General features: G+C 39.8%; 49 protein-coding genes, 1 tRNA gene and 1 riboswitch (1 of these 51 cut by a window edge). Of the genes, 34 read left to right on the plus strand and 16 right to left on the minus strand.

All coding sequences use genetic code 11. The features are described from left to right. Positions 1-1,023 carry the 3' portion of a biosynthetic-type acetolactate synthase large subunit gene (gene ilvB / locus AKG39_RS04390; protein ID WP_083439406.1) on the plus strand. It extends 639 nt beyond the left edge of the window, so 1,023 of the gene's 1,662 nt are visible here — the last part of the coding sequence; its start codon lies off the left edge, out of view; its stop codon occupies positions 1,021-1,023. A gap of 202 nt (positions 1,024-1,225) precedes the next feature. Further along, positions 1,226-2,449 (plus strand): chloride channel protein, encoded by a 1,224-nt coding sequence (locus AKG39_RS04395; RefSeq protein WP_050739144.1) that lies wholly within the window; start codon positions 1,226-1,228, stop codon positions 2,447-2,449. 152 nt (positions 2,450-2,601) lie between these two features. Here AKG39_RS04395 and AKG39_RS04400 read toward each other — a convergent pair whose 3' ends face one another. From AKG39_RS04400 to AKG39_RS04440, 9 genes are all read right to left on the minus strand, one after another. After that, positions 2,602-3,840 carry an MFS transporter gene (locus tag AKG39_RS04400; RefSeq protein WP_050739145.1) on the minus strand — a complete coding sequence of 413 codons (1,239 nt, stop codon included), beginning with the start codon at positions 3,838-3,840 and terminating at the stop codon, positions 2,602-2,604. A 164-nt stretch (positions 3,841-4,004) separates the two neighbouring features. Then, positions 4,005-5,042, minus strand: a complete 1,038-nt coding sequence (locus AKG39_RS04405) for an ABC transporter substrate-binding protein (protein WP_050739146.1) — start codon at positions 5,040-5,042, stop codon at positions 4,005-4,007. Between the two features lie 111 nt (positions 5,043-5,153). Next, complete coding sequence (locus AKG39_RS04410; RefSeq protein ID WP_050739147.1) at positions 5,154-5,933, minus strand: ABC transporter permease; 780 nt, start codon at positions 5,931-5,933, stop codon at positions 5,154-5,156. Then, positions 5,930-6,775, minus strand: a complete 846-nt coding sequence (locus AKG39_RS04415; protein ID WP_050739148.1) for an ABC transporter permease — start codon at positions 6,773-6,775, stop codon at positions 5,930-5,932. Before AKG39_RS04415 ends, AKG39_RS04410 begins: the two co-directional genes overlap by 4 nt. Beyond that, positions 6,762-7,829, minus strand: coding sequence for an ABC transporter ATP-binding protein (locus AKG39_RS04420; protein WP_050739149.1), 1,068 nt, complete (start codon positions 7,827-7,829; stop codon positions 6,762-6,764). The genes AKG39_RS04415 and AKG39_RS04420 overlap by 14 nt, the downstream gene beginning before the upstream one ends. Positions 7,830-7,866: 37 nt before the next feature. After that, entirely contained in the window at positions 7,867-8,907 is a 1,041-nt protein-coding gene (locus tag AKG39_RS04425) for a chorismate-binding protein (protein WP_050739150.1), read from the minus strand. A 197-nt stretch (positions 8,908-9,104) separates the two neighbouring features. Next, positions 9,105-9,821, minus strand: a complete 717-nt coding sequence (locus AKG39_RS04430; protein WP_050739151.1) for an ABC transporter ATP-binding protein — start codon at positions 9,819-9,821, stop codon at positions 9,105-9,107. After that, positions 9,805-10,512, minus strand: coding sequence for an ABC transporter permease (locus AKG39_RS04435; RefSeq protein ID WP_050739152.1), 708 nt, complete (start codon positions 10,510-10,512; stop codon positions 9,805-9,807). The genes AKG39_RS04430 and AKG39_RS04435 overlap by 17 nt, the downstream gene beginning before the upstream one ends. Before the next feature lie 66 nt (positions 10,513-10,578). Next, positions 10,579-11,436, minus strand: a complete 858-nt coding sequence (locus AKG39_RS04440; protein WP_050739153.1) for an ABC transporter substrate-binding protein — start codon at positions 11,434-11,436, stop codon at positions 10,579-10,581. Positions 11,437-11,517: 81 nt separating this feature from the next. Beyond that, a riboswitch (molybdenum cofactor riboswitch) is annotated at positions 11,518-11,634 on the minus strand. 233 nt (positions 11,635-11,867) lie between these two features. Here AKG39_RS04440 and AKG39_RS04445 point away from each other — a divergent pair. From AKG39_RS04445 to AKG39_RS04455, 3 genes are read left to right on the plus strand one after another with little or no spacing between them, the layout of a single operon-like run. Next, on the plus strand, positions 11,868-12,107 hold the full coding sequence (locus AKG39_RS04445; RefSeq protein WP_050739154.1) for a (2Fe-2S) ferredoxin domain-containing protein: 240 nt from the start codon (positions 11,868-11,870) through the stop codon (positions 12,105-12,107). Next, entirely contained in the window at positions 12,107-13,813 is a 1,707-nt protein-coding gene (locus AKG39_RS04450; protein ID WP_050739155.1) for a [Fe-Fe] hydrogenase large subunit C-terminal domain-containing protein, read from the plus strand. The genes AKG39_RS04445 and AKG39_RS04450 overlap by 1 nt, the downstream gene beginning before the upstream one ends. Further along, positions 13,813-14,976, plus strand: a complete 1,164-nt coding sequence (locus tag AKG39_RS04455) for a SpoIIE family protein phosphatase (RefSeq protein WP_050739156.1) — start codon at positions 13,813-13,815, stop codon at positions 14,974-14,976. Before AKG39_RS04450 ends, AKG39_RS04455 begins: the two co-directional genes overlap by 1 nt. A 128-nt stretch (positions 14,977-15,104) precedes the next feature. Here AKG39_RS04455 and AKG39_RS04460 read toward each other — a convergent pair whose 3' ends face one another. After that, positions 15,105-16,436: an APC family permease gene (locus AKG39_RS04460; RefSeq protein ID WP_050739157.1), complete on the minus strand. Its 1,332-nt coding sequence runs from the start codon at positions 16,434-16,436 to the stop codon at positions 15,105-15,107. 28 nt (positions 16,437-16,464) lie between these two features. Beyond that, positions 16,465-17,094, minus strand: a complete 630-nt coding sequence (gene upp / locus AKG39_RS04465; RefSeq protein WP_050739158.1) for a uracil phosphoribosyltransferase — start codon at positions 17,092-17,094, stop codon at positions 16,465-16,467. 157 nt (positions 17,095-17,251) lie between these two features. Here upp and AKG39_RS04470 point away from each other — a divergent pair, with 157 nt between their 5' ends. Both AKG39_RS04470 and AKG39_RS04475 read left to right on the plus strand, forming a co-directional pair. Continuing rightward, complete coding sequence (locus AKG39_RS04470; RefSeq protein ID WP_050739159.1) at positions 17,252-17,506, plus strand: glutaredoxin family protein; 255 nt, start codon at positions 17,252-17,254, stop codon at positions 17,504-17,506. Between the two features lie 14 nt (positions 17,507-17,520). Beyond that, positions 17,521-17,742, plus strand: a complete 222-nt coding sequence (locus tag AKG39_RS04475; RefSeq protein ID WP_050739160.1) for a YdbC family protein — start codon at positions 17,521-17,523, stop codon at positions 17,740-17,742. Positions 17,743-17,786: 44 nt separating this feature from the next. Here the strand turns inward: AKG39_RS04475 and AKG39_RS04480 are convergent, their stop codons facing one another. Both AKG39_RS04480 and AKG39_RS04485 read right to left on the minus strand, forming a co-directional pair. After that, entirely contained in the window at positions 17,787-18,293 is a 507-nt protein-coding gene (locus AKG39_RS04480) for a MogA/MoaB family molybdenum cofactor biosynthesis protein (protein WP_050739161.1), read from the minus strand. A gap of 10 nt (positions 18,294-18,303) precedes the next feature. Continuing rightward, positions 18,304-18,978 carry a HesA/MoeB/ThiF family protein gene (locus tag AKG39_RS04485; RefSeq protein ID WP_050739162.1) on the minus strand — a complete coding sequence of 225 codons (675 nt, stop codon included), beginning with the start codon at positions 18,976-18,978 and terminating at the stop codon, positions 18,304-18,306. A 119-nt stretch (positions 18,979-19,097) separates the two neighbouring features. On the opposite strand from AKG39_RS04485, the gene AKG39_RS04490 reads away from it, so the two are divergent. From AKG39_RS04490 to AKG39_RS04530, 9 genes are all read left to right on the plus strand, one after another. Then, positions 19,098-19,298, plus strand: coding sequence for a hypothetical protein (locus AKG39_RS04490; RefSeq protein ID WP_050739163.1), 201 nt, complete (start codon positions 19,098-19,100; stop codon positions 19,296-19,298). 88 nt (positions 19,299-19,386) lie between these two features. Next, on the plus strand, positions 19,387-20,610 hold the full coding sequence (locus AKG39_RS04495) for a molybdopterin molybdotransferase MoeA (protein WP_050739164.1): 1,224 nt from the start codon (positions 19,387-19,389) through the stop codon (positions 20,608-20,610). Between the two features lie 217 nt (positions 20,611-20,827). Continuing rightward, a complete protein-coding gene (locus tag AKG39_RS04500) occupies positions 20,828-22,768 on the plus strand; it encodes a molybdopterin biosynthesis protein (RefSeq protein ID WP_050739165.1) in 1,941 nt (646 codons plus the stop codon). Positions 22,769-22,796: 28 nt separating this feature from the next. Further along, a complete protein-coding gene (gene moaA / locus AKG39_RS04505; RefSeq protein ID WP_050739166.1) occupies positions 22,797-23,756 on the plus strand; it encodes a GTP 3',8-cyclase MoaA in 960 nt (319 codons plus the stop codon). 2 nt (positions 23,757-23,758) lie between these two features. Continuing rightward, a complete protein-coding gene (gene moaC / locus AKG39_RS04510; RefSeq protein ID WP_050739167.1) occupies positions 23,759-24,262 on the plus strand; it encodes a cyclic pyranopterin monophosphate synthase MoaC in 504 nt (167 codons plus the stop codon). Between the two features lies 1 nt (position 24,263). Then, positions 24,264-24,701 (plus strand): MOSC domain-containing protein, encoded by a 438-nt coding sequence (locus AKG39_RS04515; RefSeq protein ID WP_050739168.1) that lies wholly within the window; start codon positions 24,264-24,266, stop codon positions 24,699-24,701. Positions 24,702-24,719: 18 nt separating this feature from the next. Then, positions 24,720-26,096 carry an alpha/beta hydrolase gene (locus AKG39_RS04520; protein ID WP_050739169.1) on the plus strand — a complete coding sequence of 459 codons (1,377 nt, stop codon included), beginning with the start codon at positions 24,720-24,722 and terminating at the stop codon, positions 26,094-26,096. A gap of 109 nt (positions 26,097-26,205) precedes the next feature. Continuing rightward, on the plus strand, positions 26,206-26,394 hold the full coding sequence (locus tag AKG39_RS04525; protein WP_050739170.1) for a hypothetical protein: 189 nt from the start codon (positions 26,206-26,208) through the stop codon (positions 26,392-26,394). Positions 26,395-26,418: 24 nt separating this feature from the next. Further along, a complete protein-coding gene (locus tag AKG39_RS04530) occupies positions 26,419-27,660 on the plus strand; it encodes a serine hydroxymethyltransferase (protein ID WP_050739171.1) in 1,242 nt (413 codons plus the stop codon). Positions 27,661-27,852: 192 nt separating this feature from the next. On the opposite strand, the gene AKG39_RS04535 is transcribed toward AKG39_RS04530, so the two are convergent. Then, positions 27,853-29,133: an MFS transporter gene (locus tag AKG39_RS04535; RefSeq protein WP_050739172.1), complete on the minus strand. Its 1,281-nt coding sequence runs from the start codon at positions 29,131-29,133 to the stop codon at positions 27,853-27,855. 283 nt (positions 29,134-29,416) lie between these two features. On the opposite strand from AKG39_RS04535, the gene mtpB reads away from it, so the two are divergent. The 11 genes from mtpB (at position 29,417) to AKG39_RS04590 (ending at position 41,298) form a co-directional block, all read left to right on the plus strand. Beyond that, a complete protein-coding gene (gene mtpB / locus AKG39_RS04540; RefSeq protein WP_050739173.1) occupies positions 29,417-30,874 on the plus strand; it encodes a proline betaine:corrinoid methyltransferase in 1,458 nt (485 codons plus the stop codon). 189 nt (positions 30,875-31,063) lie between these two features. Beyond that, a complete protein-coding gene (locus AKG39_RS04545; protein WP_050739174.1) occupies positions 31,064-31,693 on the plus strand; it encodes a cobalamin B12-binding domain-containing protein in 630 nt (209 codons plus the stop codon). Positions 31,694-31,866: 173 nt separating this feature from the next. Then, entirely contained in the window at positions 31,867-32,673 is an 807-nt protein-coding gene (locus AKG39_RS04550; RefSeq protein WP_050739175.1) for a methyltetrahydrofolate cobalamin methyltransferase, read from the plus strand. A 34-nt stretch (positions 32,674-32,707) separates the two neighbouring features. Then, the gene (locus AKG39_RS04555) at positions 32,708-34,180 is read left to right on the plus strand and encodes a glycine betaine uptake BCCT transporter (protein WP_050739176.1); all 1,473 of its coding nucleotides are present in this window, start codon (positions 32,708-32,710) and stop codon (positions 34,178-34,180) included. Between the two features lie 89 nt (positions 34,181-34,269). Next, positions 34,270-37,212, plus strand: coding sequence for a methyl-accepting chemotaxis protein (locus tag AKG39_RS04560; protein ID WP_050739177.1), 2,943 nt, complete (start codon positions 34,270-34,272; stop codon positions 37,210-37,212). A gap of 202 nt (positions 37,213-37,414) precedes the next feature. Then, complete coding sequence (locus AKG39_RS04565) at positions 37,415-38,788, plus strand: trimethylamine methyltransferase family protein (protein WP_050739178.1); 1,374 nt, start codon at positions 37,415-37,417, stop codon at positions 38,786-38,788. Continuing rightward, complete coding sequence (locus tag AKG39_RS04570) at positions 38,772-39,452, plus strand: cobalamin B12-binding domain-containing protein (protein ID WP_050739179.1); 681 nt, start codon at positions 38,772-38,774, stop codon at positions 39,450-39,452. The genes AKG39_RS04565 and AKG39_RS04570 overlap by 17 nt, the downstream gene beginning before the upstream one ends. Positions 39,453-39,468: 16 nt before the next feature. Further along, positions 39,469-40,146 carry a GntR family transcriptional regulator gene (locus AKG39_RS04575; protein ID WP_278277917.1) on the plus strand — a complete coding sequence of 226 codons (678 nt, stop codon included), beginning with the start codon at positions 39,469-39,471 and terminating at the stop codon, positions 40,144-40,146. An 8-nt stretch (positions 40,147-40,154) separates the two neighbouring features. Next, the gene (locus AKG39_RS04580) at positions 40,155-40,844 is read left to right on the plus strand and encodes a GntR family transcriptional regulator (protein WP_050739181.1); all 690 of its coding nucleotides are present in this window, start codon (positions 40,155-40,157) and stop codon (positions 40,842-40,844) included. Positions 40,845-40,860: 16 nt separating this feature from the next. Continuing rightward, positions 40,861-41,130 carry a DUF1294 domain-containing protein gene (locus AKG39_RS04585; protein WP_050739182.1) on the plus strand — a complete coding sequence of 90 codons (270 nt, stop codon included), beginning with the start codon at positions 40,861-40,863 and terminating at the stop codon, positions 41,128-41,130. 82 nt (positions 41,131-41,212) lie between these two features. Next, a tRNA-Leu gene (locus AKG39_RS04590) sits at positions 41,213-41,298 on the plus strand. A 61-nt stretch (positions 41,299-41,359) separates the two neighbouring features. On the opposite strand, the gene AKG39_RS19675 is transcribed toward AKG39_RS04590, so the two are convergent. Continuing rightward, on the minus strand, positions 41,360-41,548 hold the full coding sequence (locus tag AKG39_RS19675) for a tyrosine-type recombinase/integrase (RefSeq protein WP_115028246.1): 189 nt from the start codon (positions 41,546-41,548) through the stop codon (positions 41,360-41,362). 124 nt (positions 41,549-41,672) lie between these two features. Between AKG39_RS19675 and AKG39_RS04595 the strand changes: the two genes are divergently transcribed. After that, positions 41,673-42,521 (plus strand): tyrosine-type recombinase/integrase, encoded by an 849-nt coding sequence (locus AKG39_RS04595; RefSeq protein WP_050739183.1) that lies wholly within the window; start codon positions 41,673-41,675, stop codon positions 42,519-42,521. Between the two features lie 201 nt (positions 42,522-42,722). Here AKG39_RS04595 and AKG39_RS04600 read toward each other — a convergent pair whose 3' ends face one another. Continuing rightward, complete coding sequence (locus AKG39_RS04600; RefSeq protein ID WP_160316142.1) at positions 42,723-42,986, minus strand: integrase core domain-containing protein; 264 nt, start codon at positions 42,984-42,986, stop codon at positions 42,723-42,725. Between the two features lie 96 nt (positions 42,987-43,082). Here AKG39_RS04600 and AKG39_RS04605 point away from each other — a divergent pair, with 96 nt between their 5' ends. The 6 genes from AKG39_RS04605 (at position 43,083) to AKG39_RS04625 (ending at position 48,176) form a co-directional block, all read left to right on the plus strand. Then, complete coding sequence (locus tag AKG39_RS04605) at positions 43,083-43,457, plus strand: RusA family crossover junction endodeoxyribonuclease (protein WP_050739185.1); 375 nt, start codon at positions 43,083-43,085, stop codon at positions 43,455-43,457. A gap of 248 nt (positions 43,458-43,705) precedes the next feature. Beyond that, complete coding sequence (locus AKG39_RS04610; RefSeq protein ID WP_050739186.1) at positions 43,706-44,110, plus strand: hypothetical protein; 405 nt, start codon at positions 43,706-43,708, stop codon at positions 44,108-44,110. A gap of 313 nt (positions 44,111-44,423) precedes the next feature. Beyond that, entirely contained in the window at positions 44,424-44,630 is a 207-nt protein-coding gene (locus AKG39_RS04615; protein ID WP_050739187.1) for a hypothetical protein, read from the plus strand. Between the two features lie 18 nt (positions 44,631-44,648). Next, a complete protein-coding gene (locus AKG39_RS19270) occupies positions 44,649-44,855 on the plus strand; it encodes a DUF1492 domain-containing protein (RefSeq protein ID WP_278277918.1) in 207 nt (68 codons plus the stop codon). Positions 44,856-44,980: 125 nt separating this feature from the next. Beyond that, positions 44,981-45,859, plus strand: coding sequence for a hypothetical protein (locus tag AKG39_RS04620; RefSeq protein WP_050739188.1), 879 nt, complete (start codon positions 44,981-44,983; stop codon positions 45,857-45,859). A 286-nt stretch (positions 45,860-46,145) separates the two neighbouring features. After that, positions 46,146-48,176, plus strand: a complete 2,031-nt coding sequence (locus tag AKG39_RS04625) for an NACHT domain-containing protein (RefSeq protein WP_050739189.1) — start codon at positions 46,146-46,148, stop codon at positions 48,174-48,176. Positions 48,177-48,354 lie beyond the last annotated feature (178 nt).

The following is a 48,354-nucleotide window of genomic DNA, read 5'->3' on the forward strand; positions in this document are numbered from 1 at the left end:
GGTGGAGGTGTTCTCAAATCCAAAGCAAGTGAAGAGCTTCTGGCATTTGCAGAAAAATCTGGAGTACCCGTGGCAAATTCATTGATGGGTTTAGGCGGCATCCCCAGAGATCACGAATTATCCCTGGGGATGGTTGGCATGCATGGTTTTCAGGAAACCAATTTAGCGGTGATCAATTCAGATTTACTCATTGCCATTGGGGCACGATTCAGTGATCGTGTCACCGGAAACTGCAATGCCTTTGTGCGAAACAAGAAAATTGTCCACATTGATGTGGATCCCACCGAATTTGCCAAGAATATTCCTGCCGAAATTCAAATACAGGGGAATATTAAAGATGTGTTGCCGCTGCTTACTCAGGGAATCGAGAAAAAAGTATATCCGGAATGGTATGAAAAGATTAAAAACTGGATAATTCCCTGCAAAATCCAAAACGCTTATAATCCTAAAAATATTCTCAACACAATTAACGCGGCATATCCTGAAGCCTATGTTGTCACTGAAGTTGGACAGCATCAAATGTGGGTAGGACAATACTGGAACGTGAAACGACCGGCACAGTTCGTCACTTCAGGAGGGTTGGGTACCATGGGCTATGGCCTGGGGGCTGCTATGGGTGTTAAACTGGCAAATCCCGACAGTGATGTACTTTTAATTGCCGGAGATGGCAGTTTCCGGATGAACTGTCAGGAACTGATCACTGTGAGTAAGTACAAGATTCCAATAAAAATCTTTCTTTTTGACAATGAAGCTCTGGGAATGGTCAGGCAGTGGCAGAAGCTGTTTAGCGAAAAGCGCTATGCCGAAACCGATATTGTCCAATGCACGGATTATCTGATGCTGGCAGCAGCCAGCGGCATTCCCGGTTATAAGGTAACCACCATGGCAGAAATGGCAGATGTTCTTGAAAAAATCAAAGATCAGGAAGGTCCTTTACTGGTGCATGTGAAAATCTCCAACGAAGAAGGGGTTTATCCCATTGTTCCGGCGGGATGCGCCATTGATGAAATTTATTATGAATAATTAATACGAATCCCAACTTGATAGGCATAGATATCAGGTTGGTTTTTTTATCAGTTAATTAGTTTTCTTGAAATAATGCCATTGCGCAAGATGAATTTTATTAACTATAAAGCACAAAGATTTCCACTTGTTTTAAATTGATTATTAGGTGGAAGCGGGATATAATTATAAAAAATGTTTCATAGAAAGAGGTGAATAAGTAATGTGGCTTAAAATAAAAAGATTATTCTTCATGAGTTTAGTTGTCGGAGTTTTGGGCGGCGTTATTGGTGGCGTCACCTGGATCTTGCTTTTTACAATGAATGTCGGCATAGATCTATTATGGTATCTTATTCCCACCCGACTTAATTTTGTATTCTATCCTCTGGTGGTCTGCGCCATCGGTGGCGTTCTCATTGGTTTCTGGGAAAAACGATTTGGCCGATATCCCCGGGAATTAAGTGACATAATGGCAGAGGTCAAAGCAGGTGAAAAAATACCTTATAATAACCTTCACATCATTGGGATTGCAGCGCTGATGCCACTTATTTTTGGCGGTTGCATCGGCCCGGAAGCAGGACTTGCAGGGATCATTGTCGGGCTGTGTTTTTGGTTTTCAGACAAGTTCAGGTTTGCCTTTTCAGAAATTGATGAAATTGCCAAGATTGGAATGGCAGCTACCGTCGGTATTGTTTTCGGATCGCCCTTATTTGGATTTTTCAATCAGATTGAAGATGAAAACCAACAACCTGTGATCCCCAAAAATAAAAAAATGCTCATGTATTTTATTGGTATAATTGCCGGATTTGGTGCCTTTAACCTGTTATCCTCGATTTTCGGAGGCACTCCCGGTTTGGGCCAATTTCCACCCATTGAAAACACCGGTGGCATCGAATGGGTTTCCGCGATACCGCTGGCATTAGTAGGCGGTTGTATCGGTATGTTATATTTCGTCTTCAAACGTCTGGTTAAGGTAGCTATTCGACCGATAAAAAATTATATTGTGCTTAATGCTGTTCTGGCTGGGGTAATTCTTGGCGGCGTGGGAATTATTCTACCCTACACCATGTTTTCCGGTGAACATCAAATGACCGAGCTCATGACGACCTGGCAGAACATGGGTTTCGTATTACTTTTTGTAACCGGAATTGTGAAATTACTGATAGGAAATATCTGTATCGAAATGGGATGGCGAGGCGGACATATTTTTCCTGTCATTTTTTCAGGGGCTGCCATCGGTTATGCCATTGCGATCTTCCTGCCCATCGATCCGATCTTTTGTGTAGCGGTGGTAACCGCAGCACTTACGAGTGCTATTTTAAGGAAACCATTGGCGGTTGTTTTACTGCTTCTTTTATGCTTTCCCATCAATGGTATTATTCCAATGACAATCGGTGCATTCATTGGTGGCGCTATTCCAGTACCAAAATTTTTGCGAGAAATCTAGCGCTAAAGAATTCTAAACCCGAAAATTTTAAGGCCATTATTTGGGTAGCTGTATAGTCAAAAGGTATACAGCCAAAAATAATGGCCTTTGTTTACAGCACACAAAGATAAACAAATGTCCGCAAAAATGTTTGCCGACAAATAGCGTTTATTTTACAATTGATTTTTATTTAAGGTTTTATTTTTTATAACCAGCAATCCGCAGACGGACATAATCAGTCCGCTAAAAACCAGCATCAGCCTAATTTCGATGAAATCCGCCAGAGGTCCAAAGATCATCATCCCCAGGGGCAAAGCTGTGGTTGCGACGAGCTGCAGGATACTGAAAATCCGTCCCTGTATATCCGTCTCTACCTGCTCCTGTAAAAGCACCGTGGTGGGTGCGGATAAAAAGGGAATCGCCAATCCAGACAGAAAAATAAAAAAGATATACAAGGTGAAATTCGGAGCCAAACCAATGAAAGTAACGGCGAGGCCAAAGGCAAAGCATCCTAGAGCAATGGTTTTGATGCGCCTTTTATAGCCGCCCCAGATAGCAATAATTGCCCCGCCCAGCATGGTGCCGCCACTGAAAAAAACTTCGTTAATGGTTAAACGCCAGACGTCGCTGCCGTAGGTTCGGGTAATCAGAAGTGGTGTTAAAAATGCAGCCGGGGTGATAAAAAACATGATGACCGCATAGTAAATGAAAAGAATTTTAATAAAGCTGTGCTGCCTGATATAATTGAGACCTTCCTTTAAATCCTCTAAAGCCGGGGTTTTATTTTTTTTCAAGGCTTTTTCATGGATGGGAATAGGGATAAAGTAAAGGATCGCCACAGCAATGATGGCGGTGGTAACATCGATGATAAACGTATACTCCAGGGAAAAAGCAGCCAGCAATCCGCCGCTGATAGCCGGGGCGGCAATAAAGGTTAAGGATTGGATGCTGCCATTGATACCATTAATTTTCATGAGTTTGTCTTCCGGTACCAGCTGGGGAATCAAAGCGTTCACCGCCGGAGTTTGAACACCGGCGCCTAATGAACGGATGCCGGAAACTAAAAATAAGAGCCAGAGTTCCTGGTAACCCATAAAAAATAAAACCGCCAGAATAAAGGTTGCAACAGCAATGAGAATATCCGCCAACATAATCAGAAGCTTTCGATTATAGCGGTCAGCCCAAACACCGGCAAAAAGTGAAACCAGTATTTGGGGAAGAAAGCTGCATAAAGTTGAAACAGTCATCATAAAACCCGATGCAGTGGTTAAGGTTACATACCAGATAATCGCATAGGCAACAATGGCTGAACCCAACAGCGAAATTGTTTGACCCATAAGAAAAAGGGTGATCTGAGGTCTCCAGTGGGGATTGTTTTCATGTGGTGTCGTAGTTATTGTGTTTGTTGTCATGCAAGCTCCTTCATTCAATAATTACCTATTAATAATTACAGTAATACCGTTGAATTGTACCATATTTAACAACAAGTTTATAGGAAAGAGATAAAAAAAATCCAATAAAAAAACACCTAAAAAGCTTCATTGTCATGGGACTCTTCAGGTGCAATAGTCATAAACTATTTTGAAACATTCACTTCAGTCCATGCTTTATTGTATAGTTCCAAAATGTTATTAGGCAGATCAACGAAAATTTCGCTGCGGGCCAGATCATCAACCTGTATATTAAAGGCGGTGTTATTTTTCCAGTTATCATCCATTAGAGAAATTGCCTGGGGATTTGGTGCCGAAAACCCGACATATTCCATGTTTCGAGCAGCAATCTCAGGGGTTAACATATAGTTGATGAAAGATTCTGCCAACTCAGGGTTTTTAGAATTATTGGGAATAACAAAATTATCATAATAGACATTTGAACCTTCTTTTGGCACAGCAAAGGCCAGCTTGTTATTTTCATCCATAACAATAGCAGCATCGCCTGAATAAACCAGGGCCATGGCAGCGCCATCGGTGGCCATGAGGTTTTTAACATTGTCGGTAACATAGGCCATTACCAGTGGTTTTTGCTTGATGAGGGCATCTCTGGCGGCATTGATGTTGGCCTCGGAGGTTTCGTTCATCGAAAAGCCTAAACGGGAAAGCGAGGCTCCCATACTGTCTCTGATACTATCATACATTAAAATCTTGGAAGCATATTTATCGTTCCAAAGAATGTCCCAGCTGTCCACCGGATCTGAAACCATTTCAGGATTATAAAGAATTCCTAATACACCATAGAAATAAGGCACCGAATAAGTGTTTTCAGGATCAAAGGGAAGGTTTAAAGCCTGGGGTTCGATGATGGATAGGTTAGGGACATTGTCTTTATTAATGGGACGCAGCATATCCTCATTAATCAAACGTTCGATCATATAATCAGAGGGAACAAGAACATCATAGGTATCAGTGGAGTTTTTAAGCTTAACATACAGATCTTCATTGGAAGTGAAGGTTTCGTAGTTCACCCGACAGTCAAATTCGTCCTCAAATTGTGCAATGAGATCAGGGTCAATATAATCACCCCAGTTGTAAACACTGAGAACCGGCCGGTCATCTCCGGCACATCCACCGAGAAACAGAGGAATACACAATAAAAAAACAACCAGAATTCTTTTCATTTTATCTCCTTTTAATGAATCAATAATAGATAATTGTGAATGATACAATATAATGTCTTTCTACCCTATTAGAGGTTAATATAAACAATTCCAATTGTGTATATTAATCGATCAAGGGGTCTGTTTGACGGATCTTCCGCTTCGAATGTTGATTATAATCAGTAAGATCATAATACAGGCAAACATAATAGTGGAAAGAGCATTGATTTTAGGATTGATTCCTGCCTTTGCCATGGAGTAGATGGTGATGGATAAATTGGTCACCGAATTTCCGGTGGTGAAAAAGCTGATGACAAAATCGTCAATGGACAGGGTAAAGGCAATTAAAGCCCCGGAGGTGATACCGGGAAGAATTTCCGGGAAGAGCACTTTCCAGAAGGCTTGTTTGGGAGTGGCACCCAGATCCAGTGCTGCTTCGAATATGTTTTCCGGAAGTCGATTAAATCGTGGTAATACCGCCAAAATCACATAGGGAATGCAAAAGGTGATATGGGCAATAATCAGAGTGGTAAGCCCCATTTTAATGGAAATAAAGATAAACAGGGACATCAGTGTGATCCCCATAACAATGTCAGGAACTAATACCGGAATATTGTTCATAAACAAATAGGGTTTCCTGCGTTTACTGTGCATATTGTAAATTCCAATTGCCGACAGGGTTCCCACAATGGTGGAAACAGTGGTGGCCACCAGCGCTACGACAATGGTGTAATATAATGCCTCGAGAATATAACGATCTTTGAAAAGCATGGCATACCATTTTAAAGTAAAGCCAGACCAGGAACCCATAATTTTGGAATCATTAAACGAATAGATAATCAGCACCAGAATGGGCGCATATAAAAACAGGAGTACCAGAGCAAAGACCGCATTTCGAAAAAATTTCTTCATAGGACTTGGCCTCCGGTATCAATTTCCTTTCCGGTGATCAATCGGGCAATTCCCAGCACCAGGAATATCAGAACCATGAGCACCATGGAAATAGCAGAACCAAAATTCCAATTATTCAGAGTGAGAAATTGTTGCTCAATAAGATTACCGATAAGCATATATTTGCCACCGCCCAGGAGGTTGGAAATTACAAAAGTACTCACAGCTGGCATAAAAACCATCATACTTCCGGAAACAATCCCGGGCATGCTCAAAGGAAATTTAACTTTGGTAAAGAGCTGAAACCGATTGGCGCCGAGATCGGATGCTGCCCGAAGAAGATCAGGATCTATTTTTTTCATAGCGGTATAAATAGGCAGGAGCATAAAAGGAAAAAAATTATATACCATGCCTAAGATAACCGCCCATTGGGTGTATAACAACGGAATGTTTGTAAAACCCAAAAAATCCAAAAAATTTGATATGATGCCATTGTTGCTCAGCAGAACCATCCAGGCATAGGTTCTTAACAGAAAATTTACCCACATCGGTAAAATCATTAACAAAATCATGGTATTTTGCCGATGCTCGGGTAAGGTAATGATAAGACTGGCCAGGGGATAACTAATCAAAAAGCAAATGAGTGTGGCAATTAGTGCATAAATAAAGGATCGGTACAAAAGCTCTAAATAAAGTGGATCCATGAAGTTTTGATAATTTTCAAGGGTAAAGACATACTCGCCCATTTTAAAATCAGGATTGGATAAAAAGCTGAACCAGACAACAACCAACAGGGGAACCGCAATAAAAACAAGCATCCAGATGCCGTAAGGGTAGGCAATATATTCTTTAAATGATTTCATGGCGGCGTTCCTTTTTCATAATGTGGATATTATCGGGGTCAACCCAAATACTGATTTTATCACCGGGTTCAAGCTTCCGGGTGGTCTGAATCAGCCATTGGTTTTCACCTGAGCTCATAATCGTTTCGTAATGCATTCCCAGAAAGGTCACCGATTCGACAGTGCCATCCAAAAGGCCCTCGCCTGGTTTAAGAATCTCAATGTCTTCGGGACGAATAACCGTTAAGACATCCTCTTTTTCGTGGAAACCCTTGTCCACACATTGAAAATCCACCCCCTGGATTTTCACCAGGCAATCTTTTACCATAATTGAGTCAATAATATTGCTTTCACCGATAAAATCTGCGGCAAAAGCATTTCTGGGTTCATTATAAATATCCACCGGGGAACCAATTTGTTGGATGCGTCCATGATTCATGATGATGATGGTGTCGGACATGGTCATGGCTTCTTCCTGATCATGGGTCACATAAATAAAGGTCACCCCTGTTTTTTTCTGAAGGCTTTTAAGCTCAAGCTGCATATTCTTTCGTAGTTTTAGATCTAATGCCCCTAAGGGTTCATCTAAAAGCAGCACTCTGGGATGATTGATTAAAGCTCTGGCAATGGCAACCCGTTGCTGTTCACCGCCACTAAGGGAATTAACATCCCGCTGCTCCTGGCCCTGAAGGTTTACCATGCGCAGCATTTCCGCTACCAGGGGTTCTATTTCATCCTTTGATTTTTTTTGAATTTTCAAACCAAAAGCGACATTGTCATAAACATTTAAATGCGGAAAAAGGGCATACTTTTGAAAGACCGTATTAATGGGACGTTTATTTGGAGGGGTTTTGATAATGGATTTGCCATCAAAAAGGATGTCACCCGAATCCGGGGTTTCAAACCCGCCGATCATCCGAAGAAGAGTAGTTTTTCCACAACCGCTGGGACCAAGGATGGTCAAAAATTCATTTGGATGAATATGAAAATTAATATTATCGATAATCGTTTTATCCCCGTAGGTTTTGATCAAATCGTTAATTACAATTATTTTTTTGCTTTCATTATCTTTCAAGTCATAAAACCTCCGAAATTTTATCTATTATAAATTGTTATGCTTCAGCTTCAATAGTTCTGATAAATGCTTTTGCCTTATTTAAGGCTTGCTCATGTTCCAATTCAGGATCAGAATCAAAAACAATTTTGCTTTCAACTTGAAAGGAGACCTTTTGATCTTTACAAATAATGGTTTCAATGGCAATATTCAAATCAATTCCGCCATTAAAACCAATATATCCAATCGAACTGGCGTATACACCGTGTTGGGTTGGTTCGAGTTCATCTATCAGCTTGTTTTCGATATGAATAAACCGTTCCGGAGAGTTGCTTAAAATTTGACCGTCACCAAAATCCATATAGGTTGAAAAGGGCACAGGATTTATTTTCCTGAGCTTTTCATAAAGATTAAAGGGATTTTCATTAAAGCTACAATCAAATCTCTGAATGATATGATCCTGACAAATAGTACCGGATTGAATGCCGTCTTTGATTTTTCGGACAGCCTTTAAATAGTCACCCTTTTTTAAGTTTGATTTTAAATTTAAAATCCTTCTATTTTTTGAAAAAGGCATGGTGAGTTTGTTTTTAGGTGTTGTTTTTATTTTTTGCTCTATTTCCAACACAGTGTTTTCTTCAGTATCTTTGATTCCTAAAGCTGAAATGTAAACTTTGTCATGCAGATGATCAATAATGATGATACCATCATATAGGCCAAAATAACAATCCGGGATGTCTGAATTGTCCAGAGGCCAGGGTGGCTGTTCGAGTTGATGCCACAGATTATAACCTAAATAACCAACCGCTCCGCCGATAAAAGGAATTTCAGTTTGATACTCTGAATGATAAAGCGATAATATTTCTTTTAATTTTTTTAGGGGATCCCCAATATGTTCTGAGTAAATGGCATTTTGTGTTATTTTAATATTGTTATGGCTGCTTTTAAATACAACGAAAGGATCCCATCCAATAAAGGAATATCTTCCGAGCTTTTGATGATTAGTGCCGCTATCCAGGAAAAAGACAAAAGGCTCCTTTTTAAACAATGCAAATAATTCAAAACTGTCTAGATTGGTATCTATTTTTTTAATTAACATGGTCTCACCTGCTTGTGGTATTTTTGCCTATACTAAGAAGTTTCAAGTCTCTCCATAGGGTGGAGGAAAGACTTGAATACAACTACCCGAGCGAGGCGATTTTTCTTATGAAATGATGTTTATTTTATCACGTTTTAATTTAATATGCAATTTAAACAGACTTGTAACGGGGAGATATTTGGAGAAAATATAGGGTTTTAAAGTGTGTTAAAGGAAATAAAATCATGAATGATTGAGTCTGAAGATTCAATTAATCCCTGGGGAATTCCGGAAAAACGACAGATCCCCTGGTCCAGAAAGGTAAGTTTATCGCAAAGCCTGAAAGCCTGGCTTAAATTGTGGGTAATGATAATAACCGTCAGACCCTGGGTTTCTTTTCGTTTAAGAAGGGCTGTTTCCATTAGTCGGATATTTTTCGGGTCAATGTTGGCAGTCGGTTCATCCAGAAAAATTACTTTAGGGGAAAAGGAAAGTGCCCGGGCAAGGGCTGTTTTCTGGGATTCGCCGCCGGAAAGTTTTTTTGCATTATGGTTTTGAATATCAGAAAGTTCAAATTCATTCAACAGTTCAGTTACGATAGTATGGATTTCAGCTTTGGGATATTTTCGAATCTTTAAAGGATAGGCAATGTTTTCATAAACCGATCGTGAAAAAAGGGTCGGTCGGTGGCTGGAATAGGTGATCGCCATTGGCGTATCATCGTTTCCCGGATGGCCATCATATAAAACCTCGCCCTGGGTTTGGGGAATGAGTCCGGCCATGATCTTCATCAGGGTTGTCTTTCCGGATCCGTTGGGTCCCAGAATGCCGTTAATTTTTCCGGACTCAAAAATAAGGCGGCTGTATCCCTGGGTTAAATTAAGAACAGTATTATCATTATAGGTTTTAATCAGGTTGTTAGTCTCGATATTCATTGGCATCCCCTATGATATATTTATATAAAATGGAATTGGTGATAAAGGAAATGGTCATCAGAATAATTCCCATCGCAATGGCCGTGCTGTATTCACCCATATTATTATTCATGGCTATGAAAGTGGTCATAACTCGGGTAAAACCCCTAATGTTGCCGCCCACAATCATCACCGCTCCCACTTCAGAAATAGCCCGGCCAAAACCAGTGACTAGAGCAATCATAATGGTACCTTTAAGCTCGGCAATTAATAAAAAAAGTGTATCGCGTTTGCCGGCGCCCAGAGTTTTTCCAGTCAAAACAACCTCATAACCACTGGTGGTGGCATTATTGAAAACAATGCCCATGATTACTGGGGTTACTAAAATGGTTTGTGCTACAATCATGGCAGTGGTAGTATACATCAGCTTGAATTGTCCAAAAGGGCCTGAGCGGGCAAGAAAAAGTGCTGTAAACAAACCAATGACAACAGGCGGAAAGGACATAAAAGTATAAAGTAAACGCGATACAATTTGCTTTCCTTTAAAGTCTGTGATGCCGAGAAGAATCCCCAAAGGGACGCCGATGATTGTCGCATACAGGGTCGATGAAAAGGAAACAAAAAGGGATAAAAGAACGATTTGTATTATTTCCGGGTCAAAGGAAAAAAGGAGTCGAAATGCTTCCACGAAACCATTAATGATATATTCCATTTTATTCTCCATGTATAAAATCCCGGGAGATAAAATCCCCCAGGATTAAAGTAATTTGTTCAGTTGCTATTTTTGTTCGGCACTTGGTATGAAGAGTTGTTCACCGCTTATTTCGTAGGAACCAATAAGTTCCTGGGTTTCCGGTGAGATAATCCAGTCAGCGAAAGCCTTTGCACCGTCAGCATTAATCTGATCATTAATGGTTGGTGAAACGGTTATGACACCATAAGGGTTAAGCAGAAGAGGATCACCTTCGCAAACAACTTCTAAACCCGAGAGGGTATCTTTCATATTGGCATAGGTAGCCCGGTCAGCCAGAGTGTAACCAAGCTTTTCGTTGGTTACGGTAAGGGTTTCGCCCATACCGGTTCCGGTTCTGACATACCAGTCGCCTGCCGGAGTAATGTTGGCTGCTTTCCAAATTTCCAGTTCCTTAGTATTGGTTCCGGATTTATCATCCCGGGATACAAAGGTAGAGGGGACTCCGGCAATAGCAGTAAAAGCCTTCACTGCATCAGCAGAAGCATTGGCTTTTACCTGGGCAGGATCAGCGGTAGGTCCTAGAACAACAAAGTCATTGTACATAACATCGAAACGTTCGACGCCAAAACCATCGGCCATAAACTTATCTTCCTGAGTTCGGGCATGAACCAGTAAAACATCGGCTTCACCCTTTGTGCCCATTTCAATGGCTTTTCCGGTTCCCACAGCCACAACTTTTACGGCAATGCCTGTTTTGGCTTCAAAGTCAGGCAGGATGACTTCTAAAAGTCCGCTGTCCTGGGTACTGGTGGTGGTGGCCAGAATGATTTCACCGTTGGAGCCTGGCTCCAATGCCTTTTCGGTAGTTGTACATCCGGCAAAGCTTAATGCTAATGCGCAAACAAAAATAACGGCCAAAAATAACGTTAGTTTCTTTTTCATTTTTTTTCCTCCTAAAAATATTATCAAAGGGATAACCCTGAGATGACAAAAAAAGGAAGGAGACTCAAAAAAAGTCGATGAATTTTATGAAGCCACCATCCTTTACACACTGGTAAGCATGGCCGTTTCCAACCATCCTCTATCGACTGAAAAACCATTAAAAAAACGAGGTTAGTCAGTTCGGATTGTCTTTCCATAATGAAAACGATATTCAATTATTTATAGTTATTTTATCAGACAAGCGAAAGGGCGTCAAGGATCTTCAATAAAGCAAGATTTACCTTATTCAGAAAAAAAACGATTTTTTATCTGAATTAATAAGAATAGATCCGGGAATGCTTTTCACCATGACATTTTTGTAGACCCGTTGACAGTAAAATAGTCAGGTGATACCATTAAACTATTAGACCATTTTGGAAGAGGAATTAATTATGAAAACAATAAGTGTGTGTATTGGCAGTGCCTGCCATGTTTATGGATCTTACGATGTAGTTCAGGCATTAAACCGAATCATTGATGAACGGGATTTAAAAGACCAAATTGAGTTGGTAGGTTCTTTTTGTATGGGAAACTGTACCCTGGGGGTTTCAGTAAAGTGCGATGATATTACCTATTCTGTTTCCAAAGATAATGTGGTAGAAATTTTCGAAAAAATCATGGGGGAAAAATAATGGGAATAATTAATTTTTCAAAAGATAAATGTCGCAATTGTTATAAATGCATTCGCAATTGCCCGATCAAGGCGATCAAGCTTAAAGATAAGCATGCTCAGATTATACCAAGCATGTGTATTGGCTGCGGAAATTGCATTAAAATTTGTCCGCACAATGCAAAAGAAATAAAAAGCGATGTTGAAACAATTAAAAAATGGTTGAAAACCGAAAAAGTCGTGTTGAGTTTGTCCGGGGTTTTTCCATCAGTTTATTATTTGGATCATCCCCGCCAGTATCTGGGAATATTGAGAAAATTAGGCTTTACCATTATTGAAGAAACTTCCATTGGAGCCGAGGCTGTTGCCAAGGCCTATGCCAGGGATTATTACAGCGATAAGAATTTTGTCATTGCATCCTCATGTGCCTCTATCAAAAATCTTATTGAAATTTATTATCCTGAGTATATTGGGGCTCTCAGCACGGAAGTGTCACCAATGATTGCCCATGGGAAAATCCTTCGGGAAAAGTATCCTGATGCTAAAATTGTATATGCAGGTTCCTGTCTTTCAAAAAAAATGGAAGTCCTGGAAGACGAGGTCAAGGGCATTATCGATGGGGTGTTAACCTTTGATGAAATTGATACCTGGATAAAAGAAGAAAACATCATTCCCAATACCATGGGAATTGAAGATTTTGATGCGGTGGGAAACAGTATCGGCCGTCTTTATCCAATCGTTGGCGGTCTGGCCAAAAGTAGTGTGGAAAATCTTGACGGCAGTCGTAAAATACTCCGGATTGACGGTGTCGAGGATTGTATGCAATTTTTAGATGAAATGTGTCATTTGGATAAAAAATACTGGATTGAAATGAATGCCTGTGAAGAAGGCTGTATCAATGGTCCCGGGAATATTCATAGTCAGTTGTCAAAATATGAAAAGGTTGAAATGCTCCAAACCTATATCGATCAGAATGTTGATAACGATTCTGAGGATAACGCTCCGAATAAAATCGATACCCGAAGGAGTTTTCGAGCACGTCCGGTTCATCACCTTGGGAATGTTCCTGAAGCAGAACTTGAGAAAATATTGGTGCAGATGTCCAAATTCAGCGAAGCGGATGAACTTAATTGTGGCACCTGCGGTTATGATACCTGCCGCGATAAAGCCCGGGCGGTGTACTGGAATATGGCTGAGATCGAGATGTGTCTGCCGTTGATATCAAGCAAAAACGAGGCGATTTCAAATCTTATTATTACGACCACACCCAATGCCATTGCTGTGCTCGATAAAAAATATCGGATCATTGAATTTAACGACGCCGCAGAACGTCTGTTTAATGTCAAACGTGAGGACGTCTTTCATTACAATTTCATGGATGTTCTGGATTATAACCCATTTAAAAAACTGGACTTTGAAAAAGAAAATATTTATAACGGAAAAGGTCTTTATCACCGAGAAAATCGGGTGTTTATGGAGATTTTGACATATATTCCTGAGCAGGAACTCTACATGGGAATTTTCATTGATATTACTGATCAGGAAAAACAGGAGCAGGTATTTATGAAGATGCAGGAAGAAACACTGAGCATGGCCCAACGGGTTATTGACAAACAAATGCGTGTGGCTCATGAAATAGCTGGATTATTGGGAGAAACAACTGCTGAAACTAAAGTGACCTTGACGAAGTTGCAAAAGGTTATCGGAAATCGAGGAGATGAAAGCTAATGCCTTTATTTATGGATATCGCCAGTGATAGTGTCAATAAGGTTCATGAAGAACTATGCGGAGATAACGTTGAGGTTCGTATAAACGATGAAAGTGTGATTGCAGTTTTAGCGGATGGTTTGGGAAGCGGGGTAAAGGCGAATATTCTGGCAACGCTGACGTCAACCATAACCGCCACCATGCTTGAAGAAAAAATGGGGATCAAAGACGTGTTGGAAACCCTGGAAGCCACCCTGCCTAAATGTAAGGTTCGAAATCTCGCCTATTCGACATTTACTATTGTTCAGGTTTTTCGGAATAAAACAGCTTATATTGTTGAATTTGACAATCCGCCACTAGTTTTTATAAGAGATGGGGAGATTATTCAACTTAATCGTACTGAAGTTGAATTTCAGGGGAAAGCAGTTTATGAAACATCAATGGAAATTGAAAAAGGCGATATTATGGCATTCTTCAGTGATGGAGTTATTCATGCCGGGGTTGGAAACTTTATGAATTTCGGCTGGGAATGGGAGCAGGCTGCAGATTATTTGCTGGCTCGCTCATATGAAGGTAAATCAGCAAAGGATATGTCAATGGCTCTTGTTGATGTCTGCAATAACTTGTATGGCGAAGAACCAGGCGATGATACAACAGCTGTTGTTATCAAAGCCCAGGAGCACAAGTATGTGACTTTGTTTTCAGGACCGCCTCTTGATAAAGAAAAGGATTCTGAAATAAAAAGAATTTTGGACAAAGCAAGAGGGATTAAAATTGTCTGCGGAGGAACCGCCGGGAATATTGTGGCCAGAGAGTATGGTGAAGAAATAAAAATTGATCTCTCGACAATGTCTAAAAAGGTCCCGCCCATTGGACGTATGGATAGTATCGATTTAGTAACCGAAGGGGTGCTGACCATTCGGGAAACTCTGAAACTAATCGAAGACTATGTTCATAACCGTAGTGGTCGTGAAATTTTCGAACAAAATAATGGGGCATCGATGCTGGCAAATTATTTAATCAATGAGTGTAATACCATTGATATCATCATGGGAAATTCCATTAATCCGGATCATCAGAACCCTGATTTTCCAGAAGAACTGACCATAAAATGGAAGGTCACTCAAAAACTCATCGACATGCTCCATTATTTTAACAAGGATGTCAATATTGTATATGTTTAAATAAAAAAGAAAACCTGCCCGGGTTGCAAGGGCAGGTCTTCTTTTTTTTATCTATTTTCCGAGGAGAAAATCGACTTGTCAATTAATTACCCAGGGATTTTCAGATTAAACATAAATTAAAATCTTTTTTATATTTTTTTTAAAACCCCAAAGCGGTAATAAATGTAACCGGCAAAAAAGGCCGTGAAACAGATGGCGATGTATAATAAAAAAAGCGGGCTTTGAAAGCCTCCTGAAAAAATAATCAGTGATCCGATGGAGGCGAAAATCGGACAGATCAGGCCACGAAAAATACTTTTGATTTCTTTGTTTCGCCATAAGACAAAGACCTTATAATAGAGTGCCAAATATAAAAGGTAACTGGTAACAATGGCTATTTCTGAAACATCTGAATTTGGTAACAAAAGATATTTTTGGGTAAAATAATGAAGAACCAACCAAAATGCTACAACACCCATGGCGAAAAATGCCGAGTTTATTGGAAAGTTTGATTTTTTTGAAATCCGGGCTAATCTTTCTGAGCCGGGAAGCATATGATCCAGGGCCAAGGCAAAAGGCATACGGGTCATACCCATGATCAGACCGTTTAAAGTGCCCAGAACTGAAATGAAGACAAAGAGCATGATGATTTTTGCACCACCGGGACCAAAAATCATGTTTGCGGCAAAATCAAGATGAGCATCACCCATCTCCATAATTTTTGCTGGTCCGATTAGGTTGGAGATCCCCACAAAGTAGATGATATACAGAATCAATATAAAAAGTGGACTGATGGTCAGGGCCAAAGGAAGGTTTCGCTTGCTGTTTTTAATTTCGTAGGCCAATGAAGTAGAAATAATCCAGCCATCAAAAGAAAAAGCAATTGGAGCAATGGCTCCAATCCAGGCAGTTGAGGTAATCTGCGAAATTGCTTCATTGGTGAAGTAAGTCTCACTTCCGCCATAAAGCAGTCCTGCCACGCCAATGATGACAAGAGGAATCAATTTAATAATCATGGCGCCATTTTGGAAATAGCCGCCCAGTCGGGCGGAGAGAATGTTGGTAATAAAAAGTACCAACAAGCATCCGATGCCAGTGAGAATCTGGATTTCCAGAGTTTGCTCGATATTAAATAAAATACAAAAATAAATACCGGACACCCAGGCTAAAATGGCGGTAATGCTGGGCAAATAAATAAAGGTTTGGAACCAACCATAGGCACAGCCCATGGTTGGACTGATGAATTCTTTGGCGTAGGTCAGAATTCCACCAGGATTGTCGGTTCGAGCGGCCAGTTCAGCAATGGTTAGGCAACCAAAAACAATACTGATGGCGGCAACAGTGAAGATCATTACCCCCAGAAATACGTTTCCGTTGGTAGCAATAAGGATGTTATCACTTCTGAAAAAAATACCGGATCCCACAACGATGCCGACAATTAAGGCAATGGCTGTGAACAGGCTGTATTTTGGTTGTTTCATGTCCGAACCTCCAATTCAAGAGTCAATATTATTTTGTTCCAAAGAGGCGGTCGCCGGCATCTCCTAATCCCGGGACAATGTAAGCATGCTCATTAAGGCGGTCATCAATGGCAGCACAAAAAATAGGAATTTCGGGATAGGCGGCGGTCACTGCTTTAAGGCCTTCAGGGCAGGCAAGAATGTGAACAACTTTAATGTTCTTACATCCGGCATCTTTCAGAATTTTGATGGTATAAATCACAGAAACACCGGTAGCCAGCATGGGGTCAACAATAATGGCTTCGCGTTCACTGATGTCGGTGGGAAGTTTTTTATAGTATTCTACAGCTTTTAGGGTTTCGGGATCGCGGTAAAGTCCAACATGGCCAATTTTTGCTTTTGGAATAATGTTGGTAAAGCCCTCAACCATACCTAAACCGGCTCTAAGAATCGGAACGATAACCACATCTTTTTCAGCTAGAACCTTTTGAGTGGTTTTACAAATCGGGGTTTCAATGTCGACATCTTTTAATGGAAAGTGTTTCGTAACTTCCCACGCCATAAGGCTCGATAGTTCTTTGACCAATTCTCTGAATTCCCGAGATGGGGTTTCCATTTTTCTTAAATGGGTTAATTTGTGGGCCACTAGTGGATGATCCACAACAGTTACATTTTGCATTATAGTCTCCTTTTAATTGTTCTTAGTTTAATAATACGATAAGAGGCGCTATTATTCTACAATTTTTTAAGAATAATTTGTTGACAGTTCAAAAATAAGGGTTAAAATGTAGTAATACCATTTTATTTAGTAATGATTAAGATAAGAAAGGTCAGATATGAAAAAAGAAATTAAATTATATACTTGGGCGCATTGTCCCTATTGTAAGAGTGCAGTAAGACTTCTTGATGATAGGGGTATAAAATATACAAATATTGATATTCACAATAATATTGAAATGCGGCGAAAGTTACAAGAGGAAACCAATCATTATACGGTACCATTCATCTTTATAGGTGATAAATTTATTGGCGGCTATTCCGAGCTGAGAGAACTTGATTTTAGCGGAGACTTAAAAAAAGAATTGGAATAGAAAAGGAGATAGATATGGCGGCAATTACGTTTAAAATTGTGGAAGAAGTTGGAGTTTTAAGTGAATTACCCAGCGGCTGGCAAAAAGAATTGAATTTAGTGAGCTGGAATGAACGCGATCCTAAATATGATTTGAGAGACTGGAATGCGGATCACGAAAAAATGCGAAAAGGAATCACCCTCACTGCGGATGAGCTTGCCCAATTGCGGGACATCCTCAATGGCATGGAACTTTAAAAGTTAAAAAAGCGTATTTCACTTTGAGTGGAATACGCTTTTTTTTATAATTTAATGGGTTCGGCACATTCCGCGGAACCTGAACTTAAGAGCATGTCAAGGCCATGATCCAGAGCCGGTAAAATAGCTTCCAGGTTTTCTTTAACAGCCTTGGGGCTTCCGGGCAGGTTAACAATCAGGGTTTGGCCGCGGATTCCCGCAGCGCTGCGACTGAGCATCGCTTTTGGGGTAATTTGCAGGCTGTGATAGCGCATGGCTTCAGGGATTCCCGGAGCAAGTCGATGGCAAACGGCGATGGTTGCTTCAGGGGTCCAGTCCCGATTGGAAAAGCCGGTACCGCCGGTGGTTAGGATGAGATCAAGTTTGTCCTCATCAGCCCAGGCAATGAGGGCAGCCTTGATGGTGTCAACATCATCAGGAAGAATGATTGTTTTCACAACCTCATAAACACCGATAGTCTCGAGCATGGTTTGGATCATCGGGCCGCTCTTATCTTCGCGAAGGCCCTTGGATCCCTTGTCACTTAAGGTAATAATTCCAGTTCGATACATTTTTTTCTCCTTATACATTAAATGTAAAAAAATCGTTGGACAGTAAATCAATATATAAAAGTTTGTTTCGGAGGATGTCTTCTTTTTTGGTGATAACCTTAAGACATTCCGATACTTGCAGAGAAGCTGCCAATGCCGGAGTAAAAGCCGGGTTTCCAAGTGACTTCGAATCATATTCCGTTTCACTGGAATACAACCGACTCAGGGTATCATCCTCTGGAAATACGGTGGTGACCTGGGCAAACCAGCCTCCGATGGCACCATGAATCAGAGGGATTTTTTTTTCCTTGCACAGACTCTGCAGAATTAACCGGGATGGAACGTTATCCAGGGCATCAATTACAATCTGAGAATCACCAATCAGGGCCAGACCGTTTTCTTCATGGATAAACATATGATGATAATCGGTTTTAACATTTTTATTGATTGCCTTGACCCGGGCCGCTGCGGTCTTTGCTTTGGAATCACCCAAATTTTTTTCGGTGGAAAAGAGTTGTCGATTAAGATTGGATTCTTCAAAGACATCTCCGTCAATGAGTGTTAGGGAACCGATGCCTACTCGCGCAAGCATTTCAATGATATAACCACCTAAACCGCCACAGCCAACTACACAAACCGACGTATTTTGGATGCGTTCAAAGTCTTTAGCAGAAAAAGCCGGAAAGTTGCGTTCATAACGTAACACAATAATCGCCTCCTTTTGTACAGTATAACAATTTTTAATGAATAATTAAAGAAAGTAATTCATATTGTTTTTTATTAAGAAAGTCGTTAGAATAGAAGTATAGGAAAAGTGAGGAAAAAATGAAGCAACGATTTATGGTAACAGGCAGTTTAATTTTATTGATAATTTTTACTTTGAGTGACAGTGTTGTGGGTGAAGATTTGATACCCATTGGCACCCTGTCACCGGACGACAGTTTCATTGTTAAACTAGGTACCTTTTTATTCATCACAGCAGTGCTGTTGTTTCTACTCCAATGGCGACGAAATAAAAAACAATAATGAGGTAATTGTAGAATTCAAAAAACAGACAGCGAAGCTCAGGTCACTATGGCAATTATCTAAAAAAACACAGAATCGGAGGAAGAAATTGGAACTTTTACAAGTTAAAACAATAGATGAGATGAAAAAAATCATCAGAGACACATTTGGAAATCTTAAATTAGCGACAGAAAAAATTTCCATCAATAACGGGCTTGGTCGGGTTCTGGGGACAGATATTGTCTCCGCAATGAATGTTCCCCATTTTAATCGTTCGGTGGTGGATGGATACGCAGTCAAACTGACGGATATTCAGGGGGCTTCCAGTGCCATTCCGGGCTTTCTGCGAATCACCGGTGAGGTTGATATGGGAAAGGAAACCCACCTTTTGTTAAACCAGGGTGAAACCATTTATGTTCCAACCGGCGGCATGGTTCCAGTAGGAACCGAGGCCATGGTGATGATTGAATACACTGAAAAACTGGGGGATCATGATCTGGCCATTTATCGCAATGCCGGTGCCAATGAAAATATGATGCTTGTTGGGGATGATATTAAAATTGGAGAAGTGGCTTTTGAAAAAAATCATTTGCTGAGACCCCAGGATATTGGCGTTCTTTCTGCACTGGGGTATCTTGAGGTTGATGTTCTGAAATTGCCCAGGGTTACCATTATTTCCACCGGAGACGAAATCATCCGTCCGGGCGAAGTCCCCAAGCCCGGTGAAGTTATCGACATTAATACTCCGGCCTTGGGAGCAGTCACCCAACGCCTTGGGGCTTTGATGATTTCCATGAGCTATGCCAGGGATGATGCTGGTGTGATTCAAAAGGCAGTTGAGGCGGCGCTGATAAATTCAGACATGGTGGTGCTGTCAGGCGGCAGTTCCATGGGGGAAAAGGATTATACGGTTAAGGTTATTGACGTTCTGGGGAAGGTGCTTTTCCATGGATTGTCAATAAAGCCTGGGAAGCCAACAATTTTAGGCGTGGTGGATGGAAAACCAGTGGTGGGGCTTCCCGGACAGCCGGCTTCAGCTATTATTGTTTACATGATTATGCTCAGAGAATTTATGACGGTTTTTTATGGTCAGGATCACTTTAAATATCAGACCGTCCAAGGAACATTAATGGAAAATGTTCATGCAGCTCCCGGGCGGAGAACTTTTCAAACCGTGGCTATAAAAGATTCAGACGGATCAATCGAGGTACGGCCGACCCATGGAAAATCAGGCATGATCACGCTATTGTCGTACTCAGACGGATACATTGAAATCACTGAAAATGAAGAAGGCAAAAACGCCGGGAATTTTGTTAAAGTCACCTTATTTTAATAAGTGATGCCGTTCAAAATAAATTAAAAAGCAGTAATTGCTGAGCGTCTATTTCGTACTGTCGGTTTATGTGAAATAATTTTTCCACTCTCCGTCGGACACGATGGGAGATGTTCGTGAAGACGTTACAAAATTGTTTATAAACCGACAGCTCGTATCGCGTTTTATTTGTGAATATTTCGAAGTTAATTTAAGGCTTAGAAGAAATGGAGCTAAAATGAATACAGAAAATACAGGAAAAAAAGATGAGCGTAATCTATATTTAAAAAACGAAGATCTGGATGTGGCCGTCAGTAAATATCTTGGGATTTTATCCTCAAAAACAACCCATCGAAAAAGCCGGATGCAATCGGTGACAGAAGCCCAAGGATGGGTTACCGCAGAGCCTGTGTTTGGGAAAATTTCCTCACCCTATTATAACGCCTCTGCCATGGATGGTATCTGTGTGGATGCCATGAATATGATCGGAGTTGACGAGCGCAATCCAAAAACCCTTATAAAAGGCCGAGACTTTAATTTTGTTGATACCGGAGATGTGATCAATGATCCCTATAATGCTGTGGTTATGATTGAAGACGTTATGATTCAGAACGATGAGCAGGTAAGCATCAACGGTCCGGTGGCACTGTGGCAGCATGTGCGGCCCATTGGGGAGGACATTGTGGCCGGTGAGCTCATTATTCCCGCCTATCATCGGGTACGACCCATCGATCTTGGCGCTTTACTGGCTGGCGGCATCACTTCAATTGAAGTCATGGAAAAACCAAGCGTCGGGATCATTCCCACCGGCACTGAGCTGGTAGAAGCTGGAGAGCACATGTCAATTGGAAAAATCATTGACTCCAATACACATATGTTTGCCGGTCTGGTTAAAGAATATGGTGGCTTGCCAAACCGCTATCCACCGGTACGCGATGATTACGAATTAATCAAAAAAGCGATTACCACTGCTGTAACCGAAAATGATGTGGTGCTGATTTCTGCCGGTTCCTCAGCAGGGACTGAGGATTATACCCGCCGGCTTATTGAAGAGTTGGGTGAAGTGGTCATCCATGGGGTTGCCATTAAACCGGGAAAACCCGTGGTGCTGGGAATTATTGAAGGAAAGCCGGTTATTGGTATTCCCGGTTACCCGGTTTCGGCTTATTTTGTTTTTGAAGGCTTTGTTAAACCTGTTATTCTTGAATACAATCATCAAGCCAATGCTGAGGGGATGACTATTAAAGCGATTCTCTCGAAAAGGCTTATGTCCACCCTTAAATACCTGGAGTTCGTGCGGATGAAGTGCGGCCGGGTAAACAATGTTTTTGTGGCAACACCACTGGACCGGGGAGCCGGTGTGACGATGTCGCTGGTTAATGCAGATGGCATTCTAAAGATCCCGAAAAACGTTGAAGGTTATGAAGCTGGGGCAGTGGTGGAGCTGACTCTGATGCGCTCGCCAGAAGAAATTGAGAATACTCTGGTATCAATCGGAAGCCATGATGTTCTGATGGATGTGTTAGCCAATATTATTCATAAAAACCGCGGAATGGTGAATCTCTCCTCGGCTCATGTGGGCAGCCTGGGCGGCATTATGGCCATTAAAAAGGGTGAGTGCCATTTTGCACCCATCCATTTGCTGGATGAAGAAACAGGGATTTACAACCTGCCATATTTAAAACGATACCTAAAAGAACAGGATGTGGTTTTGATAAAAGGCGTAAAACGAACCCAGGGATTTATAATTCCCAAAGGAAACCCAAAAAAAATCAAAGGGATAGGAGATCTCACCCGAAAGGACGTTAGCCTGGTAAATCGTCAACGGGGATCAGGGACACGGGTACTCCTTGATTATCTTTTAAAAAAGAATGGCATTGATGCAAAGGATATTTTGGGTTATACTCGAGAAATGAATACACATATGATGGTGGCTTCAGCAGTGAAATCGGGCTCCGGCGATGTTGGGGTCGGGGTATTGTCCGCCGCAAACATGATGGGTCTGGACTTTATCCCCATTGGCGATGAAGAATACGATTTTGCAATACTCCGAGATAATCTGAAAGATCCACGGGTGCAAATATTTATTAATGTTCTTAAATCACAGGAATTTAAGGATGATCTGATACAATTAGGTGGATATGGATTTGAAAATCCTGGAGAAATTATTAACCCCTAGAAGGTTAATAGGAGAAAGTAGGAAGTTGATGAAGGATCATTACGGACGAAAAATAAACTACATGCGTCTATCTATAACCGATCTGTGCAATTTACGCTGTGTATACTGTATGCCGGAAGAGGGGATTGAAAAACGCCCTCATAAGAAAAATCTTTCATTTGAAGAAATGGTTGATCTGGTAAAAGCCGGGGTCGCCCTTGGCATTGATAAGATCCGTCTTACCGGAGGTGAACCATTGGTACGTCATGGGATCATTGAACTGGTAAGAGAAATAGGTCAAATTCCTGGAATTAAAGATTTAACTATGACCACCAACGGAATATTACTTCCGAAATACGCAAAAGAATTAAAAGCAGCTGGTTTGACCCGAGTCAACATTAGTTTGGATACCTTTGATCCTGAGAAATATCATAAAATTACCCGATGGGGACATGTGGAAGATGTGTTAGCCGGCATTAAAGCAGCAAAGGAAGCCGGCCTTCATCCCATAAAAATTAATGTTGTACTGATTAAGGGTTTTAATGACAATGAAATAGAGACCTTTGTTCACTATACAATGGAAAATGAAGTGGATGTCCGATTTATTGAGCTGATGCCATTGGGTGAATCCAGTGACTATGCTGAACATCAGTATCTTTCCAACGATGAAGTTTTAAAGCGGGTGCCTGAGCTTCAGCCTTTAGCTGAACCGGACAAATCCGGACCGGCAGAATATTATCAATTACCTGGCGCCAAGGGCCGAGTGGGGCTTATTAATCCTATTAGTAAACATTTTTGCAAAGAATGCAATCGCATTCGGGTGACTACTGATGGAAAGATTAAACCCTGCCTGCATTCAAACCAGGAAATCGATATTCTTGCTCTTCGAAAAGAAGGAAAAACCTATGAGGAAATTATATTGCATGCAATTGCAGAAAAACCGGAAAAACATCATATTAATGACAATGAAAAACAATTATTGAGAAATATGAACGAGATTGGAGGCTGAATATGGAAAAAGAGAATAATGAATTTACCCATTTTAATGCTGAAGGCAGAGGCCGAATGGTGGATGTGTCTGAAAAAAATGCTACCGAACGGGTAGGTGTTGCCAAAGGATCGATTACCATGAAGCCTGAAACCCTGACAAAAATTGTTGAAGGCCAGATGAAAAAAGGGGATGTATTGGGCGTTGCCCAAATCGCCGGGATTATGGGGGTTAAGCGGACCGCTGATTTAATCCCCATGTGCCATAATATTTTCATTTCAGGAAGTGATATTGACTTTGAAATTGATGAGGTTAATTCAAAAATCAACATTGAGGCCACCGTCAAGAACATTGGGCAAACCGGGGTGGAAATGGAGGCGTTAACCGCAGTAACGGTTGCAGCCTTGACCATTTACGATATGTGCAAGGCTATTGATAGAGAAATGGTGATCAGTGAGATTTGTTTAATGAAAAAATCCGGCGGAAAGTCCGGGACCTTTATTAGAAACGAAAATCAGGAGGAATAAAATGAATGCAAAAGTGACGGCAGTAAATATCAGCGAAAAAAAAGGGGAAATGAAAAACCCCATTGAAATTGGAAAATTTATAAAAGATTTTGGCTTGGAAGGTGATGCCCACGCTGGAAAATGGCATCGGCAGGTCAGTCTTCTAGGTCAGGAAAGTATTGATAAAATGACACAAAAGGGCATTGAAGGTTTATGCGCCGGTAACTTTGCGGAAAATATCACTACAGTCGGGATTTGTCTGTATGAGCTGCCTATTGGCACCAAGGTGAAAATCGGAGAAACTCTTCAGGAAGTGACTCAAATCGGGAAAGAATGTCATTCCGGCTGTGAAATTGCCAAAAAAGTCGGAGACTGTATCATGCCTCGGGAAGGGATCTTTACCATTGTTTTAGAAGGTGGCACAATTAAAGCCGGAGACAGCATCGAAATAGTTAAATAAAAGAGGTGTTCTGAAAAAATGAAAATTTTAGTAAAGGGGCTTATCATGGTGCTGTGTTTTGTTATCAGTGCCGGATTCTTAACCGGTTGCAATAGCAACAGTCTGAAAGCTGATAAAAACCTTGGACGCGAACCTAAAGAAATGGCTGTAGTACTTGTTACCGACTTATCCAAGACCGGCTTCCAGAATGCCATGGACGATTTTGACTATACAAATGAAATGGAAAAGGTGTTGAATCCTGAGGTATACCAAGGAATCTGGACACAGATTCAAACTCAAAACGGCTCATTTATTAAAATAAATGGAACGAAGACCATCGAAAATGGGGAGTTCTTATCCGTCAGAGTACAATGTGTTTTCGAAAAATCCAATTTGGATCTGCAGGTAACCTTTGATAAAAACAACATTATTTCAGGTTTCCATATTTTGGAGTATTCCGGCGGCATAGCAAAAATGGCTGTGCCGGATAATATAAAAGAAGCAAGCATCACCTTTGGGGAGGATGCTTTTCTTTTGTCGGGAACATTTACCACGCCGGCACAAGGTGAAAACTTCCCCTGTGTGATACTGGTACACGGTTCAGGTCCACAGGATCGGGATGAAGCAAAGGGTCCCAATGCGCCGTTTAGGGATATTGCTTGGGGCCTCGCTCAACAGGGAATCGCCTCGATCCGTTACGACAAGCGCACGAAAACCTATGGCAAGTACATGGGTGCAGATACCACACCAAAAGAAGAAACCATTGATGATGTGGTCCATGCTGTGAATTATGCAGGGGAATTGGTGCAGATCAATGGCAACGGTATTTTTATTTTGGGTTACGATTTTGGCGGATACCTCATACCTAAAATAGCAGCGGTGACCCCTGGTGCCGCAGGTTATATGATTCTCGGAGGGTCAACATCCCCTCTGGAAGACATCATCCTTCGTCAATATGATTATTTGGCAAGTTTGGATAATACCATTACCAGGCAGGAAGCGGAGACCATGACCCAGGCAAAAACAGCCTGGGATAAGGTAAAGCAATTAAATAATGAATCAACAGAATCGTCCTCTCAGTTGCTGGGAATTTCAAGAGATTATTGGCTCTATCTTAAAAATTATGAACCAACTGAAGAAATGGAAGCTGTTGAAAAACCTGCTTTTATTCTTCAGGGAGAAGAAGACTATCAAGTAAATATGACGGAATACAGCCAATGGCAAAATGCGTTACTCCACAAGAATAACGTGATATTTAAAAGTTATTCCGGCTTAAATCATTTGTTTATGAAGGGCAATGGATTAAAATCTCCGGAAGAATATGAGATTCCCGGGGTAGTAAGTCAGGACGTGATTAATGATCTGGCTAAGTTCGCGCAGGAAAATACTATTGATGTATCGGTTTCTTCAGAATAGAAAATTTTACTTTAAAGAAAAATATTACGCTTAATACTTGCAAAGTTTTAATAAAGTGTTACAATAATAAATGTTATAGCCGTACAAGTGTCGCTTGTAGGAGGACAAAATGAATGAATTTATAAATAGCCTGGCCAGTGTGGCCTGGGGCATTATTCCAGTGCTGTTAATCCTTTTTTTAATGGCAGGAATAATGTTTGTATTTTATTTCCAGAAGAAAACCGAGGAATTTACGATTTATTTACGAAGCATTGCCGCATCCCTGGAGAGACTTTCAAATCGGCAAAACGACAATTAAGAAAGAGTTTGATGGAGGAATTATATGTTTTTTGAAGAAGTTAAGGTAGCAGATCCCGAGATTTATGAATTAATGGAAAAGGAACTGCATCGACAACAAAGTCATCTGGAGCTAATCGCATCTGAAAACTTTGTTTCCGAAGCGGTGCTCAGTGCCATGGGCAGCCATTTAACCAATAAATATGCAGAAGGGACTCCCGGACACCGCTTTTATGGTGGTTGTATCCACGTAGATACCATTGAGCAGGTGGCCATCGATCGGGCTAAAGCATTGTTTGGCGCAGAACACGCGAATGTCCAGCCTCACTCCGGTGCCCAGGCAAATACAGCAGTATACATGGGGATTTTAGAGCCTGGTGATACCGTTTTAGGGATGCGTTTGGATCAGGGAGGGCATTTAACCCATGGCAGCCCAGCCAATTTATCAGGAAAATATTATAATTTCAAATCTTATGGTGTGGATCAGGTAACTGAAACTATAAATTATGATGAAATAGAAAAGCTCATTGCCGAACATCATCCGAAATTGGTGGTTGTTGGGGCTAGCTCTTACCCCAGAGCCATTGATTTTGAGCGCATTTCAAAAATGACCGAGGCAGCCGGATGTTACCTGATGGTTGACATGGCTCATATTGCCGGCCTGGTCGCCGCAGGACAGCACCAAAGCCCGGTTCCCTATGCCGATTTTGTAACAACTACCACCCATAAAACCCTGAGAGGTCCACGAGGCGGTATTATCCTCTGCAAAGAAAAATATGCGAAATTAATTGATAAGGGTGTTTTCCCAGGTACTCAGGGGGGACCGTTAGAGCATATGATCGCGGCCAAGGCGGTAGCCTTTAGAGAAGCGGCAACGCCGGAGTTTAAAGCCTACCAGGAACAGGTTGTTAAAAATGCCAAAGTTTTGGCGGCAGCTCTTGAAAAACGGGGATTTCGAATTGTTTCCGGCGGAACCGATAATCATCTGATGCTGCTGGATGTCAGCAAGGTTGGATTAACCGGAAAAGAAGCCGATGAAACATTGGGCAAGGTTAATATCACCGCCAATAAAAATGCCATTCCCTACGATAAGGAAAGTCCTTTTGTGACCAGCGGTATCCGTGTGGGTACCCCTGCCATTACCACCCGGGGCATGGTGGAAGTTGATATGGAAATTGTTGCCGATGCTATTGAAGCGGCGCTAATTAAAAAAGATCTGGCACTGGCACTGGCAAAAGTAGCTTATTTAACAGAAAAATATCCGTTGTATCCAGGCCTAATGGGATAGAAAAAGCGAGTATACAAAAAAGCGTCTAACAGAGTTAACTCTGTTAGACGCTTTTTTGTATTACAACAATCCTCAGTTATGCCGAAGGTTTAAAATTGATTAAAGTTATGAGTAAAAATAAAACTTCCAATAGCTTTAATTGAAGTGGGCTTGAGAAACCGCATGCCAACTGGGAACTTCAAGCTGCTGGAATCAGCACTCATTAAGTGCAGGTTTTGCTTGAGCTTCTTGTTCTTCCAAATCTTTGGTTCGCTTGATCAAAAACATGGAAGAAACGACCCCAAGAATTCCACAAACAATTAATAAGATGAAAATCTGATTGAACCCTGCTGCGATATCTCCCGCTGCCTTTGCATCATCCAACCACTTTCCGCAAATCGGACCGTAAAATACATCTGGAAGAAAAGCGATAAATGAAATAATACCTGTAGCCATTCCCGTCATGCCGATGGGAATCCCCGCTTGATCCATAATCGACCAGTAAGTGGATTTCATAATGTTCGCCAAAAATGCGATTACTAAGGTCAGGACGATGCTGATAGCGATAACTTTTGCAGAAAAAAGTAAAGCAATCAATGCCGCGATGACTGCGACGAATATGATAATAAATCCTTTTCCTTTGTAAGTGAACTTATCCATGAAAAATCCACCGATTACTCCTGCCAACAATACGATGATGTAGCTTCGGACAATGCCGATGGCACTGGCTGTTGTTGTTGAGATGTTTAATACCTGTACCGTATAGGTAGTCATGTATGCATTACCCAGAGCCCAGGTGATATAGGCGAACATAATCACAAGGATTGTGACCCAGACGCCTTTGTTTTTTAAGACATCAACAACGCTATATTTGGTTGCACTAATTGCTGCATGTTCTTCGTTTTTGATATCCGTTTTTGGAAGAAAGAACAAGGCTAGAACAAAAAATAGTGCACACACACCGGATCCAAATAAGAAAAGTATCTTCATACCGGCAGCTTCGGTAGCTGCAAGACCCACGATCGCAAGAAAAGCAAAACCCATAAGAGTTTGAATGACACCTCGCAATGCTTCACTGTTACCAAACATTTTACCTTGGTTATCTTTGTTGGCCAAATTGCGGATTCCTTTCAGGTAAGCAGACCATAAGGTAGCAATACCGAAGAATCCGTAAAGGACGTGAATAATAAGCAGGGCAGTAAAGTTAGTAGTCATTGCAAAAGCGAAAGTCAACACTGCATAAGCTGCTAAAGTAGTGGAAATTAGGGAACGCATGGAGAATCGGTCTGCCATCCATCCACCAATGGGGTAGCAAAGGGTATAGGTCAAATTCAAGGCTGAAGCCAGAATACCTATTTGTGTATTTGTAAGTTGATAGGCTGCCGCAAATTGATCGTAAAAGGTAAATCGTAAAAACGGCAACTGGTACGCGAGAGCAACCGTGGCACTTAAAATCAAAAATACCATCGCATTTCTAAAACCAAATTTTTTCATAATATCCTCCAAGACATAATTGCGAAATACATGTCTATTGCAAAGAAGTATAGCACGATAACTGTAAACGGTCAACAATTATTTTCATGACTGTAAACGATGGGTATTGATCTTAAAAAATAGTAAATAATAAATATTCTACGAAGAATTAAGTTAGCACATTAAATGTAGACGATTAATTAAGCTGGATTTTTATTAAAAAAGGATTGACAGTGAATTAAAGATCATGTTATATTTGTGTTGCGAAATACATGTATTTATTAAAAACTTGGAGGTTTTATCAATGTATATTAATAGACGTTTTTATGAGAACTACGTATCGACCCGTGATGTAGAACTGCTTCATGAGTATTCATTAAAAATATTAAAAGAAATTGGCGTCTCTTTCGCCAGTGAAGAGGTACTTGATGTTTTTAGAAAACATGGTGCCACAGTTGAAGGAAATATTGTAAAAATCAGCGAAGAACTTTTGAACAAAGCTTTGGAAACAGCACCAAAGTCATTTACTATAACAACCAATGCGGGAGAAACACCAATTGGCGAACGCTTTAAACCAAAAACTGTGGGTTGTTACGGACCATCAAAATTTTTATTTGAAGATGATACTTTCCGACCAGCATTACTCCCGGATGTTGTTAAATTTTTAAAACTTATGCACACCAGCGAGGTTACAGATTTTGTCAACAATTCCGCTTATGATACTCCGGATCTCGATAAAAATCAGGATAATTTTTATATTCCCCAGGTTGCCTTATGCTTAAAATATTCCGACAAACCAAGCTACGGGAATGTTGCAAATAGTTTAAATGTTAAGAAAAAAAGCTTAAAGGATGCGGCCAAAGAAATTGCCACGATGTACAAAGAATTTTATGATATCTGGGATCGTCCGGTACTATTAACCAATGCCTGTGCCTTATCGCCATTGGGTTATTCCTATGAGGTTCTTGATAATATCATGGGTCTTATTGAAGAAGGACAACCGGTTACCATTATTACCTGTTCGATGACAAATCTAACAGCTCCAGCAGCATTAATGGGTTCGGTCATTCAGAACAATGCAACCGTTCTGGCGGGGATAGTATTAACACAATTGATAAAACCAGGGGTTGGTGTTATTTACGGTACTGTTTCATCGCCAACAGATATGCGAAAAACTGCCATTATGATCGGAGCCCCGGAAGCCCAGCTTATTCAAATGTCTTCACTGGCCCTGGGTCGTTATTACGGTCTTCCGGTGAGAACTGGAGTTGGCGGAACGGATTCACTCAAACCGGATTATCAGGCAGGTGTTGAAACAATGACTACCTTACTCACCACTTACCTTGGAAAATCTGATTTTGCATTAAATAATGCCGGGATTCTTCAGTCATATGCAGTGGGAAGTTATGAAAAATTCGTCCTTGACGAAGAAGTTAACCGCATTTTACTAAGGTTAAACAAAGGTATCGATATTTCTAATGAAAAGGCAAGCAAAGTATTTGAAGAAATCAAAAAAGCTGGCCCATTAGGTAATTATCTTGCCGGCAGAACACCCAAAGAATATCGGGATGAGCATCATTTATCAAAAATATTCAATAAAACGGCGGGCGATCCTTCGGTTCTATTTGATGAAATTGGAGATATCAGACAGCGGGCTGCGAAACAGATTGAAGAACGGGTGGAAAGTTATAAAGCCCCGGATTTGACAAAAAAACAACAGGATATTCTAAATCGTTATCTGCCGGAAAGTGAAAAGTTCTAAAAGATAACGGAATTTATTAACCGAAAATAGTTCACTTAACGCTTCAGTTGATCACGAGTGTTAAGTGAATACCAGATAGAACCCGACATTTTGACTTTAAATCAGACTAAGTTTATAAATGACTTTGGAACTTAAAATAATTTTGGTCAATAATGTTAATGAAAAAAATAAAAAGGGAATGGTAAAAATATGTTGGATCTAAAAGTATTAACACAGGCAGTTGGAGATTTAGAGGAAGAAGATGTAATGGATCTGCTTACCGAATTTGTGGAAACCAATCCGACCGAAGCAGAAGCCCAGGAAGCTGTTGCAGCTTGTCAGGGCGGTATGGCATTTGTTGGAGATCTTTTTGAAAAAGGCGAATATTTTGTCGGCGATCTAATCTTTGCCGGTGAATTATTAACCGAGGCAATTAAAGTTTTAAAACCCGTCTTGGGAAGCGGCGAAACGGCTGTTGCAGGAACTATTATTGTCGGTACCGTTCATGGTGATTTACATGATATTGGAAAAAACATCTTTAAAAGCATGTCAGAAGCAGCTGGTTTTGAAGTAGTGGATTTAGGTATTGACGTTGCACCGGAACTTTTTGTTAAAACCGCAAAAGAAAACAAAGGCTGTATTATTGGGATGAGCGGTGTTTTAACTTTGGCCATCGATTCCATGAAAGAAACTGTGGCCGCTCTTAAAGCTGATGGCATCGATGCTAAAATTATAATAGGCGGAAATCCTGTGACAAAAGAATCCTGCGAATTTGTTGGTGCAGATCGATTTACTACTAACGCAGCTGAAGGTGTTAAAATTTGTCAGGCCTGGGCTTAAGTGTTATATTTGTAAAAAATATACCTAGTTGAAGATATAAAAGATAAAGTTTTTAAATTAGGCAGAAATAGTGAAAAAAGGTTTTAAAAAAGAATAACAAAGTTAAAAAATTAAAATGCATAGAAGGTAAGTTTTAAAAACTTACCTTCTATGCATATTACAAGGAGACGAAGATGATTATTATTGGAGAAAAAATTAACGGAACCATTCCTGCTGTTAAAGAAGCCATTGAAAAAAGAGATGCTGCTTTTATTTCAGATCGTGCGGTTAAGCAGACAGAAGCCGGCGCGCATTTCATAGATGTTTGTGCAAGTACCGCACCCGAGTTTGAAATTGAAACCTTAAAATGGTTAATGGAAGTAGTTCAGGATGCAACGGATACACCGCTATGTATCGACAGTCCCAATCCCCGGGTAATTGAAGCCGTATTCAAGTATGCGAATAAACCCGGGATGCTCAATTCAATTTCTGAAGAAGGGGACAAATGTGAAGTGCTGCTGCCCCTTATGGAAGGCAATACCTGGGAAGTGGTAGGCCTGACCTGCGATAACAATGGCATTCCCTGTGATGTTGGAACAAAAGTGAGCATCACCAAAATAATGGTTGAAAAAGCTGCTAAATATGGAGTCACCCCAGACCGCATTCATATTGACCCCTGTGTAATGGCGCTGTCAACAGAAAATCAGGCGCTTTTAAACTTTGCCCAGGAAATTAGCGAAATCAAAGCACTATTTCCGACCATTCATGTAACCGGCGCCATCAGTAATATTTCCTTTGGCATGCCCGCACGAGCATTAATGAATAAAACCTTTATGGCCCTTGCGATCCAGGCAGGTATGGACTGCGCAGTTATGGACCCGCTTAACCGGGACATGATGGGTACTATTTTTGCGACCTATGCACTTCTTGGTAAAGATAAGCATTGTCGAAAATACAGTAAAGCATTTCGACAGGGACAAATCGGAGCTGTTAAAAAATAATAAACTAAGCGAAAATTAAGGGAAGGAAAACGATATGGTATTTTATATTTCAATTATTCTCTTATTGGTATTTTTGAGTTTCGGCTTTTTATTTCCTGAGGCTTTATTAATGGTAACGGACACACTGTTTGGACTGATTACAACTAATTTGGGCTGGGTTTATCTGGTTGCGGTTTTAGGCGTCCTGATTTTCACTTTAGTGCTGGCCTTTAGCAAATACGGCAAAATTCGTTTAGGGGATGATGATGATCGTCCGGAGTATTCAAATTTTTCCTGGTTTGCCATGCTGTTCAGTGCCGGCATGGGCATCGGCCTGGTATTTTGGGGCGTTGCCGAACCGGTTTTTCATTATGCCCAGCCGCCGCTGGGGATTGAGGCAGCGTCCAGTCAGTCCGCCTTGATGGCCTTTCGGTATGCATTTTTGCACTGGGGACTTCACCCCTGGGGAATCTATGCCATCGTCGGCCTGGCTCTGGCCTATGCCACATACAGAAAGAAACGGCCTTGCTTAATCAGCTCCACCTTATACCCGCTTCTGGGTGAGAAAACCAAGGGGCCGATTGGCAAAGCCGTTGATATTCTGGCGTTGGTGTTAACCGTTATCGGTGTTTCCACCTCCCTCGGCATGGGCGCTTTACAGGTTAATGGGGGACTGGCAACGCTCTTTAATGTGCCCAATAATATTAATGTGCAGATCATCATTATTGTTGTCATTACCATTCTGTTTTTAATTTCCGCCACCACCGGTTTAGACAAAGGGATAAAAATACTCAGCAATACAAACATCATTATTGCTGTGGCACTTTTAATCTTTGTGTTTTTCTTTGGGCCAACCGTCTTTATTATTAACACTTTTCTGGTGAGTCTCAGCGGTTACATTCAAAATATTCTGCCCATGAGCCTGGCCTTAACCCCCTTTGAAAATGATCCCTGGCTGGGAAACTGGACCATCTTTTATTGGGCCTGGTGGATTTCCTGGGGTCCTTTTGTGGGAACCTTCATTGCGCGCATTTCCAAAGGCCGCACCATCAAAGAGTTTGTCCTGGGCGTGATCATCATGCCGGCCATCTTCTGCTGTATCTGGTTCACTGTTTTTGGCGGGACCGCCTTATATTTTGAAATATTTGAAGGCGTTAACATTGTCGCCGCGGTCACCAATGACGTGACGGTCGGTTTATTTGTGACCCTGTCATACCTGCCGTTAGGGCAAGTGATTTCATTCATTGCGATCCTCTTGATTACGACTTTCTTTGTAACCTCGGCGGATTCCGCAACCTTTGTAATTGCCATGTTCTCAAGAAACGGTGACTTGAATCCCGACAATAAAATTAAAATCATATGGGGAATCGTATTATCTCTAATGGCCATTGTACTGCTTCTAAGCGGTGGATTGGTCGCGATTCGAAATACGGCAATCATTATGGCACTGCCTTTTGTTTTAATTATCATTCTGATGTGTTTTGCTATTTTTAGAGCATTGAAAAATGAAAAAAAAACAGAAAAATGAGTTTGAATGATGAAAGTATGAAAGAACAGGTATAAATAATTAAGGATAGCCCTGCAATCTTATAAAAATGCTGAAATGAGGATAAAAGCTTGAATAAAAATGGCCGCAATGTTAAATGGCGATCAATTAAAGTAAGACTATTGATTATTCCATTGGTGTGTGTGTTAATCGGTGTTTTAGTAATCGGTGGACTATCGTCTTATTTAACAAGAGAAAGTTTGCTGAATGAAATGAGAGAAAGTGGGTTTTCGGCATCCCAGCAATTCGTAGAAAGACTCGCAGATAATTCTGAGGCTCTTAGTACAGTGAACGATATGCTTGAAACGCAAATTAGGAGCATGAGCAATATCGTAATCGGCAATCGAGGGAGTATCAGTGATCCCTATCTTACCGCACTTTCGCAACAATCGGGAATTGATAAAATTTACTGGTATAATCCTTCCGGTGAAATAATCAATGCTGTCAATGGCGAATACGTGGGATGGAAAGCTACCCCAGGGGATCCCATTGATAAGTTTATGACCAGTGGCGACACTGAATTTATGGAGGAAATCAGGCAAAATACGGATAGTGATAAAAGTTTTAAATATGGCTATATAAAAACGGTTACAGGGGAGTTTGTTCAGGCCGGAGTATCGGCAGATCGAGCACTCGAACTCATGGAAAAATTCGGCTATCAAGATTTAATCGATGGATTTTCTTCAGATGACAGCATTGTTTACGCCGCTTTTATCGACAAAGATTTAAAAGCTGTGGCACATAGTAATCCGGATCTCATCGGTGCGAGCTTTGCAGATTTCCAGAGTGTTCAGGATGTTGTGATTGAAGGCAAGTCAAGCGCATATGAGTATTTTTATGAGGTTGAGAACCAGGATGTTTATGAAGTTTTGTACCCTATTGAGATCGATGGGGAAATAGTTGGTGCCATGGATATTGGCTATTCCATGACCTCGGTAAAGGCGGCTATTTCAACAAATATCATGCTGATTGCCCTTGCCGGATTGATTGTATTTCTGATCCTTGGATTTATCCTACAAAGAACTTCATCATCAATGACTCAATCCATTTTACGAATTAAGCATATGATTACAGAAATGAGCATGGGACATTTGGGATTGCGCTTAAATATGGAAAACAAAGACGAAATTGGTGAAATGGCAGGTTCCATGGATCGTTTTGCAGGGGAGCTTCAAGATGTGGTGATTGGGACGATGAAGCAGATATCCGATGGGGATCTTTCAGCTGATATAAAGCCAAAGGATGCTCAGGATGAAATTAGACCGGCATTGATCCAGACCATTGAATCTCTCAGAAGTTTGATTGCCGAAGCTACCATGCTTTCTGAGGCTGCTGTGGAAGGACAACTCGATATTCGCGTTGATGTTAATGCCTTTAACGGTGGTTATCGGGAAATCATGGAGGGACTCAATGATACCCTGGAGGCAGTGGTTAAACCTCTTCATATGGCGGGTAATTATGTTGAACGCATTGGTAATGGCGATATCCCGGCCAAAATTATTGAAACATATAAAGGCGATTACAACGGGCTTAAGGAGAGTATTAATTCCTGTATCGATGGATTAGAAGCCTTAAAAGAAGGTAATCAGGTTCTTAGTCTGATGCGAAAAAATGATTTATCCCAAAAGGTCGAAGGAAACTATTTAGGGATTTATGGAGAGATCGGAAAATCAATTAACAGCGTTCATAGCCAACTTCTGGCAATTGTGAATGTTGCCAATAATATTGCCAAAGGTGAACTGCGAGACTTGGAAGAACTAAAAGAAGTGGGTAAACGCAGCGAAAATGATGTATTGGTACCAAGTCTTATCGGGATGATTGAAAACATCGCCATGCTCGTCAATGAAACAGATGAAATGGCACAGGTCGCAGTTGAAGGGAACCTCGATCATCGAGGGGATGCAAGGAAATTCCCGGGAGAATTTGCCAGAGTCATCATGGGCTTTAACGAAACCCTTGACGCAGTCACTGCCCCAATTCAGGAAGCTTCAATTATTCTAAATGAATTGTCGGCAGGTAATCTTAATACCATGATGACAGGAAATTATCGCGGGGGTCACGACCAAATAAAAAGAGATCTAAATCAAACCATTGTTTTTCTTAAACGCTATGTGGACGAAATCACTGGTAAACTCCGAGCAATCGGGCAGAAGAATCTGGATCAGGAAATCACAACCGCATATCTTGGGGATTTTCAGGCGATAAAGACAGACCTAAACAACATTACCACCAGTCTCAGTGACACTATGACTGAGATTAATGTTGCAGCCGGACAGGTTGAAACAGGTGCCAGACAAATTTCTGATGGCGGACAAGCTTTAGCACAGGGAACAACCGAACAAGCCAGCGCTATTGAAGAATTGACCGCCTCCATTGAAGAGGTCGCTGGAGAAACCAAACGAAATGCTATAAACGCCAATGAAGCCAATGAACGGGCCATTGAAGTTCGCACAAGTGCTGAAGTGGGGAATGAGCAAATGGAAAAAATGATTTTAGCCATGGCCGAAATTAATGATTCCTCTAATAATATCTCTAAAATCATTAAGGTAATTGATGATATTGCTTTCCAAACCAATATCTTAGCACTCAATGCAGCAGTGGAAGCGGCTCGGGCAGGACAACATGGAAAAGGCTTTGCAGTAGTCGCAGAAGAGGTTCGAAGTCTGGCAGCGCGTAGTGCCGAAGCAGCAGAGGAAACAATCGGTCTTATTGAGGGCTCCATTGGCAAAGTCAAAATTGGAACGAAGATTGCAAGTGAAACCGCGATGGGTTTAAAAGAAATATTAAACGAAATTGAAAAAGTGGCTGGGCTTGTTGGAAATATTGCCCAGGCAACCAACGATCAGGCATCGGAAATTGTACAAATCACAAAAGGCATTGAACAAGTTTCACAAGTTGTACAGACCAATGCTGCAACTGCTGAAGAAAGTGCCGCAGCCAGTGAAGAACTTTCTATTCAAGCCGAAATGTTTAAAAAAATGGTGAGTGCATTTAAACTTAAGGGTAGTAAGTAAATTCTTTTCAAGATATTTATGACCTATTCAATCGATAATCAGAGAAATCACATTTTTTTAAATGTGGTTTCTTTTAGTTTAAAATATACTGTTATGAATTTTAATGTTAAAATGAAATGATCTGCTTTGAATTATAACCAATCACGCTTTTTTATGGTATAATTCAGTATTATTTCGACGAATCAAGGAGGTGAATTGTGTTGTGAAATTAACTCTGAGTATTTCCAAAAAAGAATCTGAGCTTGTCCATGAACAGTCACTAAAAATATTAGCAACCATGGGATTAACTGTCCTTTCCAATGCCGCCGTGGATGTTTTCAAAAAAGCGGGAGCAAAAATCGATGGGCATCAGGTCTATATTGATGCGAGGATGGTTGAAGAAAGTCTGAAAACGCTCCCTAATCATTTTTCAATCTATGGAAATCAGCATCGGGTGGTAATCGGTAAAGGTGATATTTGTACGATGCCGCCCTATGGTGGAACCTATGTTTCCAGAAATGACCAGATTAGATTGGGAACAAGGGACGATTATATTAACTTCACAAAATTAAATCATGCCAATGAGCATATAAATATGTCTTGCCCGTATTCATTGGAACCCTTTGATGTTCCTTTGGAGCATCGGGATCTATTTCGGATGGCGATGGTGCTGAAGTATTCGGACAAACCAAGTCTATCCCTGGTTGGAAGCCGAGAAAATGCCGAAAGATCGATAGAAATGATCAAAAGATATCGGGATATCAGTGATGATTATGTTGCTTTGGGAAATGTTAATATCTCAGCACCACTGATCATGGGGGATTCAACCTCAGAGGCCATTATGGTTCACTGCGAAGAAAATCAGCCACTGATGATTGCCTGCGGCAGTGGTTTGAGTGGTTTAACGGCGCCGCCAACCCATGGCGGCAACTTGTTGTTGGCCAATGCCGCGATTCTCAGTGGCATTGTATTTTCACAAATACTAAAACCGGGATTGCCCGTTGTCTATGGTCTGCCTCTTTTCGGTGTGGATCCTTATAAAGCGGAAACCCTTGTCGGCAATTCAGCGGCAGCATTATTTACCCTGGCAGCCAAAGGCATGTCAGATTATTATAATATGCCATTTAGAGCCGGTGGAACCTTTACGGATGCAAAGCATTTAGATTATCAAAGTGGGTATGAAAGTTGTCTGAATCTCTTATCTTGTTTGCTGGCGGAGGTCGATTGCCTCATGCATAGCTTTGGTATGGAGGATTCACTAAAAACCATTAATTACAATAAATATATTTTAGATGAGTGGATGTACCATGGCCTTAAAGATTATAAAAAAGGTTTTGAAATAAATGATGTAACCCTGATGATGGATGAAATACTGCGAACCGGATCCACCGGAAATTTCATTTCTTCAACAAATCTAAAGCTCATCCGCAAAGAATATTCACACCATGGGTTTGGCGAAGGGAAGACAATGGAAGAAACGTTGAAAAAAACCGATGCGGAGATTGAAAAACGCTTAGAGAATTATAAATTGCCACACCAGTCAAAGAATCAAAAAGAAATAATAAGAGGTTATTTACCAGATGAATACATCGATTAATACCATGAAAAACCCCGCAACTCTTGATGGCATTGTGGAAGCAGTAAAGAAGATTGAAGAAAAAAAAGTCATGAAACTGGTGAATTATGCCATTCGAGAAGGTGCCAGTCAGGCTCAGATTATTGAAGCGATTCAATTAGGTTTAGACCAAATTGGTTATTTATTTGAAGAAGGAGAATATGGTGTCACTGATTTAATGATGGCAGGTATTATCTTTGAAGAAGTTTTAAAATTGCCCAGTCTTAAACTAATAAATAATGGGGCAGAGGAAACAATTGGCACTATTTTGCTTTGCACCATCGAGCGTGATCTACACGATATTGGCAAATCAATTTTTAAAAGTGCCGCCCTGATGTCTGGTTTTCGAGTGGAAGATATGGGGATTAATATTACCGCACAAGAGATAGTGAGCGAGACCATACGGTTAAAACCCGATATTATTGCAATCAGTTCCATTCTCGCCGAAGGGGTTAAATATATAAAAGGTGTGAATGATGATTTAGTGATTGCGGGACTGCGAGATCAGGTTAAGATTATCGTTGGTGGATTGTCAACCCATCGCCAAGCTATTGAATATACCGGGGTAGACGCCTATGCGCATGATGTCTATGAAGGAGTCAAACAGTGCAAAAGTTGGTTGAACAAGGGAGGGGAATCTAATTAGCAACAAATATGATGAAATTTCCGAAATAATTAAAACAAAAATTCAAAAAGAAATTTATCCGGTTAATATGCAGATTCCTCCGGAGAATACATTGGCAGATGAGTTTGGGGTGAGTCGCATCACCATCCGAAATGCACTTTCAAGCCTGATTGATGATGGTTATATTTATTCAATCCCAGGAAAAGGCAACTATGTTCTTGATAACAAAAACGATAAATTTCTACTATCTTTGAAAACCGTGAATCTTTTAAAAAAACCATTTCAACGGGTAGAAATGCTTGGCTCCGAAATTATTAAACCTACCATAGATTTAGTCTATCGCCTGCGAGTGGCACCGGATGCCAGGGTTGTTTATATTCGTTGGGTGCTTTTTTACGAAGAGACACCGATTGCCTACGATATTCATTATATTCCATACTTTCCGGGGATCACGGTTTGGAATGATGATTTTGAGTACACCAGTTTAAGTGAAATACTTTCTCAAAAAAATACCATCTTTCAATTACAAGAGAAAATGAGTATCACCGCGGTGACCAGCAGTGAAGAAGTGGCAAAAGTATTGGGAATACAAGTGAATACGCCGGTGCTTCAAATAACCCAGGAAATATCGGATGATGAAGAACCAATGGGGATGCGACGTCTTTATATTAAAAAAGAATGGTGTCGTATTCACGGGGATTCCCTTAATGGATAGGAGTATAAATGAAAGCGAAAATTTGCGATCAAATTGTTAATGATATTCTTGGCAAAATTAATAAGGGAATCCTAAAGCCGCAGGAAAAGTTGCCAACCAATCAGGAATTGGCTAAAACCTATAAAACCAGTACTGTAACGGTTCGCAAAAGCATTGCGATCCTTGTGAACAAAGGTTATCTTAGCTCAATTGAGCGGATTGGAACATTTGTTAAGGAACAGGAAAAAGACCTTTTTCTAATTAATTTTAGTTTGGAAGGCAACATCAACGAAGAAATAACGAATGCCGTCACTGAGGATATCCATCTGACATTTTCAAAGGTTAAGGGGTACCATCACGAAATAAAAACCTTGGAAATAAAAACCTTGTATTATACAGATGCCATGCCGGTATGTTATACCATCGATGCATTGTTCCTGGGAGGACACTATAGTTTAGATCGCATTCAAGAAAAAACTGAAAAAAATCTCAGCCAGATGATGAAAATTATTAATGGCTTTGAGGTTGTGAAAACACTTGAAATTACAATGGATTTTCCCAATAAATATATTTGTCAGCGTCTTTCAATTAACGAGAGTATTCCGATGTTATGTTTCATTACCCATTACAGCACCCTGGGGAATCAGCCGATTGGAAGAAGGGTTCTATACGTAGCAGGAGAAAACGTTGATGTAAAAGGGAAGTCTTATTATAAATAGCAAAGGAACTGAAAGTATGATTTATTTATTAATATATTTGGTTGTTGTCAACCTGATCACTTTTTTATTATTTTGGAATGACAAGAAAAGGTCTAAAAAACCGGGTCAGCGCTTTTCTGAAAAAACCTTATTAGGCTTCAGTGCCGTTGGCGGAAGTTTGGGCGGCATTTTTGGGATGCGAAATTTTCATCATAAAACTAAACATCCCAAGTTTTATATCGGGTTGCCGTGTATACTTGTACTCCAAATTGGAATTGGTGCCTTCCTTTACTGGAAGTTTTTTTAAAAATCACAAAAAAAGTGAGGAACACCTTGACAATTTATGAAAAAAACTGTAATCTATAGTGGTACTCAGAAATGAGTGGTATGCGAGAGTGTTGGAACTGGCAGACAAGCACGTTTCAGAGGCGTGTGCCCAAAAGGCGTACGGGTTCGACCCCCGTTTCTCGCACCACTATGAAATTTAAAAACGGCATTAAATGGCCGTTTTTTTAATGCAAAAAATCCTATTTCTGTCATTTGACATATAAATTGTCATATTTTTCAAATTTCTCCGCTCCTGACCGCCTCATTCCATCGGTTACGAATGCATACTGATCCAAGGTAAAGGCTGCTGAGTGATGGTCTAAACTCTCCTGTACTGTCTTTATATCAATACCAGCCTGGATGGATAAAACCGCATAGGTATGTCGTAAGAAATCCAAACCTAAATAAAATCCAAACCTTTTTCAAATATGCCTGATACATAAGGGCTTTAATGAAAAAAGGTTTGGATTTTATTTCTTTTATTATATGCTCTTCTTATCAAATGAACAGGAGGTCATACTAATGAATGTACAGAATCTACGGGATAATTATCCCAAACTTATTTCCTGCATGGAAAGCAATGGCTACTCAAAAGCCTATGTTGACAGGTTCAAAAGAGAGCTTAAAAAAATTCTGGTCCTTGCTGATTCAAAGGATTGGTCCTGCTATACAGACGTGTATCTGGAGTATACAAAAACATCGGATTCTCCTGATTATCTCCGTAATAAACGGACGATTATCGGAGCTATTGAGCAGTTCGATGTACATAAAAGATACCCGAATGGAAGACGCAGACATGAGCTTTTCAAAAGGGGTGCCTATTCGTTACTAGCCCCGGAATTCAAAGCCGTCATTGACTATTATTATGAAGCGGAAAAGAAACACGGCAAAAAAGTTACCACCATTTATACAGAATCTCATAATGCATCCACATTTTTCTTATACCTCCAGAAAAAAGGAATCGATAGCCTCGTTGAAATTTCAGAAGAAGCCGTGCTTTCCATATTCATATCACCTGATGAAAAACTGCTGCGGAGCTATTCTTACAAGAAAAACATTGCTGCAGTATTGAAAGTGTGTCCCCCTGATCATCAGGAAATATGCCATCGGATTCTGACTTTTCTTCCAGCCTTAAGGGAAACCAGAAAAAACATACAGTATCTTACATTGGAAGAAATCCGGAAAATTAAGGAAGTGCTGGCTGGTGAAAATACGCTGACGCTCTGTGATAAAGCGATCGGGATGCTTGCACTTTACACCGGATTACGTGGCTGTGATATTGCTGGAATGACACTTGACTCCATTGACTGGGACAGGGATTTAATCTTTATCAGACAGCAGAAACAGCGTTTGCTCTTGAGCTTCCTTTAACAGCAGTTATTGGTAATGCCATCTATGATTATCTGATAACAGAGCGTCATCACACCGAAAGCAGGTATCTTTTTCTTTCACAACATAAACCAATTGGAATTGTCAATAACAGTTCAGTCTAAACCAGCAAGGAATAATTTAGACATCCTTCGATGATGAATACCGCCATGGGCTGAAAACAATCATAAGTACCTTAATCTACTATGCAGCTTGTTGTTGATTTACATAAAAGAGCTCGCGGTAAGTCAGCGGTGGATACCCGCCATTCGTACTGTAAATTCGCCGTCGATTGTAATAATGAAGATAGCGATAGACAATCGTTTTTACCTCAGTCATCAACATGTTTTTTGTAACAATTTTATAGAGTTTCTCCTTTTTCAGTGTTGCGAAAAAGCTCTCCATCCGGGCATTATCATAGCAGCGGCCGGTACTGCTCATGCTTTGAACGGCATTTGCTTTTTTCAACGCATTCCGAAATGATTTGCTGGTAAATTGCGTGCCGCGATCTGAATGAAGATCCAGTTTTTGAGGATGGAGGTTGAGAAATGAATAGTTTTTGTGATGGCGTTTATTCCTTCTTCATTCCCGGAAAGTTGCCCAGTACTGAATGAATTGATCAATGAGAACAGGAAAAACAAGCAAGTTGGAGCGAAATTTAAAAAGGAAACTGATTACTACATTTTCATTTGCATAAAAAGTATGCTGAAAAACCTAAAAATCGAAAAATCCGTTTATATAAGATATACGTGGGTTGAAGAAAACAAGAAACGCGACAAAGATAATATTGCCAGTGCAAAAAAATATGTTCAAGATGCGCTAGTTCAGGCTGGTGTTTTAAAAAACGATGGATGGAATAATATTGTTGGGTTTGAGGATCGCTTTGAGATCGATAAGGAAAAACCAGGGGTATTAGTTGAGATTGTAGAGGTGGAATGAAACTTAAATGTTATGGTTGCTGGAATTACGGCGGGAATATTTATCTTTGTATTTTTGTTTGCGGGAAGGGAAAACAATGAATATGTGACTCAAAGAAAACCAGAATCTATGTGTTACATGCGCAAGACATAATTATGAATGTAACGCATGGGGGCCAATTATTAAAGCTGTGATTGTTTGTATTAATTACGAGAACAAAGACGATGGAAAACAAATAAGCTTTGTTCCTCAAAGGAAATGATTATCTTATGCGAAAAGTAAAATTCAAACACGAATCCGGAATGGAGCCCTATTTCATCCATAACGGTAAGCGATACCAAGTGCATCAAATAAAATTAGATGATGGATGGAGATATCAGTTGGAATCAACTGAGCAGTGGGTTAAGCGGAAAAAATCAATAAGCCCTAATTCACTGGTTAGGAGATTTTTAAAAGGTAGGCGATATCGAGTTGGACCGATCGGATATTTAAACAATGTTTATTTCAGCGATGGTTTATTGTTTGGCGCAAATGATCGCGATGGGGAAATAGTGATCCGGCCAATGTCGATTGTGTTGTCAAAATCGTTTAAACAACAACAGGAGTGCATTAAATTTGCAGAAAAATATATTGAAGAAAATTATATGGATCAGCAAGTAAGTTTGCTGGGTTAATTTAGTGGAGGGGATATGAAAATTAAAAAGCAAGACCACTGCAAGAAGTCGGACTGTCAGTATTATCATAAATTCTTTAAGAAAAATTGCTCAGCATCGGCCACGGCGCATAGATTGAAAGAGTGCAAGCTGTTCCAGGGGAAGAAGGTGCAGGATGCCGTTTGATATCATGGCTATATTATTGGCGGTGGCAATCGGTGTGGTATGGGGATGGTATGCAAAAGCTTATAGAGAGAATAATGAAAAATAGACATAAAAAAAGGAGCTTTCGCCCCAAGTTGCTCATTAAATAATTTTAACATGGGGGAAGCGAATGTCAAAAGGGAAAACAATTTGCAGGCCGAAAGATAAAGTAAAAGATGAAATACTAAGAGGGTATGAATACCAGCTTGAAATTGCTGATAGCCTGGAAAGAGAACTTGAGAGGCGAATGGCTAAAGCTACAAAAACAGCGAGTGTTATTTCTGATATGCCACGTGGTGGGGAAAGTTTGGATGCAGGGGATCATATTGCGGACTGAGAACCCCTGCAGAAACAAATCCGTGCAGAGATTGAGGAATGTGTCAGGGAACGGATCAGAATTAAAGCGTTTCTCGATACGGTAAAAATGCCAAAATTGCGGACGGTATTGCAGCTGACCTACATCGAATGCCTGGATGTGGATGAGATTGCTATTAGGTTGGATTACTGCTCACGGCAGATCCAGCGGTTGCAGGATCAGGCGCTGGATCTTTTGGAAACATAATTCTATGAAATGTCAGGGAAATAAATTTTGCAATTTTAAATATTGACATTCCCGAATTTGTCGCAACATTTCTTGCAATTTAACTTATTTGGCTTTATAATTAAAAGAAAATGTGTGAGGGTAGAATGAATTCAATAAAAAAACAACAAGAGAAAGTTCTAAAAGATTTTGGTGATTACACTTCTAAGAAAAAGGGATATTTGGATGAATATAGAAAGACAGAGTTAAGTGAACTTGAAAAGAATAAAATTTCTAATATTGTTGAAATGAAACTTGTTCAAAGTAATTCTGGCGAAGTTTTTTTTGGAAAAATTCTAACTATCATTGCAATATTTTTAGCAATAGCTAGCATTTTACCCGATGATGAATTTTTAAGAAGTCTAAAAACTTCTCTTATATTATTGGCTTTCTTAGTTTTGATTATTTCGATGATTAATAGAAAAGAAGATAGACAAAATTTGATTAAGTTATTAGAAGTGGAGTTGAAAATTGAGTGTATTGATATTGTTCTAAAGGAAAGAGATCAAGAGCCCAAAGAGATTAATGATAAAAATGAATGTAATGAAGATCAAATTTTGAACGAATTGCACGGAGGAATAGGAATTTCAGAAAAAAATGTTGAGAAATGTGATTCTGATGAAAAAAATATATATTTAAAAGAGAAAGAAATTAGAGAAAATAAAAGATTAGTAAAAGCTAAGGAAAACGGATTAGCTGATGTAAACAATACAAGGTCAATAATTGCTTCAGCGGTTCTTGGAGTTGTATTGTCACTTATTATAACAAGTGACATCAGTAGTATAGTAGGTTTAACAAGTTATATAGGTGTGCATTATAATAAACTTATGTTTGATTTGGGTTTGTCTGTAGTGATTATACTAATGACGGTATGGGGTAAATTAGTTTTTGATAAAATTCTTAGTTCTGTAGATAAAAAATCAGTAAAAGAATTAATCGAGGAGAACGAGAAACTCCATAAAGAAATAATGGAAATAAAAGAATAATCAAGAGTGCTTAAAAACTTATGGCACCTAGATGGTGCCTTTTTAATGTAATAAAATCGATGAATGAAAGGTAGTGTAATGGTTGTATAAATTTTTTATTGCTCACTGTAGATCCAGAGGTTACAGGATCAGGCGCTGGAGCATGTAAAAATATGATGTCGTGGAATGTCGGAAAAATAAAGATTATAATTTAAAATGTGGAAAGTTCCGAATTGAGCCACATTTTATTGTATTTTAACTCATGCAGGTTTATAATTATGCTAAAAAACCATGTGAGGGGTATCTTGTGTTAAATGAAGTGATAGGAAATATAGATCCAGATAGTATTGAATCAATTAAAAATTTATTGCCAACGGCAGTGAAAATTGGTTCCCAAATTGGAAAAAACCTTGAACCAAATATAAAAAATATTATTAAAGATAAGAAAGAAAAAGATGAAACTCTAAATTCAATTATTATGTATTTTGAAAAAAGCTATGAAGCAAATTCGTATATGAATACAATTGTTTTCAAGGGCACCCCCAAATTTTTAAAAGAATTATATGTACCGTTGACAATTATTAAAACGGATGATCATAAAAAAAATTTCTATCTTGAAGAAAAATTTGATCTAGAACAAATTTTCAAAAATTTTCCAAAACTAATGATAGTTGATAAAGCGGGGATGGGAAAATCCACAATAGTTAAATTTTTGATGTTAACAGCTTTAGAAAAAGGTGCGCCAATACCAATCTCGATTGAATTAAGGAAGTTGACGCAAGATATTGAGCTCTTAGATTTAATTACTTCAGAGATTAATTTTTTTAATGGAAATGCCACAAAAGAACAAATAAAAAAGCTGGTTTTAGACGATCAGTTTTTAATTTTCTTGGACGGATATGATGAAATAAGAGAAAAAGGAAAAGTGAGGATTACGGAAATATTACAGAAATTTATAAAGCAAGTCCCTAACACATATTTTCTTTTAACTTCAAGAGATGAGAATGTATTAGATTCTTTTGAAGGCTTTTATAGATTTAATATAAAACCATTAAATCGTATAGAAGCTTTTTCTCTACTTAAAAGGTATGATAACAGCGGTGAACGATCAGAGAGATTAATAAATAGAATTTCAAATGATGAGCGATTTGAAAGTTTGAAAGAGTTTTTATCTAATCCTCTAATGGTGTCACTTCTTTACAAAACATTTGAGTATCGCGAAGAAATACCTTGCAAAAAAGTGGTTTTTTATGATACGGTTTTTGAAGCTCTTTTCAATGATCATGATCTTACAAAAGGCGGTGCATATATTCATGAAAAAAAATCTAATCTAGATATCTGTGATTTTAAAAAATTTGTGCGAGCATTAAGTTGGAGAACACTTTGCATGGGTGAATTCGAATTTACATATGATGAGTTATCTAATGTGATTGAAGTTGTAATTATGCAACCGCTATTCCATAATTTAAAGGCTACTGATTTAATTGAAGATTTGACCAAAAATGTGCCTATATTTCATAGAGAAGGAAGAATTTTTAAATGGGTTCATAAGTCATTCATGGAGTATTTTGCCGCTTCATACATATGCTATGATACAGATACAAAAAGTAAAATTGAAATTTTGAAAAAAATGACGTTTGACAATAATGCTATTAAAAAGTATGCAAATCTTTTGGATTTTTATATTGATTTAGATGTGGAAACATTTAGCAAACATATAATAGTGCCATTTCTCAGCAAATTTTTAAATATATATGAAACCAAATATCTAGATCCTCGATTTAAGAAACTAGATGAAAATATGTTGAAGATTTTGAAAAGTCTTGAAAGTTTGGTTAGCGTAGATTTTCAACTGGAATATAGAAACAAAACTCAAACAGAATTTGATACAAGTGAATACTTTAAAGAAAAAAGGGAGAGAAAGAAATATAGCGATTCAAATTTTTCACACTACATGAGATTATTTGACAGAAAAACTATAGATGTTTTCATTTTGGAGACATTCAATGATGGGCTGTTATTAAAACTAATTAAAGATAAAAGTCTTGATATATATACTACTTACAAGCCTAAACAATTCACTTTTAGAGAATTGAGCGATAAAATGTTTTTTGATTTTGAAAAAATTTTTGAAGTTAATGATGATATAACTAATGAAATATACCTCTACGGCGAAATTCCTCATGTTTTCGATTCGATATTCATGATAATTACATTATTTGATAATTTCTTTGAAAAGTATTTTTTAGATTTTGACAAATGCAAAAAATTTATTGATGATCTCGAAGAAAAAGAAGAATCCGAAAAAGCAGGAATAGCAGCTTTTTTAAACAATTAATCATAAAAGACACCTGGAGGTGTCTTTTTTAATACCACGAAACGAAACGACAAATGAGGTGAGGTGAATTGAGTGAAGACTTAAGAGATAAGGCATTTAAAGATTATAATAACGGGATGAAGTATAAGGATATTGCTGAAAAATACGATGTCAGTTTTGTTGATTGTCAAGTAAAATT

Origin of the sequence: Acetobacterium bakii, from assembly GCF_001263355.1 — a bacterium.
Classification (GTDB): Bacteria; Bacillota; Clostridia; order Eubacteriales; family Eubacteriaceae; genus Acetobacterium; species Acetobacterium bakii.

Coding starts and splice junctions, on each gene's coding strand:
- AKG39_RS04395 (WP_050739144.1), top strand. CDS start 1,226: ATGTGGCTTAAAATAAAAAGATTATTCTTCATGAGTTTAGTTGTCGGA.
- AKG39_RS04400 (WP_050739145.1), bottom strand. CDS start 3,840: ATGACAACAAACACAATAACTACGACACCACATGAAAACAATCCCCAC.
- AKG39_RS04405 (WP_050739146.1), bottom strand. CDS start 5,042: ATGAAAAGAATTCTGGTTGTTTTTTTATTGTGTATTCCTCTGTTTCTC.
- AKG39_RS04410 (WP_050739147.1), bottom strand. CDS start 5,933: ATGAAGAAATTTTTTCGAAATGCGGTCTTTGCTCTGGTACTCCTGTTT.
- AKG39_RS04415 (WP_050739148.1), bottom strand. CDS start 6,775: ATGAAATCATTTAAAGAATATATTGCCTACCCTTACGGCATCTGGATG.
- AKG39_RS04425 (WP_050739150.1), bottom strand. CDS start 8,907: ATGTTAATTAAAAAAATAGATACCAATCTAGACAGTTTTGAATTATTT.
- AKG39_RS04430 (WP_050739151.1), bottom strand. CDS start 9,821: ATGAATATCGAGACTAACAACCTGATTAAAACCTATAATGATAATACT.
- AKG39_RS04435 (WP_050739152.1), bottom strand. CDS start 10,512: ATGGAATATATCATTAATGGTTTCGTGGAAGCATTTCGACTCCTTTTT.
- AKG39_RS04440 (WP_050739153.1), bottom strand. CDS start 11,436: ATGAAAAAGAAACTAACGTTATTTTTGGCCGTTATTTTTGTTTGCGCA.
- AKG39_RS04445 (WP_050739154.1), top strand. CDS start 11,868: ATGAAAACAATAAGTGTGTGTATTGGCAGTGCCTGCCATGTTTATGGA.
- AKG39_RS04450 (WP_050739155.1), top strand. CDS start 12,107: ATGGGAATAATTAATTTTTCAAAAGATAAATGTCGCAATTGTTATAAA.
- AKG39_RS04455 (WP_050739156.1), top strand. CDS start 13,813: ATGCCTTTATTTATGGATATCGCCAGTGATAGTGTCAATAAGGTTCAT.
- AKG39_RS04460 (WP_050739157.1), bottom strand. CDS start 16,436: ATGAAACAACCAAAATACAGCCTGTTCACAGCCATTGCCTTAATTGTC.
- upp (WP_050739158.1), bottom strand. CDS start 17,094: ATGCAAAATGTAACTGTTGTGGATCATCCACTAGTGGCCCACAAATTA.
- AKG39_RS04470 (WP_050739159.1), top strand. CDS start 17,252: ATGAAAAAAGAAATTAAATTATATACTTGGGCGCATTGTCCCTATTGT.
- AKG39_RS04475 (WP_050739160.1), top strand. CDS start 17,521: ATGGCGGCAATTACGTTTAAAATTGTGGAAGAAGTTGGAGTTTTAAGT.
- AKG39_RS04480 (WP_050739161.1), bottom strand. CDS start 18,293: ATGTATCGAACTGGAATTATTACCTTAAGTGACAAGGGATCCAAGGGC.
- AKG39_RS04490 (WP_050739163.1), top strand. CDS start 19,098: ATGAAGCAACGATTTATGGTAACAGGCAGTTTAATTTTATTGATAATT.
- AKG39_RS04500 (WP_050739165.1), top strand. CDS start 20,828: ATGAATACAGAAAATACAGGAAAAAAAGATGAGCGTAATCTATATTTA.
- moaA (WP_050739166.1), top strand. CDS start 22,797: ATGAAGGATCATTACGGACGAAAAATAAACTACATGCGTCTATCTATA.
- moaC (WP_050739167.1), top strand. CDS start 23,759: ATGGAAAAAGAGAATAATGAATTTACCCATTTTAATGCTGAAGGCAGA.
- AKG39_RS04515 (WP_050739168.1), top strand. CDS start 24,264: ATGAATGCAAAAGTGACGGCAGTAAATATCAGCGAAAAAAAAGGGGAA.
- AKG39_RS04520 (WP_050739169.1), top strand. CDS start 24,720: ATGAAAATTTTAGTAAAGGGGCTTATCATGGTGCTGTGTTTTGTTATC.
- AKG39_RS04525 (WP_050739170.1), top strand. CDS start 26,206: ATGAATGAATTTATAAATAGCCTGGCCAGTGTGGCCTGGGGCATTATT.
- AKG39_RS04530 (WP_050739171.1), top strand. CDS start 26,419: ATGTTTTTTGAAGAAGTTAAGGTAGCAGATCCCGAGATTTATGAATTA.
- AKG39_RS04535 (WP_050739172.1), bottom strand. CDS start 29,133: ATGAAAAAATTTGGTTTTAGAAATGCGATGGTATTTTTGATTTTAAGT.
- mtpB (WP_050739173.1), top strand. CDS start 29,417: ATGTATATTAATAGACGTTTTTATGAGAACTACGTATCGACCCGTGAT.
- AKG39_RS04545 (WP_050739174.1), top strand. CDS start 31,064: ATGTTGGATCTAAAAGTATTAACACAGGCAGTTGGAGATTTAGAGGAA.
- AKG39_RS04550 (WP_050739175.1), top strand. CDS start 31,867: ATGATTATTATTGGAGAAAAAATTAACGGAACCATTCCTGCTGTTAAA.
- AKG39_RS04555 (WP_050739176.1), top strand. CDS start 32,708: ATGGTATTTTATATTTCAATTATTCTCTTATTGGTATTTTTGAGTTTC.
- AKG39_RS04570 (WP_050739179.1), top strand. CDS start 38,772: ATGAATACATCGATTAATACCATGAAAAACCCCGCAACTCTTGATGGC.
- AKG39_RS04580 (WP_050739181.1), top strand. CDS start 40,155: ATGAAAGCGAAAATTTGCGATCAAATTGTTAATGATATTCTTGGCAAA.
- AKG39_RS04585 (WP_050739182.1), top strand. CDS start 40,861: ATGATTTATTTATTAATATATTTGGTTGTTGTCAACCTGATCACTTTT.
- AKG39_RS04595 (WP_050739183.1), top strand. CDS start 41,673: ATGAATGTACAGAATCTACGGGATAATTATCCCAAACTTATTTCCTGC.
- AKG39_RS04605 (WP_050739185.1), top strand. CDS start 43,083: ATGGCGTTTATTCCTTCTTCATTCCCGGAAAGTTGCCCAGTACTGAAT.
- AKG39_RS04610 (WP_050739186.1), top strand. CDS start 43,706: ATGCGAAAAGTAAAATTCAAACACGAATCCGGAATGGAGCCCTATTTC.
- AKG39_RS04615 (WP_050739187.1), top strand. CDS start 44,424: ATGTCAAAAGGGAAAACAATTTGCAGGCCGAAAGATAAAGTAAAAGAT.
- AKG39_RS04620 (WP_050739188.1), top strand. CDS start 44,981: ATGAATTCAATAAAAAAACAACAAGAGAAAGTTCTAAAAGATTTTGGT.